We start from the raw sequence: 55104 nt of genomic DNA, 5'->3' as shown, positions 1-55104 counted from the left end.
TTGCTACTATGCAAATTATTACCGATAAGCTTAGCAAGATAGAAGGCATAAAACAAACTATTGTAAAGGACTTAACTCCTGATAAAGCAAGCAATGTTTTTGAAGTAAATAACAAATTTGAAATAATATTAGTGTGCAGCAAAAAAATCTTAAATGTTAATGAAGATGAAAATAATTATGTAGTAAACTTCCTAACCAATAAAAAGATTTTGCAAAAAGCACAAAAAATGTTTGAAAATATGCGTAAAAAGGCAGCTATAAAAATAATGTTGCCATCTTGAGGTACCTGTTTTTCGTCATTGCGAGGAGAGGCAAAGCCTCGACGCGGCAATCTCAGGATTTTATACTATTTCATGAGATTGCCACGCTCCTTTCAGTCGCTCGCAATGACGATGAAAATCGATTCATGCAACTTTTTTAGCTAGAACAACATTACTCTATGCTCCCTTCAATTGCAAAACATGCAGCATCTCATCAAATTAATCCTCTTAAAAAGTACGGACAAAATTTTATTTTTGACAGTAGCCTATGTGATAAAATTGTACGTGCGAGTAACCTTGCAGAAAATAGCCGAGTATTAGAAATAGGACCAGGCACCGGAGGGTTAACTAGGTCAATATTGCAAAAAAAACCTGAATCCTTAACTGTTATAGAAACAGATGAGAGATGCATCCCGCTCCTTAATGAGATTAAAGAATATTATCCTAATCTAAATATTATTAAACAAGATGCGCTTAAAATAAATTTAACCGATTTAAGCTATGATATAGTCAATTCAGTTGGATTTGCATACAGGGAGCGAGAAGCGAAGCCTATAACTAATAGGAGAGTGACGAGCAACGATGTAGGCGAGTCCAAATCAATTGACTATAAAGTAACTATAATTTCTAATTTACCGTATCATATAGGTACTGGGTTAGTGATTAGATGGCTGAAAGAAGCACGACTAATTACTAATATGACGCTAATGTTACAAAAGGAAGTAGTAGAACGTATTTGTGCTATGCCATCAACTAAAGCATATGGCAGGTTATCGGTAATATGTCAGTTAATTGCTAAAGTGGAAAAATGCTTTGACTTAGCACCGACTGCTTTCTATCCACCTCCTAAAGTATATTCTGCGATAGTCAAACTAATACCTTTAGAAAATCCGCCGTCTATTGCTCTGATAAATAAAGTTGAGCAAATAACAAAACTTGCTTTTGCAGGACGACGGAAAATGATCAAATCATCACTGAAAAATCTTGTACCTAATATACATGAAGTATTAACTCAGTTGAAAATCAATGATAATTATCGTGCTGAAAACCTTACCCCTCAAGATTATTTGAGAATTGCTGAAATATTATAAGCTTGCATCATTCAGCTTTATCTAACTTTTGTGCTTCTGCTTCTTGCTGTAGTTTATATTCTGCTGCTTTTTCTTCTATATAGTTAAAAAAGAAATAACAAAATGTTAAAAAGCTAGTTAAAATGATTGCAAACGTTATTAATATTAACTTAAGTTCTTTTTTAGAGTTTTCAGCTTTTAATCGTTTTTCCTCTTCTTCATCAATTATAAACTCAGGTAATATATTTGATTCTTCTTCTTTATTTTCCATGTGTTATCCCATATCTTAAGTTTATTAAAAATTAATGATAGAGTCTAAATATCATTTAAGTAAATTACGATATTAAGATACTTAAAATAAGTCAACAATAATTATTAGTTGTGATTTAATATAAATGACTGGTGCTTTTTAAAATAATTTTCTAATAGACAGTTTTGAAATTAGTTATTCTTCTTTCTTGAGTTTCTGATTTTGTTTTTGGGAAATCTACATTATCTTAGCCAAGTGTATGAAAGTGTTTAAGCTTTCTTCGTCGTCTTTGGTTATTATGTACTTTGACATATATAAGCATTTGATGTGTTTTGTCCGATATTTTTTTTTCTCTAAAACGCATATAATTTGTGAGTATTGTTATGTTCATCTTGTACAGGAGTTTCGCACTTAGCAAAAGATATGTTAAAATCTAGAGAAAAATAGTATTAGTTAAAAATGGCAAGATCAAAATGCAACAAAGATTTATATAAATCATTTTTACAAGCAAGTAGCATAAGATATACCGGTAAAGCATTATCTGAAGTAAGTCCAATAAACCTATCTCATGACAGTGCAGTAGGTGGTTAAATAGTAAGGATTTTCGTCCTAGTGAAATCTACAGAAAAGCGTCAAAATATATTGATCAGGGATCTCCTTGTTTATTAGTGGGAGATGACACCTTATTATCAAAACAATATAGTAAGAAGATCGGGCTTGTACATTATCAATATTCTGGAGCTATACATGATGTTATACCTGGTATAGGAATGGTAAACTTACTGCATTACAATAATAAGACTGATCAATCTACTCCCGTAGATTATAGGATATATAACAAAGAAACTGATGGAAAAACAAAGAATGAGCATTTTTGTGATATGCTTACTTTAGCTAAGGCGCGGGGTATCAATCCTGATACTGTAGTAATGGATGCTTGGTATAGCGGTTTGAAGAATTTGAAACATATACGTAATTTAGGTTGGACATGGGTTACTAACCTAAGAAAAAATAGAAAAGTTAATCGTAATATTAGTTTAGAAAGTTTAGAGATTCTCGATGAGGGGCTAAAAATGCACTTACGTGGATACGGTTGGGTTACAGTATTTAAGTTTGTGGCAAAAAATGGTCGCATTGATTACATAACAACTAATCTAGAAAATCCAACACGTGAGCAAATAGAAAAAATTTTTAAGGCACGTTGGTCTATAGAGGTTTATCACCGAGAATTAAAACAAACTTGTGGTATTGAACGCTGTCAGGCACGCACGGGTCGAGCTCAAAGAAATCATATTTGCCTTGCCATATTTGCTTGGCTTGATATGAATAAAAGGAGGATAAATAAAAAAATTACTTTATATCAACAAACTTGGGAGGTTATAAAAACATCAATTCAACATAACATTAGATGCCTTTTAGCTGATACACAATTTTGCTAAGTGCGAAACTCCTGTTGTATACTAAACGCTTTATTTGCTGCAACTGATTTATCGGATTTTGATATAAAATCATCAATAAAATAGTTTAAAGAATCTCTAAATAATTCGCTTAATTGCTCATCATTTTCAAGTTCTTCATATGATAACGATCTTGCGGTTTTCAACTTAAAATATGATTTAATCATTTCAAGAGCAGAATATCTATCGCAGTTATTATTAAGAATTTTATATAACATTTTTTTATCAAAATATGCAGGTATTTTTTTTAAATCCTTATTAATAATTTGCTGTTTGTAATAAGATAACTGACGCATAAAAACGATAACGGTAGCTGTAAGACCTGCAACTAAGATAGAGTATAAATTTAGTGATTGAAAAAGCATATTTTTAATATATTTAATTATAACTACCAACGATAGTATTGTATTTTTTGCTTTTCAATCTAAAAATGAACCATTACTGTATATTACTTATTTTTTTCTTTCAATTAGTTTATTTATCACATATTTATTGTGCTGCTAATAGAACATGAGATTTGTATAAATTAACTTTCAACTCAACTAATCGATTTTCATATCTATGACAAGAAAGTTATTAAAAAATAAATTTCTAAAATCTTATTAATTTTTACATATTGATTCTAGAAAAATATTCTAATTATAACCCCGATTATGGATAAGGAATAGAGAGGAAGGCAAGAGTTATTAAACCTTATATAAATAGGGCACTGAAGGAGTAAAATAAAGGTTTAATAACATGTGTAAATATACTACAATATTTTGTATAGTAGATAAATTTTGTAAAATTTATGAGAAATGGGTAAAACATCAATTGCTGAAAAGTAATAAGCAAAGATTTAGAGAAGGTAAGCTTTCCTTAAGTGAAGAACTCTCAATAATGATTTTTACCATTTTAGTGCATATAAACATTTAAAAGCTTATTACCAAAACTTTATTATTAATGGTAATTTGTTCAGGAATCCACCTTGTTATGAGAGATTTGTTCAGCTTATTCCTTCATTATTTCTGCCATTGATTGTGATGTTACATTACTTAAGTGGGAAAAGAACGGGAATTTATTATGCAGATTCCACACATTTTGCAGTATGTAAAAATATCAGAATTAATTCTAACAGAACTTTTAATAATCTTGCAAAAATGGGACGTAGTTCTGTCGATTGGTTTTTTGGATTCAAGCTTCATATGATAATCAATGATAAGGGAGAAATTATTGCTGTTAAAATTACCAAAGGTAATGTTGATGACAGAATTGCATTTGAAGCAATGGTTATCAAAAAGGTCTAAAAGGTAAGTGTTATGATGATAAGGGGTTTATTTCAGAAAAAATGTTTACAAAACTTTATAAGCAAGGTTTAATAAAAATTACCGGAATAAGAAAGGATATGAAAAACTATTTATTACCTCTTTTGGATAAAATCCTTTTAAGGAAGAGATTCATTATCGAAACCATTTTTGGCTACATAAAAGAGAATTTTAATATTACTCCTTCCAGACATCGATCACCTATTAATTTTTTTACTTCTCTATTCTCTGCTCTTATTGCTTACCAACTTAAACCTAATAAACCATGTATTTCTTATCCATAATCGGGGTTATATTACTAAATTCGGCTATTAATATTAATGATTTATGTTCTCCTCCTGGTAATAATCTTAAGTCATTAAAAGGTGATAGAGTAGATCAGCATAGTATTCGTATTAACGATCAATGGCGTATATGTTTTACTTGGCATGACGGAAACGCCCATAATGTTGAAATTGTTGATTACCATTAAGGAGGTTATATGCACCAATTACTAGATCTTGTAACGCCTGGTGAGGTATTAGAAGAAGAATTCATGAAGCCTTTAAATATAAGTCAAAACAGGTTAGCTCGTGATATTGATGTACCGCCTAGCCGTATCCATGCAATAGTACACGGTAGAAGATCAATTACTGCTGATATGGCATTGCGACTCGGTAAGTATTTTCAAACCTCGGCTCAAATGTGGATTAACCTACAATCGCATTATGATTTAGAGGTTGCAGAACGTAACGAGTGGTCTCATATTAAACATCGTATTCGTACTATGGAAGTAGCAAGCAAAGCTAGTTGATTATTTCCTAGCAACGGCAAAAGATTCAGGGTGTTTGATAGAAATGTTCGGTTTTTTCTGTTTGTTTTAAGTGACCACGCAACACAGCATTATAGCCGATTCTTTTTACTACTTCACTTGATGCGTCACGCTCCAAGTTCTGCACCCGTAAGTAGGACTGTTTAGTAACTACAACGAACTTTAGAACACAAATAAACTATACTTCTTATTATGCAACAAAATTTATCAGAATTAGCTAATTGTTTTGAATAGCATGTATAATACAGAGAATCTTAAACTCTGCCTTGTCCTAATTTTTTAAGCTGCGTATTTTTAAGGATTGTTGTTGTAAAATATCCTTTTTATTTGTTAATCTAGTACTTACCATTCCTACCGGAATTGTTTTTGCCTAGATTCTACTATTGTAAATACTTCTCATAAGCTCTAATATATCCCGCTAAATCATAATTGCTATTAATGGGCTTTGGTAATATATCGTTTTTTACTAATTACTGAATCCTACGAGTATAATGTTTTAACTATGTCGGATAGTTTGTAACTATTAGTAATACTCATGATTTACGTTAAGGATCTTTTTAGTATATAAATTATTTCTGCATATCTAATAGTAATTGTTTTCTAGTACTTGCATCTGGATTATCAGGGCCCAATTCTAACGCTTTATTAAATGATTTGAGAGCTAAGTTATATTAAATAGTGTAACACCTTTATCAATATGAGGTGTAGGATTATTAGGGTCTAATTCAAGAGCCTTATTAAACTATTTAAGAGCTGCCTTATACTTTCCTAACTTTTCTAATGTTCTACCTTTATCATAATACACTTTAGGGTCATTAGGATTTAATCTTATTTTTTACTATACAGTAAGTTTTGGGTTATATTGATTAACGATATTAACATTTACAACTTATTAAAATGTTAATTATACTCTATAAACTAATCATTAAAAAGTGTTATCTAGCAAAGATAATCCAAGTTTTGATAATATTGGGTCTTTATTAAATCCTTTAGTATTATAGCTGAAAGTTGAGCCTTGTACGTTTTAATTTTAATGGTACCCGCGGCCGGACTTGAACCGGCAAGAGCTTACGCTCCACGGATTTTAAGTCTGTTATGTCTACCATTCCATCACGCGGGCAAGATCAGTGTACAGTATAGTATACCGATTTAATTCACGTTGACAGATTAATAAAAAAAATACAAAAAAGCAAGTACTTTTATCGTTAATATATTAGTCTGATATGAAAAAGTTATTAAACACCTTTAAAATAGTTAGTTTACTCATTAATTTATTAGATAACCCCGATTATAGATAAGAAATACATGGTTTATTAGGTTTAAGTTGGTAAGCAATAAGAGCAGAGAATAGAGAAGTAAAGAAATTAATAGGTGATCGATGTCTGGAAGGAGTAATATTAAAATTCTCTTTTATGTAGCCAAAAATGGTTTCGATAATGAATCTCTTCCTTAAAAGGATTTTATCCAAAAGAGGTAATAAATAGTTTTTCATATCCTTTCTTATTCCGGTAATTTTTATTAAACCTTGCTTATAAAGTTTTGTAAACATTTTTTCTGAAATAAACCCCTTATCATCATAACACTTACCTTTTAGACCTTTTTGATAACCATTGCTTCAAATGCAATTCTGTCATCAACATTACCTTTGGTAATTTTAACAGCAATAATTTCTCCCTTATCATTGATTATCATATGAAGCTTGAATCCAAAAAACCAATCGACAGAACTACGTCCCATTTTTGCAAGATTATTAAAAGTTCTGTTAGAATTAATTCTGATATTTTTACATACTGCAAAATGTGTGGAATCTGCATAATAAATTCCCGTTCTTTTCCCACTTAAGTAATGTAACATCACAATCAATGGCAGAAATAATGAAGGAATAAGCTGAACAAATCTCTCATAACAAGGTGGATTCCTGAACAAATTACCATTAATAATAAAGTTTTGGTAATAAGCTTTTAAATGTTTATATGCACTAAAATGGTAAAAATCATTATTGAGAGTTCTTCACTTAAGGAAAGCTTACCTTCTCTAAATCTTTGCTTATTACTTTTCAGCAATTGATGTTTTACCCATTTCTCATAAATTTTACAAAATTTATCTACTATACAAAATATTGTAGTATATTTACACATGTTATTAAACCTTTATTTTATTCCTTCAGTGCCCTATTTATATAAGGTTTAATAACTCTTGCAACCTTCCTTCCTCTCTATTCCTTATCCATAATCGGGGTTAGATAATTAACTTAAATAGTGACAAAATAGTAATAATATGATAGATTAGTTTCAGAAAGTAATACTTTCTCTTGCATGTTATTGACATGTTTATTGACAAATGCCGCAAGGTAAGGTAGTTTTGCATAATGAATTTTATCGGCTCTTATATTTAAGTAAGGCTTAAAATTTAAGTTTTAGTTATTATAAGTATGTGTTTAAGTTCAAATAAGTAATTTCTATCTAATAAAGGTTTTTATGGCTACAAATATAGTAGGTAAAGTTAAGTGGTATAATTCTACGAAGAATTTTGGATTTATTGAACAGGAAAATGGCGGCAAAGATGTGTTTGTACACAAATCAGCCGTAGACGCAGCAGGTTTACATAGCCTTGAAGAAGGACAAGATGTAATTTTTGATCTTGAAGAAAAGCAAGGAAAAGCCTATGCTGTTAACCTCAGAATTAAATAAATATATTTATAATACCAAAAGCAGCTATCCAAAATTGTTTATAATTTAGGGTAGCCTAGTCATTTTTATCAAAATAGTAAATATTTTATTTTTGTCTATAATAACCTATATAATTTAAGTATAATAAATTATTTTTACTAAAAGGCGTGAAAATGCCCTAAATCTAATAATATTATTCTGGCTTGAATAAGATTCTAAAATAGTTTCATTATTCATTATCGTTTTATATATTTAGTTGGTGTTTTGTAATCTAGTTAAGCATATTTTTTGATTCAGGATAATTATATAAGTCGTTATTTTAATTTACTATAACTTATTTTTTATAGACCTCTTGCATAATTTATCTTATAAAGGGAATTAAGAGATTTCTACTCTACGCAAGCGTACTATATTAAGTGCGTGAGGATGAGAGGATAGAGTCGATGTCTTAATTATCTTTAGAAATGGGTTATGTAAGAGTCTAATCAATAATGTGCATATTTTGATTTAAAACTATATTGGATTATATAATGAAAAATTTTAATTTATCTGAAGAATTAATTATTGCTCTTGAGACAATGAATATCACTGAGCCGACTGAAATACAAAAGCAATCGATCCCGGTTGCAATAGCGGGGTCGGACATACTCGCCTCTAGCCAAACAGGTTCAGGAAAAACTCTCGCTTATTTATTGCCGTTAATTGATTCATTTATTAAAAATAAAACTACTGCTTTAATTCTTGTCCCGACTAGAGAACTAGCAACACAAATACACAGTACTTTAAATAAAGTAACTACACCCTATAAAATTAATAGTGCAGTTTTGATAGGCGGTGAACCGATGCCTAAACAATTTATGCAATTAAAAAAGAATCCGAAAGTGATTATCGGTACGCCGGGGCGTATTATCGATCACTTAAAGAGGGGAAGTCTAAAAATTGATCGCATAGGCATAACCGTACTTGACGAAATGGATAGAATGCTTGATATGGGGATGAAAGAACAGTTAGAAGAAATCAATAAATTTTTACCGGAAAAAAGACAAGTTTTAATGTTTTCCGCTACTATGCCAAAACATATTATTGCTCTTTCTCAAAAATATCTAAACAATCCGGTACGTATTACGGTAGGTGCTACTAATAAAGCAGCTGCAGAAATAAAACAGGAATCATTACATATTTCTGATAAAGAAAAATTTAGTGAATTAACTAAACAACTTGGTAATAGGGAAGGATCGGTAATTATTTTTGTGAAAACTAAACGCTCTGCCGATCAATTAGCTAAAATGTTGAAATATGAAAATCATAAAGCAGAAGCTATACACGGTGATTTAAGTCAGCATCAACGTGAAAGAGTAATTTTATCATTTCGTAAGTCAAACCATAGAATAATGGTAGCAACTGATGTAGCGGCTCGTGGGCTTGATATTCCTCATACACAGCATGTTATTAATTATGATTTACCTATGTGTCCTGAAGATTATTTACATAGAATAGGTAGAACGGGTAGAGCAGGGGCTACCGGATATGCATTGTCTTTTATTTCTCCTGATGATGTTATTAGATGGCGTGCAATCGATCGTCTAGTAAATAAAGGAGAATCTACGCCACGTAGTGAGTTTAGAAGTGATAAAAATAATCGTAAAAGATCATTCGGTAAAAGAGCCAGTGGTGACGGTAAAAAGTTTAATTCTTTTGATAGTAGCCGTAAAAGAACCTTTGACGGTAACAGTTACGGTAATAAAAGAAAGAAAGTATCGTAGTTTAGATTTACGTCATTGTGAGTGATCTTTGATCGCGTGGGTGGTTATTACATTGTCACCCCGTGGGCTTGACCACGGGGTCCAAAAAACAACTTAAAATACTAATATTATTAGTATTTTAAACTGGATCCCGCGATCAAGTCGCGGGATGACCAGAAGTGGAATTGATCTATGCAGCAACGCCGATCAAGCCGTGGGATGACAAATATAAAAAAGGAGAATAAGCTCATAAGTTTAAATTTTTCACGATTTCTATCTAATATTTTCTTTATATTAATAATTTCTTTTCCCGGAGGTTTAATTTATTTACTTACCAGTTCAACTCTTTCTTTTTGGCTTCGAGAATCCGGTTTTGATAAAATCACTATCGGGCTTTTTAGTTTAGTTAATTTTATTCATATATTTAAATTTTTATGGGGTCCTTTACTTGAAAAAGTAAGTTTTGCTCCTTTAAGTAAGTGAGGATATAAATATTGTTTAATTATTGCTTTGGTTAGTTGTATTTTTTGTGTATATGTTCTGACAAATTTTAACCCTAACACTCATTTTATACCATTTGCTTTATGCTTAGTAGCTGTGGCATTTTTTTCTTCCATTTATGATATGTTACTTCAATCATCACAGATGTTACTGATTACAAATAAAAATTGGGGCATAAGTGAAGCAGCCTGTACTACAGGCTTTAGAATAGGTATACTTATAGCAGGTTTAGGAGTGTTATATTTATCTACTATCATATCTTTGCAAGATGTTTATCGTGTTATGGCAATTTTATGTATACCGTCATTACTATTAATTATATTCTATCCGCTTAAATTTAAAGATAAGATAATTATTAATGATTTTGATAGATTTTGGCATGCTTTTTATGACTTTATCAAGAAACCTAAATGGCTAATAATTGTTAGTTTTATGCTTCTATATCGTCTTCAAGATAATTTTCTTTCAATTATGCCGAATATGTTTTACTCGATATCGGTTATACGAAAAAGGACTTAGCGTTTGGCTATAAAGCTTTCGGTATGTGTGCTGCAATCCTTGGAGGTTTTATAGGCGGGTTTTTGTGCCGAAAATATGAATATTCTTATTTGCTTAAAAGAGCATTAATATATCATGCTTTATCTAGCCTATCTTTTTTATTTCTCTATTTTTATAATTGAGATATTACAAGTCTGTATATAGCGGTCTTTTTTCAAGAATTTACCAATGGCTTAACTATATCGCCGTTTTTTTCTTACCAATTAAGATGCTGTAGTTCTAAATATTGTATAACCCAAATTGCTTTAATTACTTCTATTGCTTATATTAGTACCATATTGTTTGGTAGTATTTCAGGTTATGCAGCTACTTATTTAGGTTGGACTTATTTCTTTATTGTAGCAGGATTTTGTTTTAACCTGCTTATATATTAATTAGATATTTACCGCCTTATGTTATTCCTAGCTAAAAGCGGGAATCTAAAAAAATATTTATACTTGTCATTGCGAGGAGCGTAGCGACGTGGCAATCTCTCTTAAATTTCATGAGATTGCTTCGTCGGCATAAATGCTTTCTCGCAATAACGGGGATAGGCAGTACTGGATTCCTGCTTCCGCAGGAATGACATATACGGCTTTTGAGAGCCATGCAACAATGCCCAAGATAAATACAAATATATTGTAAAAGTAGTACTATCAATTTATAATAATCAACTAATTTATTAGTGTGCTTTAATTATGTTTATTCAAACTGAAGATACTCCCAACCCTGATGCAATAAAATTTTTCCCGGGGCAGGAAATAAGTAGTGATCAGCCGGTATTTTTTAGTGAGCTTGCTGAAGTAAAAGGAAGAAGCAAACTTGCAGAATCGCTATTTCATATTAATAATGTAAAATCAGTATTTTTTGGTAGTGATTTTATAACAGTAACTAAACAAGCTGAAGGTAATTGGCAAGTTATAAAGCCTGAAATTTTAATGGTTATTATGGATCATTTTGTTGCAGGATTTCCGGTATTTGAAGAAAGCACCAAAGCAGGTAATGTAAATCATAGCCTTTATGGGCTTTCAGAAATAGAGAAGCAAATCTTAGAGATTATTGAAACTAGGGTGCGTCCATCTGTTGCACAAGACGGCGGTGATATAATATATAAAGGCTTTGAAAACGGTATAGTTAAATTAGCACTTCGTGGTGCATGCCTTGGATGTCCTAGTTCCACTATTACCTTAAAAAACGGTATTGAGTCCATGCTTAAACATTTTGTACCGGAAGTGCAAGAGGTTGAAGCTGTAGAGGAAGATTTTGAGTAATTTAGGCATTGACTAAAAAGAGTTAATCTAAAGTTTCTATGTCATTCCCGCAAAAGCGGGAATGACATAGAAAGGCTAAACTACACTATAAAACAACTTTTTCTAAGCAATGCCAATGTAAATCCTTTTACTATACAAGTTTAAAAGAAAACTACTTCGATGTTCAAAAAGATTTTTTGGATTTAACGGGGTAATGTTTACATTGGTGTTAAAGAGTGACCGTTCACGGGTGTTGAGTGGCTTATTATTCCTCTCTGTCATCCCGTGATTTATTCATGGGATCCAGTAAAACATAGAAAAATTTATTTTTATATGTTTATTTTGTTAAACATGTAGTGTAGATAACAATGTTGAAGTTATTTTTTCTAGACCCCGTGGTCAAGCCACGGTATGACAGTGAAAAACCCGTGAACGCTCACGTTAAAGAAGCTATAGAATTGATTATATCATTTTGATGCCAAATAACGTAATGTAGTTCAACATCTTTTGGAGCATATACTACGATAACCCCGATTATGGATAAGGAATAGAGAGGAAGGAAGGTTGCAAGAGTTATTAAACCTTATATAAATAGGGCACTGAAGGAATAAAATAAAGGTTTAATAACATGTGTAAATATACTACAATATTTTGTATAGTAGATAAATTTTGTAAAATTTATGAGAAATGGGTAAAACATCAATTGCTGAAAAGTAATAAGCAAAGATTTAGAGAAGGTAAGCTTTCCTTAAGTGAAGAACTCTCAATAATGATTTTTACCATTTTAGTGCATATAAACATTTAAAAGCTTATTACCAAAACTTTATTATTAATGGTAATTTGTTCAGGAATCCACCTTGTTATGAGAGATTTGTTCAGCTTATTCCTTCATTATTTCTGCCATTGATTGTGATGTTACATTACTTAAGTGGGAAAAGAACGGGAATTTATTATGCAGATTCCACACATTTTGCAGTATGTAAAAATATCAGAATTAATTCTAACAGAACTTTTAATAATCTTGCAAAAATGGGACGTAGTTCTGTCGATTGGTTTTTTGGATTCAAGCTTCATATGATAATCAATGATAAGGGAGAAATTATTGCTGTTAAAATTACCAAAGGTAATGTTGATGACAGAATTGCATTTGAAGCAATGGTTATCAAAAAGGTCTAAAAGGTAAGTGTTATGATGATAAGGGGTTTATTTCAGAAAAAATGTTTACAAAACTTTATAAGCAAGGTTTAATAAAAATTACCGGAATAAGAAAGGATATGAAAAACTATTTATTACCTCTTTTGGATAAAATCCTTTTAAGGAAGAGATTCATTATCGAAACCATTTTTGGCTACATAAAAGAGAATTTTAATATTACTCCTTTCAGACATCGATCACCTATTAATTTCTTTACTTCTCTATTCTCTGCTCTTATTGCTTACCAACTTAAACCTAATAAACCATGTATTTCTTATCCATAATCGGGGTTACGATAGGTAGTTTGTTATTATATCTTAAAAATGTTTCATCGCCTAAAAATACACTAACCGGTTGTATGGTTGCTTTTACGTTTGGGCATGCCATCATTGTACTAGCAGGGTGATCGCTAACTTGATCGATTACATAATAATTATATGCCCAACCTTCTAAAGTTTTTGTTTCCAGCTTACCGCAACCAAACACGATTACAATCTTTCATTGCATCTTTTGTAGCTTGTAATTCTACTTTCAACCTTTCCTCATTAGGTTCTGTAGGTAAATGAATTACATAACGCTTTTGATTTTCAAGTGGGCGGTAGGGTAGAGTGCAATATCTTTTAACCGCTTATCGCTATTAGCTAGTAAATGAGTATTTAAAAAACATAATGTAAGAAGTAGTATAATTTTGTTTATCATATTATTATTTTTTTAATTCAAATCCATTATCTCGCCTAAAGGAGTTATATAAGAAGAATTTATATTTGCCATCGGCTATATCAGCACTAAAGCCTTCATTATAGTCAACATCACCATTTTCGTTTATTTTTTTACTTAAAAATAATATAGCATTTTCAAATTTATTTTCTTTTAATATAGGCTGATTATTTAAACTAAAAACTTTCATGGCAAGCCTTTCATTATTAGGTAATCTAAAATATATTTCTGATCTGTTATTGGATTCAAAAAAATTACATTTATTATTAGCACCTAATAATAATAAATTATTTAATACATCTATGGTAACTTGTTCTTCAAGGTTTATAATTTTAGGAAATAATATGTAATTATTGTGATTATTTTGTATATTTGAAATAAGAATACTTTGAGAGTTATATTGCTGTTTTTCCAAATATATATTTGCAAAATTATTTTGTTTTAATTCTGTAAAAACTAGTTCAGCTTTATATTTTTGTTTATCACTAGAAAAGTTAGGTAGTGTTTCTATTAAATTAAAATCAAGAGAGGTTTCGCTAAATCTTGTATTCAGCATATTATTTTGATTTAATTCGGTAAAATCTAATTCGGCATGTATGTTGCTCCGTCAATGTCTAAACTATATTAAAGGCTTATCTCCCAATATTTCTTCAAATAAATCTTCCCATAGCTCTTGTAAAAAATTTTGAGCATGTTCTTTAGTTTTACAAACATCAGTTTGATTTGCAAAGCTTTTTGCTATAAAAAACTTTAAATCTTTTTGATCCGATAAAGATAAATCATGAATGTGACATTTAAATGTTTTATTTATATAATTTATTAGTGATGCAATATCTGCAGGAAAATTTTCAGTTATTTCTAATAATTCTTTTTTATTCTGTTCTGAAATTATATTCATATTCTAATCTAATCCCGTTTCTTTCTTAAAAAAGCCGGTATTTCATGAATATCAGATTCTTTATTATCTTGATCTAGAGTACTAACAACAACGTTTTTGCGTTCTAAAGTTTGATTATTTGAAGCACGCAGAGAACCCCATATTTTCCCTAAAAATGATGGTTTTGGTGAGTCATCTTCAGATTTGTTGAAAGTATTTGCATGTAACCCTAGCTCTTTTTCATTTCCGATAAAATTTTGATTCATTGGAGAGTCGGTAATTTCAATATTTTCGGTACTGTAGCTGTTAAAATCAGGAATTTCTTCTATTTGTGTAGGTTGTGCTATAGCTTCATTATAAGTTTCTTCAGGAACTGTATTGGTAGTTTCAGCTATTGCGGGTTTATATATCGGTACTTTATCGGTATCAATACCTGTAGCAACAACCGATACTCTGATAATTCCTTTTAGTTCCGGATTAAATGTTGAACCGAAAATAATATTAGCATCAAGGTTATCTACTTCTTCTCTAATTCTATTAGCAGCGTTGTCAACTTCAAATAAGGTCATGTCGGAACCACCGGTAATATTGATTAATACACCTCTTGCACCGCACATTGAGCTATGATCTAGCAGCGGATTTGAAATTGCAGATTCTGCCGCTTTAATAGCTCTATCTTCGCCACTAGCTTCACCCGTACCCATCATTGCTTTACCCATTTCGCTCATTACTGCTTTAATATCGGCAAAATCAAGATTAATAAGTCCCGGCATAATCATTAAATCCGTTACTCCTCTAACGCCGGCATGTAATACGTCATCTGCCATTTTGAAAGCATCGGCAAACGTCGTTTGTTCATTAGCAATACGGAATAGATTTTGGTTCGGTATTACAATTAAAGTATCAACGAATTGCTGTAATTCAATAAGTCCTTTATCGGCAGTTTTCATACGATGACCGCCTTCAAAATGGAAAGGTTTAGTTACTACCCCAACCGTAAGGATGCCTAGTTCTTTAGCAATGTGTGCAATAACTGGTGCAGAACCGGTACCTGTACCACCGCCCATACCTGCCGTAATAAATACCATATTGCTATTTTCTAGGTAACTACGAATTTCGCTTTCTGATTCTTGAGCAGCAAGTGCTCCAACCTCAGGAGAAGCTCCTGCCCCAAGACCTCTAGTCGTAGAAACACCGAGTTGTATTTTGTTGGTGCATAAAGAATGTTCAAGCGATTGTGCATCAGTATTAGCTACTACAAAATTAGCACCTTGCAGATTAGCACTAATCATATTATTTACTGCATTACTACCTGCACCCCCAACGCCGAAAACCGTAATGGTCGGCTTTAATACTATATTTTCAGGGGCTTTTATATTTAAAACCATGATAATCTAACATTTATTTTATATAATTAATGTTTAAGTATAATAAAAGATTTAGAAATTTCCATAAACTTTTTATGAAAAATGTGGATTATTTTCTTTTATAGTGAATTAACTTGAATTAGGGATGATTTATAAGAAATATTTTATTTTTTTAAGGGCATAGTGAATACCGCTAATGCTAATCCATTTACGGTATACTTATAATAAATTAAACGAGTATATATGTTTAAAAAATTAAAAGATGATATAGAAATTGTCCGTAATTCAAGTTAATTCACTATATAATAGCGGGATGCCGTTATTATGACATGCTTTGATTAATGCTTTATCGTTAGTGGCCATAGGAAGCCCTTCATGTATGGCAGTTAATAAATAACCCCGATTATGGATAAGGAATAGAGAGGAAGGAAGGTTGCAAGAGTTATTAAACCTTATATAAATAGGGCACTGAAGGAGTAAAATAAAGGTTTAATAACATGTGTAAATATACTACAATATTTTGTATAGTAGATAAATTTTGTAAAATTTATGAGAAATGGGTAAAACATCAATTGCTGAAAAGTAATAAGCAAAGATTTAGAGAAGGTAAGCTTTCCTTAAGTGAAGAACTCTCAATAATGATTTTTACCATTTTAGTGCATATAAACATTTAAAAGCTTATTACCAAAACTTTATTATTAATGGTAATTTGTTCAGGAATCCACCTTGTTATGAGAGATTTGTTCAGCTTATTCCTTCATTATTTCTGCCATTGATTGTGATGTTACATTACTTAAGTGGGAAAAGAACGGGAATTTATTATGCAGATTCCACACATTTTGCAGTATGTAAAAATATCAGAATTAATTCTAACAGAACTTTTAATAATCTTGCAAAAATGGGACGTAGTTCTGTCGATTGGTTTTTTGGATTCAAGCTTCATATGATAATCAATGATAAGGGAGAAATTATTGCTGTTAAAATTACCAAAGGTAATGTTGATGACAGAATTGCATTTGAAGCAATGGTTATCAAAAAAGGTCTAAAAGGTAAGTGTTATGATGATAAGGAGTTTATTTCAGAAAAAATGTTTACAAAACTTTATAAGCAAGGTTTAATTGTAAAAGTAAAGAATTGATCTGACAGTTAAGGATTGTTGGGTACGAAGAAAAAAGATAAGATAGTACCTGGCAAGTTTTAACAACCTACTAAAAAGGAGACTGTCAGATGACAACATATCAAGAAAAAATCATAAAGCCAAGAATCGGTTTATTAAAACTCGCTGAACAATTAGGGAATGTATCACAAGCTTGCAAAGTAATGGGTTATAGCAGGGATACATTTTATCGTTACAAAGAGCTCCATGATCAAGGTGGGGAGGGGGGAAGCTCTATATGAGATGACTAGACGTAAAGCTTGCATTAAGAATCGTGTGCCCGCAAATATAGAGGATGCTGTAGTTAATATAGCTGTTGAATTTCCAGCATTTGGTCAGGAACGTGCTGCTAATGAATTACGCAAGAGTGGGATAATCATTTCTGGTGGCGGAGTTAGATCTGTGTGGTTACGTCATGATTTAGAAAGTTTCAAAAAACGTCTAAAAGCTCTAGAGACTAAAGTAGCAAATGATGGTATTGTTTTAAGTGATAATCAACTTGCTGTTCTTGAAAAAGTTAAAAACCAACGTGAAGCTAGTGGTGAAATAGAAACTATGCACCCTGGCTACCTTGGTTCACAAGATACTTACTATGTTGGTAATATTAAAGGCATAGGCCGTATTTATCAGCAAACTTTTGTCGATACCTATTGAGGAGTAGCTATTTGTAAACTCTATACCGAAAAGACGGCTATTACAGCTGCAGACCACTTAAATGATAAGGTTATTCCATTCTTTGCAAACCATGATATCCCTCTGCTTAGAATATTAACTGATAGAGGTACGGAATATTGTGGAAAACCAGAAAACCATGCTTACCAACTATATCTTGGCATTGAGAATATCGATCATTCCAAAACTAAAGCATATAGTCCTCAAACCAACGGTATCTGTGAGCGTTTCCATAAAACTATGCAGGAAGAGTGCTATCACATTCTATTCCGCAAAAAATTTTATAATTCACTTGATGAATTGCAAACAGATATAGATAACTGGCTTGTGAGTTACAATAATGCAAGACCTCATTCCGGTAAACATTGCTTTGGTAAAACACCAATGCAATCTTTTACAGATTCACTTTATATTGCTAAAGATAAAAATATTGGTAATATTGGTAATATAGATAAAAATATTGGTAATATAGAGAGAATATCAGACAATTTGATGATTGCCCATCAAGCTGCCTGATTACTCAACTCTGTCAGATTAAGTCGTAACTTGTACATTTTAATATTACTCCTTCCAGACATCGATCACCTATTAATTTCTTTACTTCTCTATTCTCTGCTCTTATTGCTTACCAACTTAAACCTAATAAACCATGTATTTCTTATCCATAATCGGGGTTACCTTAACCATTTTATTCTCCATATTATAAATTAACTATAAACTCGGCTTCAGTTTTAGACTTTATTTCCTCAATAGTAACATCGTCAGCCTTTCTAACTAATATCATTTCATCTTTATCAATATCAAAAATTCCAAGATCGGTAATTATTCTGTTAACTACTTTTTTGCCTGTTAACGGAAAGCTACATTCTTTTAATAATTTAGCACTGCCGTCTTTTGCGTTATGTTCCATTATAATAACTATTCTTTTGGTGTTAGCGACTAAATCCATAGCTCCTCCCATACCTTTAACCATTTTGCCTGGGATAGTCCAGTTGGCAAGATCGCCTTTTTGTGAGACTTGCATAGCCCCTAAAATAGTTAAATCAATATGCGAACCTCTAATCATCCCGAATGAAAAGCTACTGTCGAAATAGCTACTTTCAGGAATAGCGGTGATAGTTTGCTTACCGGCGTTAATTAAATCAGGATCTTCCTCTCCTGCGTAAGGAAACGGTCCCATACCAAGCATACCGTTCTCGCTTTGAAATATTATATTCACTCCTTTAGGTATATAATTTGCTACATGCGTAGGCATACCTATACCAAGATTGACATATAACCCGTCTTTAAGTTCCTCTGCGGTTATTTGATAAATTTCTTCTTTGCTCCAAGCCATATCTTATTTTTCCCTGACAGTTAATTGCTCAATACGTTTCTCATATTTTTCACCTACTATTAATCTTTGTATAAAAATATTAGGTGTGTGAATATTGTTAGGGTCAAGCTCTCCCACCTCAACTATTTCCTCTACTTCACAAACCGTAACTTTAGTGGCACCTGCCATGACTGCATTAAAGTTTCTTGCTGTTTTATTGTAAATCACGTTGCCGCTTTTATCGGCTTTAAAGCCTTTAATAATAGCAAGGTCGGCTTGAAGGGCAGTTTCCATTATATATTTTTCGCCGTTAAACTCCTTTGTTTCTTTACCTTCCTCTACGATTGTACCTATACCTGTTTTAGTATAAAAAGCCGGAATTCCCATGCAAGCAGCTCTAATTCGTTCAGCTAAAGTTCCTTGTGGGTTTAATTCAAGCTCAAGTACTTTATCAAGATATTGTTGTGCAAAAATCTTATTTTCTCCGACATACGAAGAAATCATTTTTTTGATTTGTTTAGTTTGAAGAAGAAGCCCAAGTCCGAAATTGTCAACACCGCAATTATTGCTTATAACTGTTAAATTTTGAACATTGCTTTTAAGAAGTGCATTTATTAAATTTTCAGGAATACCGCATAAACCAAAGCCACCGGACATTATAGTCATGCCGTCATAAAGAAGTCCTTCAAGAGCAGTTTCAGCCGAAGGATAGATTTTATTCATAAATTTTAAATTATTTAATATCTATTATTTAAGAAATTAGGAGGATTTTCAAAAGAAGTCAAGGACATACCTACGTTTGGTATATTAAAAAAATACTTTACAAATTAAAATAGTATATATCGTGGCTACTTAATTAAATTTAACTATTGCTACTTGTCTTTTATATTCATCATCAGTATTAGCAAATGCATCAAATATTGATGATGATATGACAGTTCAAGAAAATTCTAGAAAAAATTATAGCTATGTAGTTACTTATGATAAAGATATGTCCTCAAAAGCGAGTAGCGATGCTGCTATGTCATTGATTGAAGGTTACCGTCAATTAGATGATGCTATATTTGCCGATTCAAATAATATAGCTATGAAGATCTTAAGTTATATTACAAGATTTACTGCTACATCTTGGATTATGGTAGGTAATCATGAAATAGGAGGTCATGGAGCAAGAGCAAGAGAATTTGACTTAAAAGTAACAAAATATGAGGTAGATCCTTTTGAGGGTACAACATATTTTAAAGCTAAAGATTTTAATTCTTTGCAAGTTCATAAGCAAATTGCTATAGATACAGGGGGGATTCAAGCAAGTTATTTAACCCCGATTATGGATAAGGAATAGAGAGGAAGGAAGGTTGCAAGAGTTATTAAACCTTATATAAATAGGGCACTGAAGGAGTAAAATAAAGGTTTAATAACATGTGTAAATATACTACAATATTTTGTATAGTAGATAAATTTTGTAAAATTTATGAGAAATGGGTAAAACATCAATTGCTGAAAAGTAATAAGCAAAGATTTAGAGAAGGTAAGCTTTCCTTAAGTGAAGAACTCTCAATAATGATTTTTACCATTTTAGTGCATATAAACATTTAAAAGCTTATTACCAAAACTTTATTATTAATGGTAATTTGTTCAGGAATCCACCTTGTTATGAGAGATTTGTTCAGCTTATTCCTTCATTATTTCTGCCATTGATTGTGATGTTACATTACTTAAGTGGGAAAAGAACGGGAATTTATTATGCAGATTCCACACATTTTGCAGTATGTAAAAATATCAGAATTAATTCTAACAGAACTTTTAATAATCTTGCAAAAATGGGACGTAGTTCTGTCGATTGGTTTTTTGGATTCAAGCTTCATATGATAATCAATGATAAGGGAGAAATTATTGCTGTTAAAATTACCAAAGGTAATGTTGATGACAGAATTGCATTTGAAGCAATGGTTATCAAAAAAGGTCTAAAAGGTAAGTGTTATGATGATAAGGAGTTTATTTCAGAAAAAATGTTTACAAAACTTTATAAGCAAGGTTTAATAAAAATTACCGGAATAAGAAAGGATATGAAAAACTATTTATTACCTCTTTTGGATAAAATCCTTTTAAGGAAGAGATTCATTATCGAAACCATTTTTGGCTACATAAAAGAGAATTTTAATATTACTCCTTCCAGACATCGATCACCTATTAATTTTTTTACTTCTCTATTCTCTGCTCTTATTGCTTACCAACTTAAACCTAATAAACCATGTATTTCTTATCCATAATCGGGGTTAAATAAGTTGTATCATATGCAGTAAGATTGTTGGCTCTTGCAGTTTGTATAATTTCATGTATAGAAAAATTAAAATTTGATATATTAAGGGGGATAGAATTATATAAATCTATAAATTTAACTGTATCTGCTATATGTAATCTATTACGTTTTTCTGATACTAATAGTGTATTAGTTATTTCAAGTTTCCAAAGATATGGTATGTAGCTCCATGCTTCATACAATAATTAGCAGTCTAATATAAAAGAGCGGTTATTCATCTTCTACCTTCATCTCTAAGCTCTTTAATAGTATAAGGAGCTAATGTTTTACCCTTACTAAATTCAGCGAATTTTTCTACTATATTATCCATTTTAGGCTTTTGAGTTATAGGTATAATTTTTGCAACCGGCGTATTATGCTTACAAATGGTAATTTGCTCTCCGTCTTGCACACGTTGTATGAGGTTTGAGAAATGAGTTTTTGTTTCACATAGATAATATAATAAATAGACTAATTTAATATTATCCTATTTATAAGATTTTGTACAGTAATATTAATAGTTTAAACTAATATCTTTATCTAAAATCTAGGATTGACCAACCATTTTTTCAGGTACTACTATTTTATCAAACTCTTCTTCGGATAAAAGATTGAGTTTTTTAGCTGCTTCTTTTAAAGTGATCCCGTGCTTATGTGCTTCTTTAGCAATTTTTGCGGCATTATCATAGCCGATATGCGGATTAAGAGCTGTAACAAGCATTAGCGATTTATCACGTAAATCATTAATGCGTGCTATATTGGGTTCTAATCCTTTAACACAGTGAGTAACAAAGCTATTTACGCTATCGGATAACAGCTCTATAGATTGTAGGATATTGTATATTATTACGGGTTTAAATACGTTAAGTTCAAGATGCCCGTTTGAGCCGGCAATAGTAACCGTAACATGATTTCCCATCACCTGACTGCACACCATTGTTAAAGCTTCGACTTGTGTAGGGTTTACTTTACCGGGCATAATCGAAGAACCAGGTTCATTCTCAGGTAAATGCAGCTCACCAAGACCGCACCTTGGACCGGAGCCGAGCAGTCTTATATCATTTGCTATTTTCATTAAGCTAACTGCTATAGTATTAAGAGTTCCTGAAAATTCTACTAGTGCGTCGTGGGCAGCTAGACTTTCAAATTTATTAGGAGCCGTCTTAAAGGGCTGTTTAGTAAACTCTGCCACTTTCTCGGCAAATTTTATATCAAAGCCTATTTTTGAGTTAATACCTGTGCCGATTGCTGTTCCACCTTGAGCAAGTAGATAAACTTTTTTTAGTGCATCTTCTATGCGTTCTAAAGCATACTCTATTTGTGTAATATATCCGGAGAATTCCTGTTTAAGAGTTAAAGGAGTTGCATCCTGCAAGTGGGTACGTCCTATTTTTATGATTTTATCCCAATCTTTTGACTTGTCTTGCAAAGAGGTAAATAAATTATTCAAAGCTGGTATAAGTTGCTGTTTAGTTGCAAGTACGGTTGCTATATGCATAGCGGTTGGAAAAGAGTCGTTGGATGATTGTCCTTTATTAACATGATCGTTAGGATGTACTGGAGATTTGCCGCCTTTCTTGCTTGTTAATTCTTCATTAGCAATAGAGGCAATAACCTCGTTCATATTCATGTTTGTTTGTGTACCTGAACCTGTTTGCCAAACTACTAAAGGAAAATTATCCTCAAATTCGCCTTCTAAGATTCTATCCGTGGCTTTATCGATACTTGTAGCTATTTTAGCTTCTAAATAACCAAGCTCATAATTAACCTGTGCTGTACATTTTTTTAAAATAGCAAGAGCACGAATTAAAATTTCAGGCATTTTTTGTTTGCCTATTTTAAAATTTTCTAAAGATCTTTGAGTTTGAGCCCCCCAATAAAATTTTTCTTCTATTTGAATTTCTCCAAAAGAATCGCTTTCGGTTCTGTAATTTTTCATAAATTGTTAAATGTTATATAATTATCTATTTTTTTCATAAAATGATCACTTACTGCATTCAAGTCTAATTGCTCGGCTAATTAGCAAAGCTATAATATAATTTGTCTGTTAAAAAAGCTTTTTTTAGATTCTTAGCAATAAATACTAATGTGCTTTCTATCATAAGATTACGATTAAAACTATAAAATTTTTGCCAATGTTCGTTATATTTAGGTTCGGAAGATTCTATATAATCGGAATATATAGGTTTAGTAATTACTGCTTTACCTTGATATATATCAAATATAGTATTATTAATTAATCTTTCATTCTTGAGGTTATTTGTCACTTTATCAAAAAAATTGTTTAATATAGCCGTTGTTATCTCTTCTTCTGTAAGTTCATTTATAAATATGTCTAATTGCTTTTCAAAACTCTCGATAATTTGTTCATTTGGTCCCCTTTTCATGACTTTTCTCTCAAATTAATTGATATAATAAAAGTTTATGACTTTAATTTTAGTAGACTAAATATTTATATCGAAGTAAATAAAAAACAATATTTGATTTATTAAAAATATTATTTATGTAATGAATGAAAAATTATAGAAGCGGCATTTGATACATTAAGACTTTCTACTCTCTTAGAAATAAGGATTTTGGCTAAATAATCACATGTTTCTTCGACTAATCTTCGCATGCCTTTATCTTCTGAGCCAAATACTAATGCTATTTTGTCGGAAATTAATTTATCGGTAAAGTAGTCATTTGCAGAACCTGTTAGGCCTATAATCCAAAAGCCATGTTTTTTAAGATAATTCATACATGAGCGTAAGTTAGTAACTTTAATTATAGGTATTAATTCTAAAGTACCGCAAGCCGCTTTAGCAATGCCGCCGCTTTCATTCGGAGAATTATCTTGAGGTAATATTATAGCATTTATATCAAAAGCAGCGGCACTACGAATAATTGCTCCAATATTTTGTGTATCTGTTATTTGATCAAGAATCGCAATTTTACATTTTGGGTTTTTTATATCTATGTCCTCTAGATTGTAAGAAAAAATTGGTCTAACTTTTGCAGTTATTCCTTGATGTGTTTGGTTTTCCAGTAATTTAGATAAAATATCGTTATTAACAATTTCATAAGATCTAGTACCTATTAATTTTTTGTTTGTATCAAAAATTTCCCTAGTGCATAAAATATTTTCAATTTGACGTTTTGGATTATTTAGAGCAGAAAATACAGGATGTTTCCCATACATATAATAACAATTTTTAGAATCAAGTTTTTTATTTTGCATCTTATTGAAAACCGTCAGTAATTTGTTCTTGACAGAAACTACTATTTATTATAGAAAGTTACAACTAAATAAATGTGCAAGCTGCTATTTGTTTATTTGATGATTCGGCAAGAAGTTTTATTAAGTCCTAATACTAATTATATATATATTGTATTTTACAGTGAATTAGTCTATACTAATACAGTATTAAGTTCTTTAGGAGGGGTGGCCGAGTGGTCAATGGCAGCAGACTGTAAATCTGCCCGCGTAAGCGTTCGAAGGTTCAAATCCTTCTCCCTCCACCACTTAAATGGTTCAGGGAAGCATATCATATCATATCATTTTATTTTAAAAGATTTCATTGTGTATATATTTATAAATCTGAATAAAATTGATATAGCACTGTTAATAAAATAGCTTTGAAATTATTTTATTAACAGTGCCACAATGCGGGTGTAGCTCAATGGTAGAGTCCCAGCCTTCCAAGCTGGCTGTGTGGGTTCGATTCCCATCACCCGCTCCAGAGATAGTGGTAACAAATAAATTTAGCAAAAAAATGCACTTATAAAAAATTAACTTGTATTAAACCTAAAAAATTGTAGAGAGTAATAATATGGCAAAAGCAAAATTTGAACGAACTAAACCGCACGTTAATATAGGTACGATCGGTCACGTAGATCACGGTAAAACTTCCTTAACGGCAGCAATAACTATAGTACTTGCTAAGACAGGTGGAGCAAAAGCTACAGCGTATGATCAAATTGATGCTGCTCCTGAAGAAAAAGAAAGAGGTATAACTATTTCTACTGCACACGTAGAATATGAGACTAAAAATAGACACTATGCACACGTAGATTGTCCGGGACACGCTGACTATGTAAAGAACATGATAACCGGTGCCGCTCAGATGGACGGTGCAATATTAGTAGTTTCTGCTGCTGATGGTCCTATGCCGCAAACTAGAGAGCATATATTACTAGCAAAACAGGTAGGTGTACCTGCTATGGTAGTATTCTTAAATAAAGTAGATATGGTGGATGATCCTGATCTATTAGAACTAGTAGAGATGGAAGTAAGGGAATTATTATCAAAATATGGTTTCCCAGGTGATGAAATACCTATTATTAAAGGTTCTGCACTTCAAGCTTTAGAAGGAAAGCCTGAAGGTGAAAAAGCTATTAATGAGTTAATGGATGCAGTAGATAGCTATATACCGCAGCCTGTAAGAGCTACGGATAAACCTTTCTTAATGCCGATAGAAGATGTGTTCTCTATTTCAGGAAGAGGTACTGTTGTAACCGGTAGAGTAGAGTCAGGAATAATTAAGGTAGGTGAGGAAATTGAAATAGTCGGTCTAAAAGATACGCAAAAAACTACCTGTACCGGTGTAGAAATGTTCAGAAAATTACTTGATGAAGGACAAGCTGGAGATAATGTCGGTATATTACTACGCGGTACAAAAAGAGAAGAAGTTGAAAGAGGACAAGTTCTCGCAAAACCTGGTAGCATAAAACCGCATGATAAGTTTGAAGCTGAAGTATATGTGCTTAGTAAAGAAGAAGGTGGGCGTCATACCCCATTTACTAATGACTATCGTCCGCAGTTCTATTTTAGAACAACAGACGTTACTGGTACAATAAAATTGCCTGCTGATAAGCAGATGGTTATGCCTGGAGATAATGCTACTTTTACAGTGGAATTAATTAAACCGATTGCTATGCAGGAAGGGTTAAAATTCTCTATACGTGAAGGTGGTAGAACAGTGGGGGCCGGCTTAGTAACTAAAATAAATAATTAATTGATTTTATAGATACCTATTATTTTTTAATAATAGGTATCTATATTTTAAGATGTAATAGACATCTTTCTGAACCGGCTTATAGAGAGGAATTTGAAGAAGACACGGAACCAGAACCGCAGTGTACATAAAAGTACGTGAGGATTCGAATACCGAATCGACGTACAAATTACCTCTAAAAGTGAAGTTTGGGAAGATGTCTAAAAACATCTTGCTGTTTAAATATTAGGTTTACTGAATGAAAAATAAAATCAAAATTCGTTTAAAATCATTTGATCATCGTAGTCTTGATCGAGCTACAAAAGAGATAGTTAGTGCTGTTAAAAGAACATTTGCTAACATTAATGGTCCTATTCCTTTACCTAGAAAAATTGAAAGATTTACCGTAAATAGGTCTCCTCATGTACATAAGAAGTCAAGAGAGCAATTTGAAATTAGAAAGCATAAAAGATTATTAGTTATAGATGATCCGAATCCGGCGGTTGTTGATGCTTTAAGTAAAGTTGATTTAGCAGCAGGTGTTGATGTAGTGATTGAATTAGAGAGTGGGGAATAAATGAGAACCGGTATAATTGCTCAAAAAATTGGGATGACTAGTGTTTTTAATGATAAAGGAGAAAGAATTTCTTTAACATTAGTAAAAGTTAATGATTGTCAAGTAGTAGGGCATAAAACTCTAGAAAAACATGGATATAATGCTTTGGTTATAGGTGTAAAAGATAAAAAAATATCTAGAGTAACCAAACCTATGAAACAAGTTTTTGCTAATGCTAAAATATCTCCTAAAACTAAATTAAAAGAATTTAGAATTTCTGAAGAGAATTTTATTGATATAGCAGCAAGTCTAGAAGTAGATCATTTTACGGCAGGACAATTTGTGGATATAACGGCAATTACTATAGGTAAAGGGTTTGCCGGTAGTATGAAAAGACATAATTTTAGAGGTCTTGAAGCTTCTCACGGTGTTTCTATATCCCATCGTTCGCACGGTTCTACAGGACAAAGACAAGATCCAGGAAAGGTTTTTAAAGGCAAAAAAATGGCCGGTCATATGGGATGTAACCAAGTTACTATTCAAAATTTGAAAATATTTGCCGTTGATAAAGAGCGTAAGCTTATTATGATTCAGGGTAGTATACCCGGTCACAAAAATTCGTATCTTTCAGTAAAAGATGCAATAAAAAAGGTTTCAATAACTGTATAATAGATATTTAGACATGTTTGTTGAGGTTAAAGATTATTAAATTAACAAAATACCATGCAATATTATTTATATAAAAGTTTTATATAGACTATATAAGGTTAAATAAAGATGAAAACTAAAATATTAAGTCTTGCTAATGAAGAAGTTGGTGAGATTAGCTTAAATGAAGATATATTTGCTGTTGAATTTATCAGAGATGATATAATAAAGCAGGTTATTGATTGGCAGAGAGCTAAAGCAATGTCCGGTAACCACAAAACTAAAACAGTATCAGAAGTATCAGGAACCACAAAAAAACCTTTTAAGCAAAAAGGTACAGGTAATGCAAGACAAGGCTCCCTTAGATCGGTACAGATGCGTGGTGGTGGTGTAGCTCACGGACCTAGAGTACGTAGTCATGCAACAAAATTACCTAAAAAAGTACGAAAACTTGGTTTAATTCATGCTTTATCCGAGAAATTCGCTGAAGGAAAATTATTAGTAATAGATTCTTTAAAGCTAGATAAGCCTAAAACTTCTGCTCTTGTAAATATATTAAACAAGTTTCAAGGAAAAAGTTTCTTTGTAATAGACGGAAATGAAGTAGATATTAATTTTTCTTTAGCTGCAAAAAATATTTATAATACTGTGATTGTTCCGCAAATAGGAGCAAATGTTTATGATATAATACGACATGAATATGTCTTATTATCACAAGAAGCAGTGAGCGTTTTAGAAGAGAGGTTAATATGAGTTCTTATAAATACTACGATTTAATTAGAAAACCTATTATTACAGAAAAAACTACAACCCTTTCGGAACAAAATAAATACGCTTTTTATGTAGATAAATTTGCTGAAAAACTTACCCTTAAAAAGGCTGTGGAAGAAATATTTAAAGTAAAAGTAAAAAAAGTGAATATTTTAAACGTTAAAGGTAAGAAGAAAAGATTTAAAGGAATTATAGGGACTCAAATCAATAGAAAGAAAGCTATTGTTACATTAGAAAAAGACCATAATATCGATTTTGCCGGAGGAATTAAATAAATGGCTTTAAAAAACTTTAATCCAATTACTCCTTCTCTTAGAGAGTTAGTTCAAGTTAATAAAACTAGTTTATGGAAAGGCAGGCCTTTAAAATCTTTGACCAAAGGTATATCTAAAACCGGTGGACGAAATAATCAAGGTAGAATTACTTCTTGGCACAGAGGTGGAGGACATAAAAAATTATATCGTGTTATTGATTTTAAAAGAAATAAAATAGATATTTCTGCTATTGTCGAAAGAATAGAGTATGACCCTAATAGAACTGCTTTTATTGCTTTAATAAAATATGAAGACGGGGAATATTCTTATATTCTAGCACCGCAAAAATTATCTGTAGGTGATAAAGTAATATCAAGTCAAGATGCTGATATAAAAATAGGAAATTGTTTACCTTTAAAATTTATTCCTATCGGTACTACTTTACATAATGTTGAAATGAAAGTCGGTAAGGGTGGCCAAATTGCAAGATCTGCAGGTACTTCAGTAGATCTAGTAGGTAAAGATTCAGGATATGCTCAGATTAAATTAAGATCAGGTGAATTTAGGTTAGTACCTTTAGATTGTAAAGCTACTATAGGTAGTATATCTAACCCGGATCAAAAAAATATTAATTTAGGCAAAGCAGGTAGAAATAGATGGCTCGGTTGGAGACCGCATGTTAGAGGTGTAGCAATGAATCCTGTAGATCACCCTCATGGCGGTGGTGAAGGTAAAACTTCAGGAGGACGCCATCCTGTTACTCCTTGGGGATTCCCAACAAAGGGTAAGAAGACACGTAAAAATAAACGTACTTCAAAATTTATCATAAAGAAAAGAAAATAGATTTTAAATTAATTAGGTATTAGTATGGCACGTTCAATATGGAGAGGGCCTTTTGTAGACGGTTATTTAATAAAGAAAGTTCAAAAATTAATGGAATCAGGTAAATCTGAAATGATTAAAACTTGGTCTAGAAGATCAACGATTTTGCCTATTTTTGTAGGGTTTACCTTTTATGTTCATAATGGAAATAAATTTATTCCGGTTTCTGTAAATGAAGAAATGGTTGGAAGAAAATTAGGTGAATTTGCTCCTACTAGAACATTTCACGGTCATGGAGCAGATAAAAAAGTCAAAAGAAAGTAAAGATTTATATGGTACAGGAAAATAAAAATTTTGCTACGGCAAAAGCTAAATCTATTAGAGTAAGTCCAAGGAAGCTAAATTTAGTTGCAGCCTTTATTAGAAATATGAAAGTATCTGAAGCATTGGTACAATTAACTTTTTCTCCTAAAAGAATTGCAAAAGTTGTAAAAGATTGTTTACAATCTGCTGTTGCAAATGCTGAAAATAATTTAGGTCTAGATATAGATAGATTGGTTATTACTAAAGCGACTGTAGGTAAGGCTTTAGTAATGAAAAGAGTTATGCCAAGAGCAAAAGGAAGAGCAACTAGAATAAATAAGTTTTTTAGTAATCTTTATATAATTGTTACAGAAAAAGAGGATAATTAAAATGGGGCAGAAAGTTTGTGCACATGGTTTTAGAGTTGGACCGACTTTAATTAAAGGTTGGGATTCCGTATTATATGCAGAAAAACATTATAAAACTCTTTTTATACAAGATTTAAAAATTAGGGATTTAATAAATAAGGGTTTTAATCAAGCTCAAATTAGCAGAGTTTTAATCGAACGTCCTTCTAATAAAAGTATTATAATTAATATTAATGCCAAAAAACCAAATATCATTATTGGTAGAAACGGTAGTGAAATTGATAAGCTAAAAAAAGCTATCGAGAAAATGACTTCTTTAAAAGAAGTTTATATAAATATTCACGAAGTTAGAAAGTTTAATATAGATGCTGCTATAGTAGCTCAAACTATAGCACTACAGATTGAAAAAAGAGTTTCTTTTAGAAAAGCCATGAAAACAGCAATTCAGGCTTCATTTAAACAAGGTGGACAAGGTATAAGAGTTAATTGTTCAGGACGACTTGGAGGTGCTGAAATTGCTAGAACCGAGTGGTATATAGAAGGAAGAATGCCGTTACATACTTTAAGAGCTGATATTGATTATTCAACAGCTGAGGCTATAACTACTTATGGAGTTATAGGGGTTAAAGTGTGGATTTATAAAGGTGAATATACAGAAAATAAAAGATATAATTAATTTTAAGTATTAAAATGTTAGCTCCGAAAAAACAAAAATTTAGAAAAGCTCATAAGGGTAGAGTTGCTTCAAAAGCAAAAGCAGGTACGACGCTTGCTTTTGGATCATTTGGTCTAAAATCTATAGACGGTTGGCGTGTTACTGCAAGACAAATAGAAGCAGGAAGAAAAGCTGCTACTAGATGTATGAAAAGGCAAGGAAGATTATGGATTCGCATTTTTCCGGATGTTCCCGTTTCTAAAAAGCCTGCCGAAGTAAGAATGGGTAAAGGTAAAGGTTCTCCTGAATTTTTTGCAGTTAGAGTTTCGCCTGGAAGAATTATATTTGAAATTGAAGGGGTAGAAGAAAATGTTGCACTTAGAGCTTTGGAGCTTGCAAGTGCAAAATTACCTGTTAGAACAAGGATAGTGAGACGTTATGAATGATTTGAAATTATTAAGAAGTAAGTTATCTACTGAAACAATAGAAGAGCTTTATAAAAACCTTAATCTTTTAAGGAAAGAATTGTTTAATTTAAGATTTCAACAAGCTTTAGGTGAGTTAAAAAATACTGGTAGGTTTTCGTTAGTCAAAAAGTCTATAGCACGTATTAAAACTGAATTAACAAAAAGATCTAATAGTGAGGAATATTAAAATGCCGAAAAGAGTGTTACAAGGCGTGGTTATAAGTTCAAAAGCTGATAAGACGGTTACAGTAAAAGTAGAAAGAAAGTTTAAGCATCCTATTTATAAAAAATTCGTGAAAGTATCTAAAAAATATGCTGCTCATGATTCAGAAAATAAATATCAAGCAGGAGATAAAGTTAGTATAATTGAAAGTCGTCCTATCTCAAAAACCAAAACATGGATAGTGGTAAATGGGGAATAAAGTTTTTTAATCTTTGACTTTATAAGGTAGATTGTTTATTTTATCTTTCGTGTATAAAAAATTGGAAATAGTTTATGATTCAAATGCAGAGCATCTTGGAAGTTGCAGATAATTCCGGTGCTAAAAAAGTTATGTGTATTAAAGTTTTAGGTGGCTCTTACCATATGGTGGCAAAGCTGGGTGATGTTATAGTTGTATCTGTTAAAGAAGCTATACCCGGCGGTAAGGTTAAAAAGGGTGATGTTTATAAAGGCGTGATTGTTCGTACAAAAACCGGAGTAGTAAGACCTGACGGTAGTACAATAAAATTTGATAAAAACGCATTAGTGCTTTTGAATAAACAAGATGAACCTATCGGTACTAGAGTTTTCGGTCCTGTTACAAGAGAACTTAGAGCGAAAAAATATGTTAGAATAATGTCGCTTGCAGAGGAAGTGTTATAAATGATTAAATTAAAAGTAAAAAAAGGTGATGAAGTTGTTGTTATTACCGGAAAGCACAAAGGAAAAAAAGGTAAAATATTAAAAGTTTTTCCTGAGGACAGTAAAGTAATTGTTTCTGGAGTAAATTTAGTAAAAAAGCATACTAAACCTAATCAAATGAGTGAAGGCGGGATAATAACTAAAGAATTACCTATACATATCTCAAATATTGCACACATCGATCCAAAAACTGGTAACCCTACCAAAGTAGCTTTTAAATTCTTAGAAGACGGTTCTAAGGTTAGAGTATCAAAGAAATCAGGGGAAATTATCGGCAAGGAAGGTAAATAATGTTAAGATTTAAAGAATTATATCAGCAAAAAATTATTGAATACTTACAAAAAGAATTTTCTTATAAAAATAAAAACGAAATACCGCAAATTAAGAAAATTGTTATAAATATGGGAGTAGGGGAAGCAATAGCCGATTCCAAAGTAATTAATAATGCAGTAAATGATCTTACTTTGATTTCCGGTCAGAAGCCGGTTGTAACGTTAGCAAGAAAATCTATTGCAACCTTTAAGTTACGCGAAAATATGAAAATAGGCTGCAAGGTTACATTACGTAAAGATAGAATGTATGATTTTTTAGAAAGGCTAGTAATTGTTGCGTTACCTCGTGTTAAAGAATTTCGTGGTTTTTCTTATAAAAGTTTTGATGGTAAAGGAAATTTTACTTTTGGATTAAAAGAGCAGATAGTTTTTCCTGAAATTAATTACGATAAAATCGATACAATAAGGGGTATGGATATTACAATCGTTACATCTGCTAAAACAGATAAAGAAAGTAAGTTTTTGTTATCAGGGTTTAATTTACCTTTTTATAATTAATTTTTTAGGATATATATAATGGCAAAAGTAAGTTCTATAAAAAAGAACGAAAGTAGGAAAAAAAAATCACAAAGTTTACATAATAAACGTTTAGCGTTAAAAAGTAAAATTTATGATAAAAATATTTCATTAGAAGAGCGTTTTTCTTTGGTAATGTCGCTTGCACAATTACCTAGAAATTCATCATCTACTAGAATAAGAAATAGATGTGAGCTTACAGGTAGACCAAGAGGTGTTACAAGAAAATTCGGTATATCGAGGAATAAGCTTAGGGAATTAATAGGTAGAGGCTTAGTTCCTGGTGTAGTTAAGTCAAGTTGGTAAAAGTCGATAGGTAAATAATATGTCAATGACGGATAATGTAGCAGATATGTTAACTAGAATTAGAAATGCTTATAAAAGTAAATTAATAAATGTTTCTTTTCCTAGTTCTAAAATTAAAACTTCAATTTTAGATGTTTTGCAAAAAGAAGGTTATATAAAAGATTATGTAACTACTCAAAAAAATAATATTAGTTATACTGAAGTAGCTTTAAAATACTCTGTTAACGGTGATGCTTCTATATGCGAAATTCATAGAGTATCAAAGCCCGGAAAAAGAGTATATTCTGCTATTAAAGATTTGAAAGGATATTATAATAATATGGGTATATATATTCTTTCTACTCCTTACGGTGTTATGTCTGATAGAGAAGCTCATATTAAAAATGTCGGCGGCGAAGTAATTTGTAAAGTATTTTAAGGTAAAAAAATGTCACGTGTTGGAAAATTGCCGATTACTATACCTGAAGGTGTAAAAGTTGGTTTAAATGATTTAGAAGTAAAAATATCCGGACCTAAAGGCGAATTATCAAAAACTTTTAAAGGTAATATAGCAATTTCATTGGCAGAAAATAAGCTTTTAGTAAAACCTTTAGCCGCAAATAAAAATGCACGTACTATGTGGGGTACTGCAAGAAGCATAATATCAAATATGGTTACCGGCGTTAAAGAAGGGTTTAAGCTTAAACTCGAAATTAACGGAGTCGGTTACAGGGCAATGATAAAAGGTAAATATTTAAATTTAATGCTTGCTAAAAGCCATAATACAAAAATTGAAATACCTTCAGATATTAAAATAGAGGTGCCTAAGCAAAATATTATTATTCTTGAGGGAACAGATAAAGAAAAGTTAGGACAATTTGCTTCAATTATTATAAAACAGAGACCACCTGAGCCTTATAAAGGAAAAGGGATTAAATTTGAAAATCAATTTATACCGCGTAAAGAAGGTAAGAAAAATTAAATTTAAGAGTTAAATATGCGTAGTGCTAAGCTAAAATTTGAAAAAAGAAGAAGTAGAATAAGACATAAAATATCTAAAACATCTAATAGAGTTAGATTATCGATATTTAAGTCAGGTAGACATATATATGCGCAAATTATTGATGATTCTAAATCTATAACGATTGCTTCTGCTTCAACTTTAGATGAGAAATTAAAAAAATCTCATTGTAATATTGAAAATGCTATCAAAGTAGGTGAAGAAATAGCAAAAAAAGCTGATTCTGCAGGGATAAAAGAAGTAGTATTTGATAGAGGCGGATATAAGTATCACGGTGTTGTAAAAGCTCTAGCTGATGCAGCTAGAGAGAAAATAAAATTTTAGGTTATAAGGTTGTAGTAATGTCTAAAGTTAAAAAAAATGAAGAGACTTTAAGTGAAGTTTTAGTTGATGTAAATAGAGTTACAAAAGTAGTAAAAGGCGGTAGAAGATTTGCTTTTTCTGCTTATGTAGTTGTCGGTGATAAAGCCGGCAGAGTCGGAGCGGGACACGGAAAAGCTAAAGAAGTAAACGAAGCTCGAGGAAAGGCAAAACAAGCCGCTAAAAAGAGAATGATGAAAGTGCCTTTATATCAAAATAGGACTATTCACCATGATGTTGTGGGTAAAAGTGGAGCTGCTAAAGTGATTTTAAGAAGAGCTAAAGCAGGTACGGGCGTTATAGCCGGAGGGTCTATGAGAGCAATTTTTGATTCTTTAGGCGTTCATGATATTGTTGCTAAATCAATAGGTTCAACGAATGTTTACGCAATGATTTCTGCAACATTTGATGCATTAAATAAACTTGCATCACCAAAATCTATTGCTATGAGAAGAGATAAAAAAGTAAATGAAATATCTGTAAAATCTTCTGATATTCAAGTTAATGAATAATGTTGCGTAAGTAAGGTGAAGTTATGAATAATAAGATCAATAATATAAAAATTACTCAAGTTAAAAGTGCTATAGGTCGTAAGTATGATCAAAGATTGACATTAGTTGGGCTTGGTTTAAACGAAATTAATAAGACTATTATTCTTGAAAATACTAATTCAATCAAAGGGATGGTTGAAAAAGTAAAGCATTTGTTAAAAATAGAAAATATGTAATTAGAGTTTTTAAATGAAATTAAATGAATTATATAATAATATAGGTGCTAAAAAAAATAAGAAAAGAATAGCACGCGGTATTGGTAGCGGTAAAGGAAAAACCGGCGGTAGAGGAATTAAAGGTCAAAAATCTAGATCCGGCGTTGCAATAAAAGGTTTTGAAGGTGGTCAAACACCTATCATCAAAAGACTACCTAAAAGAGGGTTTAATTGTATTTCAACTAAAAAATACAATATAATAAATATTTATAATATTGAAGAAGCATTAGCCGATGGGCGTTTAAGTGCTGATGATACTATTACGAAAGAAAAATTGGTAGAAGTCGGAGTAGTTAATAATAAAAATAATAAGAAATTATTGAAATTATTATCTATTTGTAGTGATGATTTCGCTTCTCCTCTATCATTAAAATTAGATGCTTATTCTTCTAAAGCTAAGGATTTAATCGAGAAAGCAGGTGGAAAATTATTATAGTATATGGGGCAGAATTTTTCTAAAAAATCCGGTAATGATTTAGTTAGTCGCATTGTTTTTACTATTCTCATTCTTATAGTATGTAGATTTGGGTCTTTTATACCTATACCCGGTATAGATTCAATTGCTTTAAGTAGTGTGGCTGAAAAGAATCAATCCGGAATACTCGGAATGTTCAATATGCTATCTGGAGGATCGCTAGGTAGAATGTCCATTTTTGCTTTAGCAATTATGCCGTATATTACCGCCTCAATTATTATCCAATTAATGTCAGTTGCATATAAACCTTTGGAAAATTTAAAAAAAGAAGGGGAAGTCGGCAAAAGAAAAGTAAATCAGCTATCGAGATATTTAACGGTTCTGCTTGCTTCTTTTCAGGCGTATGGAGTTGCTCTAAGTTTAGAGTCAATTGTAACAAATACCGGTCCTGTAGTAATTTTAGCGGGTTTTTTCTTTAGAGTTACAACCGTAATTACTTTGGTTGTAGGTACTATGCTATTAATGTGGTTAGGAGAACAAATTACACAACGTGGAATAGGTAACGGTACGTCTTTAATTATATTTATAGGTATAATTTCGGGAGTACCTAGTGCTATTATTAGTATGTTTGAATTATCAAGAAAAGGAGCATTATCGCCTTTAATAGCGATAGCTGTTTGTATTGGAGTAGTTGTATTAATAGCTATAATTATATTTTTTGAAAAAGCCCAAAGAAAATTATTGGTGCAGTATCCTAAAAGACAAGTAGGAAATAAAATTTATGGAGGAGAAGCAACGCATATGCCTCTCAAGTTAAATACTTCTGGTGTAATACCTCCAATATTTGCTAGTTCAATTTTACTATTTCCTGCTACGCTTGCTAATTTTTCTAATAGTAATTCAGAAACTATGGGCATGCTTACTTATTACTTAGGGCATGGAAAACCCGTATATATTTTATTGTATGTAGCATTAATTATGTTTTTTAGTTTTTTTTATACTGCAATAGTATTTAATTCTGAAGAAACTGCTAATAATTTAAGAAAATACGGTGCTTATATTCCGGGTAAAAGACCAGGGAAAAATACGTCTGATTATTTTGATTATATACTTACAAGGCTTACGGTTATAGGTGGGATATATTTAATTGTAATATGTGTAATTCCGGAGCTATTAATGAATAAGTATGTAATCTCTCTTTCTTTAGGAGGTACGAGTTTTTTAATTGTAGTGAACGTGGTACTTGATACTATGACTCAGATTCAAACTTACTTATTTAGTAGTAAGTATGAAGGTTTAATGAAGAAAGTAAAATTAAAAAATTAAAAATGAGCTTAAATAGTGATAGTAATTTTTTTAGGTCCTCCAGGAGCTGGAAAGGGAACACAAGGAAAAAAGATAGCTAAAAAAATTGATTTACCACATATAGCAATCGGTGATATATTTAGAACAATTATTAAAACATCAACTAGTGAAGCTGAGTTAATTAATAATTATGTTAAGCAAGGGGAGCTTATCCCTAATGAAATAGTTAATCAAGTAATCAAAAATTTTTTATTATCCTCTGAATATAAAAACGGCTATATATTAGATGGATATCCGCGTAATTTAGAGCAAGCGAAATTCTTTGAATCATTTATTAAAGAAAAAATTAAAATAATATATTTTGATGTTTCAGATGAATTATTAATTAAAAGAGTTTTAGGAAGATATAGTTGTAAAAATTGCGGTAAAATATATAATAGTTACTTCTTGCAGCCTAAAACTGATAATGTATGTGATGTTTGCGGTTCAAGTACATTTGATTATAGAAAAGACGACAATGAAGAAGTAATAAAAAAAAGAATTGAAGTATATAAAACAGAAACATATCCGTTAATAGATAATTATAAAAATAGTGGTAATTTTTATATAGTTAATGGAAGTAAAAATGAACAAGAAATAGAAATTGATATAAAGAAAATACTAAAAATAAATTGACTTTATAAAGATTTTTATATTATTTTCTAGTTACCAGTAAAATTTTGGAGATTATTTGTGGCAAGAATTGCAAGTGTTAATATTCCCGATAATAAACGTTTAGTTGTGAGTTTAACTTACATTTACGGTCTTGGACCTACTATGGCAGCAGAGATCTGTAATAAAGCAAAAATATCGAAAGATAAAAAAGTTAAAGAACTTACGGATCAAGAGTTAATAAGCTTACGTAATATTATTGAAAGCGAGTATAAAGTTGAGGGTGATTTAAAACGAGAAGTTACGCTTAATATTAAGAAAAAGAAAGATATAAGATGTTATCAAGGGCTTAGACATATACGTAAGTTGCCGGTGAGAGGACAGAACACGCATTCTAATGCTCGAACTAGAAAAGGTAAAGCTATTGCGATAGCCGGAAAGAAAAAAGCTGTAAAATAATAGTTTAAGTATAGAGTATAAATAATGAATCAGACGGTTAAAGTTAAGAAAAAGAAAAAAACTATCACTCTTGGTGTTGTGCATATCCGAGCATCATTTAATAATACTATAGTAACATTTACTGATATCCAAGGTAATACTATTTCTTCTGCATCGGCAGGAGGTAATGGGTTTAAAGGGGCAAGAAAAGCAACACCTTATGCAGCTCAAGTAACAATTGATAGAGCGTCGGAAAAAGCAAAAGAATATGGTCTAAAAACTATTTCTATTAGGATTGGAGGACCGGGAGCTCAGCGTGAATCAGCAATGAGAGCTTTATTCGGACAAAATTTTGTGGTTACATCAATTTTAGATGTATCGTCAATTGCTCATAATGGAGTAAGACCGCCAAAAAGAAGAAGAGTATAAGAGAATTATAGGTATTAAATGTTATCGTTAAGTAAAAATTGGAATACTTTAATAAAGCCGAATAAAGTCGCTTATGAAAATTTTCCGGAAACCAATAATAAAGCTAAAATTGTAGTTGAACCTTTAGAAAGAGGTTTTGGTTTAACACTCGGTAATGCTATGAGAAGAGTATTACTTTCTTCTTTACAAGGAGCAGCTATCACTTCTATAAAAATTCCTGCTATAGAACATGAATTTTCTTTTATACCCGGTGTAAAAGAAGATGTATCGGAAGTGATTTTAAACATTAAAGGTATTGAAGTAAAAATGCATGTTGCGGAAAAACGTATCATGAAATTAAAAGCAACAGGACCTTGTGTTGTAACGGCCGGTATGATTGAAACAGGTCATGATGTAGAAATACTGAATCCGGATCATGTAATTTGTAATCTAGCTAAGAACAAGCAGCTTGAAATGGAATTAACTTGTAAGGTTGGTAAAGGATATGTACTTAGCACAAATAGTTATGAGGATAATTTACCTATTGGTGAAATAGCTATAGATGCTTTATTTAACCCAGTAAAGAGTGTTACTTATAAGGTAGAAAATACTAGGGTAGGTCAGGTTACTGACTATGATAAGTTAATTATGTTTGTAGAAACTAACGGTGATTTATTACCTGAAATGGCTGTAGGTTTGGCTGCACGTATTTTACAAGAGCAATTACGATTATTTATTTCTTTTGAAGAACAGGAAGAAGATAAGCAAGTTAAAACTGATGCTTTACCGTTTTCACCTTATTTACTTAAGAGAGTTGATGAATTGGAATTATCGGTTAGATCGGCAAATTGTTTAAAAAATGATAATATAATATATATAGGGGATCTAGTAAAAAGAACGGAATCCGATATGCTGAGAACTCCAAATTTCGGTAGAAAATCTTTAAATGAGATTAAAGAAATATTGGCAAAATTTAATTTAAGATTCGGTATGGATGTACCGGATTGGCCACCGGAAAATATTCAGGAATTATCTAAACGTTATGAAGATTCTTATAATTAAGGACTAATAAAAATGCGACATAAAATTAAAGGTAGAAAGTTAAATGTAACAAGTAGTCATAGGCAAGCAATGCTCGCTAATATGGCTGTAGCACTTGTAACCCATGAACAAATTAAAACTACTTTACCAAAAGCTAAGGAATTAAGACCTTACATTGAAACTCTAATTACTAAAGCTAAAAAAGCTGATTTAACGGTAAGAAGAAGCGTTTTATCAAAAATAAAAGATAAAAAAGCAGTAGAAAAGCTTATAAATATTTTAGGTACTAGATATAAAGATAGACCTGGCGGTTATACTAGAATAATAAAAGCCGGATTCCGTTATGGTGATTTAGCACCGATAGCATATATTGAATTTGTAGATAGAGATATTAATGCTAAAGGAAATATACAGCAAGATGCTAATGAAGAAATTAAAAATTAAAATATAAGGGACTCGGTAATGGCTAATCATTCTTCAGCAAAAAAAGCTGCTAGACAAACAGTAAAAAGAACTCTAATCAATAAAAAAAGATCTAGTGCAATAAAAACTTTTATAAAGAAAGTTGTACATGAAATCAGTCTTGGTAATAAAGAAAATGCTAACTTAGCTTTATCTGTTGCTCAGTCTAAGATAATGCAAGGTGTGAAAAAAAATATAATTAAATTAAATACCGCCTCAAGGAAAATCAGCAGATTATCAAGACAAATAAAAAGTTTGAATGAAAGTAAATAACACTTTATAGGTAATTTAAAAGCAAAAACTAATAAAATTTTGCTAAATTATTTATATATACTTCTTATTAATTATAAATAATGTTATTTTACTAATTAATAAAAAATATGGGCGATTAGCTCAGCTGGTAGAGTATCTCGTTTACACCGAGAGTGTCGGCGGTTCGAGTCCGTCATCGCCCACCAATCAAAAGTTTTTAGTATTTCAACGAAAACATCAAATGTTGGAATATATTTAAACAACAAACTAACTTAAGCGAATTAAATTTGAAGTAACAGATTTTTAACTCTAATAATTATACCGAACTTTTTCAAATGATTCAAAATGTGTCACTCCCCAGTAGAACGCTATACCTACCGGTATCATAATAAGAAGAATTCCTTAAGTTCCTAATATATTTACTAAGTAAGCTATGCCAAACGAAGTAACTACGTATATAAAAATTGATGAAAATGCATAAATAAGAGTAGTAAACGTAAATCTTTTAAATATTGGAAAGTTTTTATAAAGTATTGATGCAGCAGTACTGGTAGTTATACTTGTCATAACTAATAGTAATTGAATTTTATGTAAAAGTAAAGAATTGATCTGACAGTTAAGGATTGTTGGGTACGAAGAAAAAAGATAAGATAGTACCTGGCAAGTTTTAACAACCTACTAAAAAGGAGACTGTCAGATGACAACATATCAAGAAAAAATCATAAAGCCAAGAATCGGTTTATTAAAACTCGCTGAACAATTAGGGAATGTATCACAAGCTTGCAAAGTAATGGGTTATAGCAGGGATACATTTTATCGTTACAAAGAGCTCCATGATCAAGGTGGGGAGGGGGGAAGCTCTATATGAGATGTGACTAGACGTAAAGCTTGCATTAAGAATCGTGTGCCCGCAAATATAGAGGATGCTGTAGTTAATATAGCTGTTGAATTTCCAGCATTTGGTCAGGAACGTGCTGCTAATGAATTACGCAAGAGTGGGATAATCATTTCTGGTGGCGGAGTTAGATCTGTGTGGTTACGTCATGATTTAGAAAGTTTCAAAAAACGTCTAAAAGCTCTAGAGACTAAAGTAGCAAATGATGGTATTGTTTTAAGTGATAATCAACTTGCTGTTCTTGAAAAAGTTAAAAACCAACGTGAAGCTAGTGGTGAAATAGAAACTATGCACCCTGGCTACCTTGGTTCACAAGATACTTACTATGTTGGTAATATTAAAGGCATAGGCCGTATTTATCAGCAAACTTTTGTCGATACCTATTGAGGAGTAGCTATTTGTAAACTCTATACCGAAAAGACGGCTATTACAGCTGCAGACCACTTAAATGATAAGGTTATTCCATTCTTTGCAAACCATGATATCCCTCTGCTTAGAATATTAACTGATAGAGGTACGGAATATTGTGGAAAACCAGAAAACCATGCTTACCAACTATATCTTGGCATTGAGAATATCGATCATTCCAAAACTAAAGCATATAGTCCTCAAACCAACGGTATCTGTGAGCGTTTCCATAAAACTATGCAGGAAGAGTGCTATCACATTCTATTCCGCAAAAAATTTTATAATTCACTTGATGAATTGCAAACAGATATAGATAACTGGCTTGTGAGTTACAATAATGCAAGACCTCATTCCGGTAAACATTGCTTTGGTAAAACACCAATGCAATCTTTTACAGATTCACTTTATATTGCTAAAGATAAAAATATTGGTAATATTGGTAATATAGATAAAAATATTGGTAATATAGAGAGAATATCAGACAATTTGATGATTGCCCATCAAGCTGCCTGATTACTCAACTCTGTCAGATTAAGTCGTAACTTGTACATTTTAATATTACTCCTTTCATACATCGATCACCTATTAATTTCTTTACTTCTCTATTCTCTGCTCTTATTGCTTACCAACTTAAACCTAATAAACCATGTATTTCTTATCCATAATCGGGGTTATATAATTATTGTTAATTAGCTTTCCATCTTTTCCGAATTCCTCTAAAATATTTTTTACTCTGCGTTTTGTATCTACAAAGTCCGGGGTTTCTCTAAGCTTAGTACGTGCTACTCCTTCTACTAAGGCAATTAATGCACCTATTTTCCAAAAGCATATCTCCAATTAAATCCTTCAATAGTGCTAAAAGATGCGATGCCTAAGCTGCCACTCCTCCTAATGCGGCTAAAAAAGCTAATATTGATACAACGACATATTGTAAGGGTGGCTTTATTGCTTCGGTAAAATAAATTTCTGCTCCTGTTATTTCCCCCATAGAAGAAATCCCTTGAACTATACGGCAAATTATCATTATACAGGATGCTAACTACTCCTATTTGATTATAAGTAGGTAATAGTGCCATTACTATACAAGAGCAAGCCATCATAAGAGTAGTTATAACCACTGTCGATTTACGTCCAATATTGTCACCTATCCACCCAAATATTAAAGCACCTATAGGACGAACTACAAATGTTATACAAAAGACAGAAGCAGCAGCAAGAGAATCGTATTGAGGAAAAAATAATTTGTTAAGAAGTACAGCCATATGTACATAAAGCATAAAGTCAAAATATTCAAGAAAAGTACCTATAGATAGCAAGGCAATTGATTCTTTCTGTTGTTTTGTCAAACTTCTTTGTTCTTGTGCATAGCCTAGCATAAATTCTTTAATAAAAGTTAAATTGTAAAGAAATCTATACTGTTTTATATAAAAGTTAATAGGAATTTTCGCTTTACACGATAAATAAGAAAGTGAAGTGCAACTTATTATTAATTTATATTATCAATTTTATAAATATAATTGAACCTAGTTTAAAGCAATATGTCCGTGTACCTGAGCATTCATCACAAGCCCAAAGCCGATTAGCATGGATGCGATCATTGTTCCGCCGTAAGAAATAAACGGTAAAGGTACACCTACTACGGGAAGCAAGCCCATAACCATAGCTATATTAATAAATACGTGACTAAATAAGATTGAAGTGATACCTATTACCATTAATTTACTAAAAATCTTTCGGCAATTTGCGGCAATTAATAAAGAAATAGTTATAAGTGCAAAATATAATATTAGTAAAAACATTCCTCCTATAAAGCCGAATTCTTCAGCGAAGGTAGCAAAGATAAAGTCTGTTTGATGTTCGGGAAGAAAATCTAAATGGCTTTGACTGCCTTGATTTAAACCCCGTCCAAATAGGCTACCTGAACCTATAGCGATTTTAGACTGAATAATATTATAGCTAGCACCAAGCGGATCATGTTCGGGATCAAAAAAAACCATTACCCGTTTTTTTTGATAATCATACATCATATTCCAAGCAATAGGGAGGCTAATAAGAGCAGCAAGAGCTAGCATTATAAAATATTTTATTCTAAAACCTGCTGCAAAAAATATAATTGCCGAAACAATTAAAACAATCATTCCTGTACCTAAATCCGGTTCTCTAATTATTAGAAAAGCCGGTATTAAAACTCCTATAATAGGTATGATAACTTTGTGAAATTTTATAAGATCATCAATTGTTAGTGAATGGAAATATCTAGCAAGCATTAGTACAACGGCGATTTTTATCGGTTCGGAAGGTTGAAGCTTAACTATACAGATATCGATCCATCTTTTACCGCCCATGGCAGTTGAGCCAAAAAGCTCCACGGCTACTAGTAAAGCGAGTACGCAAAAATAAAAGATATACGATAACCTAAATATTATTCGTAAATCAATTAATGCAATAATAATAGCTAAAGGCAAGAATATACAAAAATTTATAATTTGTTTGTAAGCCCAAGGCTGCAAATTACTATTCGCTGCAGAATAAAGCACAATGAAACCAATACAGCAAATTAAGCTAATTAGTAAAATTAAAGTAATCGGTAATTTTTGTAATTGTTCTAGATAATTTTTATGCATGTGGTTTTTTATATTTATTTTGTCATACCGTGGAGGAGGACGGCATTGTTTGTGTGGATCGGTTTCACCACTGTCACCCCGTGGCTTGTCCACGGGGTCTATATTAGTATTTTTAGTTGTTTTACTGGATATCGGGGACAAGCCACGGTATGACAATGTGTGCTTTTTTTTGATCTACGCAGGAATACATATACCTTTTAAACCCCCACATTAAATATATTAAAAATAAATACTAATTCGTCGGCTATCTCTTTCAGATAATCAAAACGACCGGCAGAACCTTTATGTCCTTTATCCATATTTATTTTTAATAATAATGGATTATTGTCCGTTTTTAGTTCTCGTAATTTTGCTACCCATTTAGCAGGTTCCCAGTAACCTACATGTGGGTCGGATATACCGCAAGTAACGAATAGAGCAGGGTAGTTTTGTGCTTTTACGTTATCATAAGGGGAATATGATTTAATATATTCAAAATATTCTTTCTCTTTCGGATTACCCCACTCATTATATTCCAAGAGAGTTAACGGTAAGCTTTCGTCAAGCATGGTACTCAGTACGTCTACAAACGGTACATGAGCGATTGCTGCTCTATAGATTTCCGGTTTTTCGTTGAGTACGTAACCGATTAACATACCGCCGGCACTACCGCCCATTATTACTATATTGTTGTTACTTGTATATTGCTCGTTAATTAAAGCTCTACTACAGGCTATGAAGTCTTCAAATGTTCTTTTTTTGGTTAAAAACTTAGCAGCTTCATACCAATCATGACCTAGATCATCGCCACCTCTAATATGAGCAACTGCGTAAATAAAGCCACGATCGGCAAGTGTCACTGCTGTATTTCTAAAATTGACAGGCATGCTAATCCCGTAAGCTCCGTATCCCATTAAATATAAAGGATTCGAGCCATCTTTTTTAAATAAAGATTTTTTATAAAACAAGGTTATAGGTACTTTTACATCTGCGAATATTCTCTCGACTTTATACTCTTCCGGATTAAAGCCTGAAGGTATTTCTTGGTTCTTTAATATCGTTAATTTATTGCTATCAAAATCGTAGCTATAAGTGGTATTTGGTCTTGCTAGAGAAGAGTAATTTACTCTGATATCGTCTTCCTCAAAGTTTGTAGAAAAGCTACTTGCTTGGAAACTTTCATCAGGAAAATGCGTTGTGTTTTCTTGTAAATCTTTAAATCGCTTTATTTTAATTAGCGGTAAACCTTGGTCACGATAATTTAAGATTAAATAATTATTTGTAACATCAAAGCTTTTTAAATATTTGTCTTGTTCTTCCTTAATATAAATATCATCCCAGCTAGTATTTTCAAAATTATTTACCGGCAGTTTTATAACATGGAAATTTTTCGCTTTATAATTAGTTTTAATATAAAAATAATCGCCATTATGTTCTATTTCATAGAATATTTTGTTTTCTGCAGCTCGTACTAATTTAGGCGTAAAACTAACATCCTGCATAGAAATTACGTAAATTTCATTTTCATTATAATCACCTGAATTTATAAAAATATATTCACTGCTTGCTGATTTCTCGCAGCTGATAAAATGAAGAGGGGTTTTTACCTCAAATATTAATTTATCCTGAGTCACATCTTCACCTAGATGGTGAAACATTACCTTATCCCAGCGTTGATTCTCATTAATAGTAATATAGAAAAAGCCGTTTAATTGTTCATGCCAAATCACAGTAGGAGCTATATCCGTTACATTATCAGGTAAGTATTTTTGCTCTTTAAGATTGTATATTTTTATATTATATTGCTCATTACCTGTAAAATTAACGCTATAAGCCATTAAATTTTGATCAGGCGATATTGCGACTTTGGCAACATCGGTAAAACCGCCGTTTGGAGCAAGAAGGTTAACATCTAATATTATCTCTTCATGTGCTTCCATACTATTATGCTTTCTGCAATATATCGGATAATTTTTATCGCCTTCTACTCTATGGTAATAGTAATAATCTTTTTTCTTAACATAAACTGACTCATCGTCTAATTTGACCCGTCCTTTTAATTCTTCAAAAATCTTTTCCTTATCCTTTTGCAGATCGGCAAAGAAATTTTCGGTATATTTATTCTCAGCCTTTAAGTAGTCTAAAATTTTAGAATCTTCTACATTTGGCCACTTAGGATCACGCAGCCAGTGATAATCATCGTTTATTGTTGCTGAGTGAACTTCAAAGCTGTAATTTTGTTTGTCTGTTATTGGTGGTTTCATGTTTTTGTTCTTTTTTTTAATGTCATCCCGCGACTCGATCGCGGGATCCAGTCTTTTTTAATTTTTTTCTGGATACCGTGGTCAAGCCACGGGATGACAGAGTGTTAAAATCAAACTAATTAATAGGAATAATACAATAAATATAGCAGTTTGCTGATTATGCCAAGCAGATATTTTACTTAAAATATTATCCCAAATAACCTTAAAATTAAGATATTCTTCCGCATCTTCGTTATTGTCTGCCGTTTCTTTATATTTATCGATACTGAAATAGATAAGTTTTTCGATATATTGGTATAGGTCAAGGTTTATGTTTTCTGTCAAAATGCGTGGTATTTTTTTAAATATTAAAGCTAATAATAGTGAGATTGCAAGGATAACTAGCTTAAAGTTGGCAGTATGTGATATTTGAATAGGGTAGTATAAACATACGCATAAAGTTATGATGCAGAAAGAGAGGTAGAGTAACCCCCTTAACGTCATTACGAGGAAAAACTGTAAGTTTTGACGAAGCAATCCAGTAAAAATAGATCGATTTTTTTCCTGGATTGCCACGCTCCTTTTAGTCGCTCGCAATGACGATAGCAAACTTTCCAACAATAATCCAAATAACACGGTACAAGTTGCTATCTTAGAAAATAGCATTATATTATTCTCGTTTAAAATATTAGCAATTCCATCTTTGATATAAGAAGAGCTAATAGGCAGTATAGATGTATATATCAATATACTAATAACAAATCCGATTAACAAAATAAGATTAATTTGAGCATTCTGAAGATCTTGGTAATTTTTAATATCATACTCATCTTCTATATAAGTGAAATATAAAGCAAATAACCCGTTATATAATATATGTATGAATATAAAGCTTGTAATAAGATAAGCTATATTTGGAGAGTTTATGCTAATAGCCGTTAATATAAAACCAAGCTGTGATACGGTAAGATAACATATCAATCGTTTTAGGTTTTTCTCAATTAGTGAAAATACTAACCCGTAAATGATCATTGATATCCCAAAAAACTTTAATATCTCAAGACCGCTAAATAATTTTAAAATGATAATTAAAGTAACTTTAGTAGTAAAACTAATTAAATATACCACGCCGCTACTTGAAGCTGCAGGATAGCAATTAACCACCCAGCCGTTTACAAAAATAGCCGAGGCATTAATTAAACAACCTGCAAGTATGAATATTGCCGGTAACTCAAAATTATATACTGATTCCGTTAAAGAAGTAAAAGCCGTATTACCTGTTGTTTGAATTAAAAGAGTCATACCGATTAAAATTAGCCCGCTACTGAATAAATGAGTGAGGAAATATTGACGTGCCGGTTTTATCTTTAATTGGTCGCAAAAAATAATTATGCAGGCAAAAATCGTCATGAATTCAAGCGAGATTATCATGGAAATAAAATCAGCTGCAAATACGCATATAGTAGAGGATAAACAGTATAAACTACCTATTAAGCATTCTAATTTTCTATTTTGGGAAATTGTATAAAGATTTAAGATAGTAGTAACAATTAGAAATGCTAGAGCTATTAGCTGATTTTGTAGGTTAAAATCAAACATAAGCTCAAAATTAGTAATCGGAAATGTAAACTTGGTATTTTGAATAAACATTTTAATCTTTAGAAGAAACTGTTAAAACCTCTAGTCTCTGAATTCTTTTAAAGTCTTTTAACATTTAGAGTTAATATCGGAAAACCTTTTGTAATAGCCGTTGCTGCAATAAGCATATCATGAGTTCCTATAGTTATACGTTGTGTGTATAAATCATGAATAATACGTGCATATGTATATACTTTTTCAATACCGAAAGGTAATATAGTAAACAGACTTTTTACATATTCTATAAAAGCTAAACATTTTATACGTTTATTCTCATTATTGACTCTATCTACTCCTATTAATAGTTCAGTTAACACAATAATATAAGCCTGACCGTAATGTGACCATTGCTTAGTACTTACCTTTCCTCTTTCTAAAGCTATGATTATAGAAGTATCAATAATTAATCCCATCTTTCAACCAATTTTTTAATATCTTGTTTAGTATTGCGTCTTATTTCTTCAATATTTTTCATGAATTGATCAGCATCTTCAGGATCAAGATGTGGACCATTTTTAAAGGCTTCCTCTAAGTCTCTTACTGCTATAGAAGGCTTGATTTCTGCAGGCGTAATTCTTGCTACTATACCTTTTTGAACGTCAAAGCTTTCGCCTTTGTAGTAAACTCTATTCATAATATCTGAAAAAGATCGTACAAATTCTGTTGCTCTAATAATTTGTGCCATATTTATACCTTTGATACTTCAAGATTTATTGTACGCTGTGCAGGCTCACCGCTTATTTGACTTCCAACTTTTGAAGTATCAAAGGTATAAATATTATATGATTATATGTAAATTATGTAAATTATGTAAATATGTTTATGTAATATAAGCTAAAAATTCTCTGATTAAGATTTGAATAAAATAGAATAGAGTTACAGCACAGCAGCAAATTATTATACTGATTCGCATAGAGTAGGGGAGTGATTTTATTACACTAGATTCTACCAAAGAAGGTTTATAAATAGAGCTTAATATTTTGAGAAGGTAAAGGCTTGAGAATATGCTACTCGCTATTATGACAATCATAACGATAATTTGATTTTGTTCGCTTGCAGCAAGTAATATTGAGAATTTGCTAATAAATCCGCTAAAGATAGGTATACCGATTAATGATAATGAAGAGATAGATATAATAAAAGAAATTAAAGGAAACTCTTTAGATACTCCGTGTAAATTTTGTATTTGATCGGCTTTCTTTAAACTGTAAATACTTCCCATACTATAAAATAAGCAAATTTTACTAAAAGAATGTGAAACTAAATGGAGTATTGCGGCTCCAAGTGCCTTAGGTGTTAACATAAAAGCACTAAGTAAGGCGATGCTTAGTTGATTCATAGTGGAGTAGGCGAGTATTTTTTTAATATTATCCGTGCCTAGTGCTTTGATTGAGCTGTAAAATATGCTCACTATCGGTATAAAAATTAACCAGTTAAACTCGGCAAATATCATTTGTAAATACGATAAACCGAATATATATAATAGGATTTTGTAAATACAAAATAGTCCGGTTTTAACCACTATTACGGCATGCAGTAAGCTACTAATGGGATAATGTGCAACCATTGCAGCAGGAAGCCACGAATGTACCGGAAAAATTGCAGTTTTAGCAATTCCAAAAATAAACATTAATAATAAAATAATTGACTGGTTTTTAGAAAAATAATTTTCTACTAAACTCCCACTTGCAAAATCCCCGTTACCGACTTTAGTATAAATAATTATCACTGCCGGTAAAAATAATATTGTGGCAGAAATCATCAGAATTTTTAGATATTTATATAACCCGCTAAGTACTATATTATTTTTGGTATGTCCTATTAAAAAAGCTGTAGAAATAGTTAAAAGCTCATAACAAATAAACATCGTAAATAAGTTACTAGACAGAGCAATTAAAATACCGGTTAGAATAGTTAAGTTAAAGAAAAATAAGAATCTAGAAGAGTGTTCTATATTATTAATAGCAAGATATTTTGGAGTGTAAAGTAAAGCACAGATCCATAAAAAACCTATTAAGCTTAAGAAAATAAGCCCTAAAGGTTCAAGATGGAATCCTATAGAGTAATTACTGAATATATTAAATTCAAATCCTGCTCTAATACCTTTTAAAAACAACCAGTCTATAATTAAAATATTACCGAAGAAAAAAATAGCGATAGTAATAAGTAAAAAATTACGTATAAAACTATCTTTTTGTGTGGCATACGGACTGGTTAAGTTTAATGCACCAACTAGCAAAGTTGATAGAATCAAAAGACTCGGAGTAGTAAATTGTGTAATCATGTTTTTCTTTCCCTTGTCACCCCGTGGCTTGACCACGGGGTCTAGAATACAACTTATGATACTAATAATTTAAATATTTTTACTGGATGCCGTGATCAAGTCACGGCATGACACAGTAGTTTTAAAAATTTACTGTGTTTATATTTTTTAATTACTGGATTCCCGCTTTCGCGGGAATGACAATAGTACCATTTTATAATGATAAAATAGTGATCCTACGGAGCTGAGTAAAATTATAACAAAATCTAATAATAGTCTTTGTCTAAATAATAATTCAAGAATATTTATTTTGATAAAAAATAATGGGCTTATAGGTAAGCCGCAACTGCAAATAATAACAATTATTGTTAAAACTTTGTTAGGATTTTTTTTATAGCTTTCATTATAAGCATCTATCAAGAAAAGAGCTATTTTATTTATACTATCTGCAAATAATAAACTTGGTAAAACTATTATACCGCCTTCGGTAACATACAATAGAAATACATAACCTATTTGAGTGAAACATGAATAAATTATAATATTCTTGAAATCTTTTGCCTGGTAAGCAAAATACGGGGCTATAATAAGAGTAGCTAAAGCAATAGGTCTTATAAAGTTTGTAATAGCAGTTTTAATCGTCTCATAGCCTATAATAATATAAGTAAATTTATATATTATATATATTCCTATTATAGTAGAAATCCCTGCTAAATATACTAAAGTGACTGAAGCCGTGTTATTATAAGCTCTCATCATCCAAAAATGCATAGGGAAAAAAGCTGTTTTTAAAATAGCTCCTATTAAGAAAAAACCGATAGCTATATTGATTATACGGGAATTAGTATGTTCTTGCAAATAAGCTGCAACATCATACATATTTAAGCTACCTGTAATGCTCAGCAAAAATCCTATGGCTATAAGAATAAGAGTTGCACCAATACTACCCATTATCAAGTAGTCAAAAGCTCCGATTAAAGATTTTGGATTATTACCTGAGACTATTAAGACATAGCTACTAAGTGCCGAAATTTCTATAAACACATATAAATTAAAGAAATCATTAGTACTAATCATTCCTAAATAGCCCGTATGAGCGAATAATAATATACCGTAAAATAAAGATTTTCTATTATTGTTGATATATTTTAAGATTGTTCGATTAGTAATCTTATGACAAAAAACTAAAAAGAATAATAAAACCAAGTTAAGATAAATAATAATAGCTTGGTTTAGTGAATTTAGCCGATATTCTATTCCTATTTTTGAAGTCCATCCTCCCATGGTGTAAGATAGTTCCGTATTTTGTATAATGCTATATCCATAAACACTGACTAAAAGACTAGATAAAATGCAAACTACGGTAATTACTTGTGCCAATATAGTAAAGCGGAAAGATATTATTGAGAGTAAAGCCCCGAATAAAGGGAATAATATTTGTATGATAGGGAAATGGTTAGTTAGGATCATGGGGCTTTATTCTCCATCGTCATTAGACATCTTTCTAAACTTCGCTTCTAGAGGTAATTTATACGTCGATCCGGTACTCGAATCCTCACGTACGCTTGTGTATGCTGCGATTCGAGGTGAAGTGTCTCCTTTAAATTCCTCTCTATAAGCGAATTTGGAAAGATGTCTATTGCGAGAAGAAACTGCAAGTTTCGACGAAGCAATCCAGTAAAAAATTCTGTAAATCAGAATTTTTTTATTATTTTTGCTGGATTGCCACGCTCCTTGCAGTCGCTCGCAATGACGATTCGGTATCCATACAACAATGCTTTGTGGGGATGACATAAAGGACGGTAAGAATAACATAATCGAATGGGGGAATGACATAATTGAAAAAATCATTTATCAAAATTAATTTCATTTTCTGATATTGTACCAAAATGTTTATAAATTTGATATATTAAACTTAAAGCTACGCTAAGAGTAGCAAACCCAACTACTATAGCAGTTAACATTAATACATGAGGCAAAGGGCTAGTGTAAGTAGTGATGCCCTCTTGTAAAATAGGTGCACCGCCTGTTTTAATTTTTCCGATACTTAAATAAAATACTAACACCGAACTTTGAAAGATTCCAAGCCCGATAATTTTGTGAATATAATTACGACTTGTAAGCATTATAAATAAGCCGCTAGTTAGTAAAATCGAGGCAAAGAAATATATTAAATGCGACATAACATTGTTATACCGTGGCTTGACCACGGTATCCAAAAAAAATTTAAAAAAGACTAAATCCCGCTACAAGCTCAGCGTTGTTGCATGGACATCGAATCGTTATTGCAAGCGACTGTCAAGGAGTGTGGCAATCCAGCAAAAATAATAAAAAAAATGCTAAAAATTAGCATTTTTTACTGGATTGCTTCGTCAAAACTTACAGTTTTTCCTCGCAATGACGGAAAAACTGATCCATGCAACAACGCCTACAAGCTTGCGGGATGACAGTTAATATGCTTTGAAAGACTGATTAAATACGCATGTGACTTTTTTGCCCTTACGTATAGCGAGCTTAGGAAAAACCTGTTCAAGGATCACCATATTAGGATTATCTTGAGCAAGGCGATAATTTACTAAAGATTCTCGAAGTGAATCGTCTACGGCAAAAATACCGGAAATCTCAGCGTTTTTATCCCTAAATTGTAGATAGGTAAACTCGCCGTCATCAAAAATTTTAATAGGAGCTATTTCTTCGCTACCGCTAATATAGTAATTAAAGTTATATTTTTCAGGATGAGTAAGATCGGGACTTGCTAGGGAAGCAGAAAAAGTTTGCATATGACCGCTCATATTGTCATTTTCGTCATCCGGATAAAGAAACTTTACGTTAAAGACCATTTCAGGATCACGAATATCAAGAGTTTCAGCGGCATATAATTCAAAGAAGTAAGTCCGTTTATTAGTAATTAAAGTCATATTAGTAGTAGCATCCGGTTCCATCGGTTTAATAAAAATCCTATGACCGGCAGGTACTATTTGCCATGAAGTAGTATCTCCCATAGAAATACTTACTATTTCCTCATCTCTTGCTAGTTCTATACTTGCTTGATAGCCGTAATATCCTGTGAATTTGAAAACATCGTCAGGGTTATAAGTCATAACTCTTAGACGTGGGTCTCGACCTAGAGGTCGTGATATAGTAAGAGCAAATACATCTAATGTAAGTATTATAAAAGTACAAAATATTATTAGTTGCTTCATATTATTTCTGATTTTTATTCCTTAATAACTTTAGCTTGTAACTAGTAACGGTAAAATTGAACGGCATATCAGGTGAGGTACTTGTACTGATAGAATCCATTATAAATCCGATTCTTGCCTCCCATACCATATTTTCTAAAATTTTACCCGTACTATTTTTTGCCAATGATTCAAAAGTAACAACTGCCTCGTTATCATTTATATTGTTAATTGATAATATATTAATTGAGCGTCTATATAGTTTTTGATATCTTATGACCGGTGATAATGGGTTATCAATATTCATAAAATTGGCAAATTGCATGTAAACAATGCTTGTAGAGCTATTTTTAATAAAGGTAAATTGTTCTTTTAATATATCATAATTATAGTCTTCTCGTTGTTTTACATAATTCTGAAGCATAATATTTGCAACAGAAATATAAGGATTTGCTAATGTTGAATGTTTAGTATTAATAACGGCAGCTTGTTTTTCGTCATCATCTTTTATTAAATAACTTACTTTTTTGTTTATTGGTAGCAATATATTGATATTTATACAAATTAAGGTTAATAATAAGGTAAAAATCGTGCATATTAAAAGTAGAAGACTTCTATGACTTAACGGTAAGATATACTTAAAATTATACCATTTTCTTGCATCAATAAAATATTCACCGGATTTTATATATTCTTGTATTGCGTTGGTTAATGGGTCCATAATTACTAGATTAATATCTAATTTTATTTTAACTCTACCATAATTATTATAATATGATTATGATTTGTTAATTTAATGTTAAGTTTATATTGTTGCTACAATACCAAATATTATTTAACTTTAAAATTAAAATAAATAAATTATAAATTAAAATTATACAATAACAATTATTGATGTTAGTTATTATGTTATACTCGCCCCACTTGAAAAATTGGCGGCAATGTCTTTAATTAAGTCCGCAGGTAGCCAGGTATTAAGTATACGCTCTGCTCCCAAGTTGAACTTCGTATAACTACTCTTTATTTACTTCAGAGTATAATTAGTTTACAATCTTTTTAATATTTTTTTATATTTATAAATAGATTTTTTCAAAAAATGCTTGTGAACTATTGTATAGTAAGGTAATTTTAAAATAGTAACAAGATAATTTAATAATGTATAATTAGAATGTTAAAATCATTAAAGTTTCTATTAGTATTAATTATGCTTGCTCAATTGTTGTCATGTACCCCTTCAGCTCCTTATGAAATTAAAAGCCCGTGCGTTTCTGCTGATGTAGATGATGGATCGAGTTTAAGCGTAAATCCTTGTGTAAGAAGACCGGTTAATTCAGTAAATATAGCATAAAAGTAATAGTTTTACACAATAACAATGTAATAATAAAAATACCTTTGATATGAATAATATATTTGGCTTCTTTAAATCAAGTAACAACTCAAAAAGCGGT

The 55104-nt window shown here is 31.4% G+C and carries 71 protein-coding genes, 4 tRNA genes and 7 pseudogenes (2 of these 82 running past the window's edge); 52 read left to right on the top strand and 30 right to left on the bottom strand.

What is annotated here, in order from left to right; genetic code table 11:
- Both RMONA_RS07060 and rsmA read left to right on the top strand, forming a co-directional pair.
- A protein-coding gene (locus tag RMONA_RS07060) for a SurA N-terminal domain-containing protein (protein ID WP_046058405.1) crosses the window boundary here: on the top strand, window positions 1-281 show its end. It extends 607 nt beyond the left edge of the window; the window shows 281 of its 888 coding nt (coding positions 608-888); its start codon lies off the left edge, out of view; its stop codon occupies window positions 279-281.
- A gap of 158 nt (window positions 282-439) precedes the next feature.
- Window positions 440-1351, top strand: a complete 912-nt coding sequence (gene rsmA, locus RMONA_RS07055) for a 16S rRNA (adenine(1518)-N(6)/adenine(1519)-N(6))-dimethyltransferase RsmA (protein ID WP_023507938.1) — start codon at window positions 440-442, stop codon at window positions 1349-1351.
- Window positions 1352-1358: 7 nt separating this feature from the next.
- Here rsmA and RMONA_RS07050 read toward each other — a convergent pair whose 3' ends face one another.
- Window positions 1359-1601 carry an RP671a family tick cell line-upregulated protein gene (locus RMONA_RS07050; RefSeq protein WP_023507939.1) on the bottom strand — a complete coding sequence of 81 codons (243 nt, stop codon included), beginning with the start codon at window positions 1599-1601 and terminating at the stop codon, window positions 1359-1361.
- 438 nt (window positions 1602-2039) lie between these two features.
- Here RMONA_RS07050 and RMONA_RS07045 point away from each other — a divergent pair.
- A pseudogene (locus RMONA_RS07045) lies at window positions 2040-3019 on the top strand (IS701 family transposase).
- Between the two features lie 8 nt (window positions 3020-3027).
- Here the strand turns inward: RMONA_RS07045 and RMONA_RS07040 are convergent.
- Window positions 3028-3432, bottom strand: a pseudogene (locus tag RMONA_RS07040) (hypothetical protein); the annotation flags it as partial.
- A 627-nt stretch (window positions 3433-4059) separates the two neighbouring features.
- On the opposite strand from RMONA_RS07040, the gene RMONA_RS11060 reads away from it, so the two are divergent.
- From RMONA_RS11060 to RMONA_RS07020, 4 genes are read left to right on the top strand one after another with little or no spacing between them, the layout of a single operon-like run.
- A complete protein-coding gene (locus RMONA_RS11060; protein ID WP_023507103.1) occupies window positions 4060-4323 on the top strand; it encodes a transposase in 264 nt (87 codons plus the stop codon).
- A 41-nt stretch (window positions 4324-4364) separates the two neighbouring features.
- A complete protein-coding gene (locus RMONA_RS11055; protein WP_023507102.1) occupies window positions 4365-4625 on the top strand; it encodes a transposase in 261 nt (86 codons plus the stop codon).
- On the top strand, window positions 4607-4813 hold the full coding sequence (locus tag RMONA_RS07025; protein ID WP_023507944.1) for a type II toxin-antitoxin system RelE/ParE family toxin: 207 nt from the start codon (window positions 4607-4609) through the stop codon (window positions 4811-4813). The genes RMONA_RS11055 and RMONA_RS07025 overlap by 19 nt, the downstream gene beginning before the upstream one ends.
- A 9-nt stretch (window positions 4814-4822) precedes the next feature.
- On the top strand, window positions 4823-5134 hold the full coding sequence (locus RMONA_RS07020; RefSeq protein ID WP_023507945.1) for a HigA family addiction module antitoxin: 312 nt from the start codon (window positions 4823-4825) through the stop codon (window positions 5132-5134).
- A gap of 760 nt (window positions 5135-5894) precedes the next feature.
- On the opposite strand, the gene RMONA_RS08930 is transcribed toward RMONA_RS07020, so the two are convergent.
- From RMONA_RS08930 to RMONA_RS07005, 4 genes are all read right to left on the bottom strand, one after another.
- Window positions 5895-5984 carry a tetratricopeptide repeat protein gene (locus RMONA_RS08930; RefSeq protein WP_096001087.1) on the bottom strand — a complete coding sequence of 30 codons (90 nt, stop codon included), beginning with the start codon at window positions 5982-5984 and terminating at the stop codon, window positions 5895-5897.
- Between the two features lie 202 nt (window positions 5985-6186).
- Window positions 6187-6272, bottom strand: a tRNA-Leu gene (locus RMONA_RS07015).
- Window positions 6273-6440: 168 nt separating this feature from the next.
- On the bottom strand, window positions 6441-6713 hold the full coding sequence (locus tag RMONA_RS07010; protein ID WP_096001041.1) for a transposase: 273 nt from the start codon (window positions 6711-6713) through the stop codon (window positions 6441-6443).
- A 29-nt stretch (window positions 6714-6742) separates the two neighbouring features.
- Window positions 6743-7006: a transposase gene (locus RMONA_RS07005; protein ID WP_023507103.1), complete on the bottom strand. Its 264-nt coding sequence runs from the start codon at window positions 7004-7006 to the stop codon at window positions 6743-6745.
- Between the two features lie 623 nt (window positions 7007-7629).
- Between RMONA_RS07005 and RMONA_RS07000 the strand changes: the two genes are divergently transcribed.
- From RMONA_RS07000 to RMONA_RS11045, 6 genes and pseudogenes are all read left to right on the top strand, one after another.
- Window positions 7630-7842 carry a cold-shock protein gene (locus tag RMONA_RS07000; RefSeq protein ID WP_008579233.1) on the top strand — a complete coding sequence of 71 codons (213 nt, stop codon included), beginning with the start codon at window positions 7630-7632 and terminating at the stop codon, window positions 7840-7842.
- A gap of 509 nt (window positions 7843-8351) precedes the next feature.
- Complete coding sequence (locus RMONA_RS06995; protein ID WP_023507946.1) at window positions 8352-9584, top strand: DEAD/DEAH box helicase; 1233 nt, start codon at window positions 8352-8354, stop codon at window positions 9582-9584.
- A gap of 198 nt (window positions 9585-9782) precedes the next feature.
- Window positions 9783-11031 (top strand): annotated as a pseudogene (locus tag RMONA_RS06990) (MFS transporter).
- A 268-nt stretch (window positions 11032-11299) separates the two neighbouring features.
- On the top strand, window positions 11300-11872 hold the full coding sequence (locus RMONA_RS06985) for a NifU family protein (RefSeq protein ID WP_023507949.1): 573 nt from the start codon (window positions 11300-11302) through the stop codon (window positions 11870-11872).
- Between the two features lie 891 nt (window positions 11873-12763).
- On the top strand, window positions 12764-13027 hold the full coding sequence (locus RMONA_RS11050; protein ID WP_023507103.1) for a transposase: 264 nt from the start codon (window positions 12764-12766) through the stop codon (window positions 13025-13027).
- Between the two features lie 41 nt (window positions 13028-13068).
- Window positions 13069-13329 (top strand): transposase, encoded by a 261-nt coding sequence (locus RMONA_RS11045; RefSeq protein WP_023507776.1) that lies wholly within the window; start codon window positions 13069-13071, stop codon window positions 13327-13329.
- Here RMONA_RS11045 and RMONA_RS10640 read toward each other — a convergent pair.
- The 5 genes from RMONA_RS10640 to ftsZ all read right to left on the bottom strand — a co-directional run bounded on the left by RMONA_RS10640 (window position 13301) and on the right by ftsZ (window position 16027).
- Window positions 13301-13531, bottom strand: coding sequence for an ecotin family protein (locus RMONA_RS10640; protein ID WP_023507951.1), 231 nt, complete (start codon window positions 13529-13531; stop codon window positions 13301-13303). The two genes, RMONA_RS11045 and RMONA_RS10640, sit on opposite strands and share 29 nt — an antisense overlap.
- The gene (locus RMONA_RS11040) at window positions 13515-13613 is read right to left on the bottom strand and encodes a hypothetical protein (RefSeq protein WP_082068285.1); all 99 of its coding nucleotides are present in this window, start codon (window positions 13611-13613) and stop codon (window positions 13515-13517) included. Before RMONA_RS11040 ends, RMONA_RS10640 begins: the two co-directional genes overlap by 17 nt.
- Window positions 13614-13748: 135 nt before the next feature.
- Entirely contained in the window at window positions 13749-14318 is a 570-nt protein-coding gene (locus tag RMONA_RS06965; RefSeq protein ID WP_023507952.1) for a hypothetical protein, read from the bottom strand.
- Window positions 14319-14381: 63 nt separating this feature from the next.
- Window positions 14382-14660, bottom strand: coding sequence for a hypothetical protein (locus tag RMONA_RS06960; protein WP_023507953.1), 279 nt, complete (start codon window positions 14658-14660; stop codon window positions 14382-14384).
- Between the two features lie 8 nt (window positions 14661-14668).
- Complete coding sequence (gene ftsZ / locus RMONA_RS06955) at window positions 14669-16027, bottom strand: cell division protein FtsZ (protein WP_023507954.1); 1359 nt, start codon at window positions 16025-16027, stop codon at window positions 14669-14671.
- Between the two features lie 760 nt (window positions 16028-16787).
- Here ftsZ and RMONA_RS06950 point away from each other — a divergent pair.
- Both RMONA_RS06950 and RMONA_RS08905 read left to right on the top strand, forming a co-directional pair.
- On the top strand, window positions 16788-17144 hold the full coding sequence (locus RMONA_RS06950) for a transposase (protein ID WP_052701310.1): 357 nt from the start codon (window positions 16788-16790) through the stop codon (window positions 17142-17144).
- Window positions 17145-17233: 89 nt separating this feature from the next.
- Window positions 17234-18350, top strand: a pseudogene (locus RMONA_RS08905) (IS481 family transposase).
- A 184-nt stretch (window positions 18351-18534) separates the two neighbouring features.
- Here RMONA_RS08905 and RMONA_RS06930 read toward each other — a convergent pair.
- Complete coding sequence (locus RMONA_RS06930; RefSeq protein ID WP_023507956.1) at window positions 18535-19170, bottom strand: 3-oxoacid CoA-transferase subunit B; 636 nt, start codon at window positions 19168-19170, stop codon at window positions 18535-18537.
- 3 nt (window positions 19171-19173) lie between these two features.
- Complete coding sequence (locus tag RMONA_RS06925) at window positions 19174-19872, bottom strand: CoA transferase subunit A (RefSeq protein ID WP_023507957.1); 699 nt, start codon at window positions 19870-19872, stop codon at window positions 19174-19176.
- Between the two features lie 208 nt (window positions 19873-20080).
- On the opposite strand from RMONA_RS06925, the gene RMONA_RS06920 reads away from it, so the two are divergent.
- Both RMONA_RS06920 and RMONA_RS06915 read left to right on the top strand, forming a co-directional pair.
- Window positions 20081-20491: a hypothetical protein gene (locus RMONA_RS06920; RefSeq protein ID WP_023507958.1), complete on the top strand. Its 411-nt coding sequence runs from the start codon at window positions 20081-20083 to the stop codon at window positions 20489-20491.
- A gap of 274 nt (window positions 20492-20765) precedes the next feature.
- Entirely contained in the window at window positions 20766-21419 is a 654-nt protein-coding gene (locus RMONA_RS06915; RefSeq protein WP_339325421.1) for an IS982 family transposase, read from the top strand.
- A 264-nt stretch (window positions 21420-21683) separates the two neighbouring features.
- Here the strand turns inward: RMONA_RS06915 and RMONA_RS06905 are convergent, their stop codons facing one another.
- The 4 genes and pseudogenes from RMONA_RS06905 to rlmB form a co-directional block, all read right to left on the bottom strand.
- Window positions 21684-21929, bottom strand: coding sequence for a type II toxin-antitoxin system Phd/YefM family antitoxin (locus tag RMONA_RS06905; protein ID WP_037231560.1), 246 nt, complete (start codon window positions 21927-21929; stop codon window positions 21684-21686).
- 66 nt (window positions 21930-21995) lie between these two features.
- Complete coding sequence (fumC, locus tag RMONA_RS06900) at window positions 21996-23387, bottom strand: class II fumarate hydratase (protein ID WP_023507963.1); 1392 nt, start codon at window positions 23385-23387, stop codon at window positions 21996-21998.
- A pseudogene (locus RMONA_RS06895) lies at window positions 23384-23835 on the bottom strand (hypothetical protein). Before RMONA_RS06895 ends, fumC begins: the two are co-directional and overlap by 4 nt.
- Window positions 23836-23945: 110 nt before the next feature.
- Window positions 23946-24668 carry a 23S rRNA (guanosine(2251)-2'-O)-methyltransferase RlmB gene (gene rlmB / locus RMONA_RS06890; protein ID WP_023507965.1) on the bottom strand — a complete coding sequence of 241 codons (723 nt, stop codon included), beginning with the start codon at window positions 24666-24668 and terminating at the stop codon, window positions 23946-23948.
- A gap of 198 nt (window positions 24669-24866) precedes the next feature.
- On the opposite strand from rlmB, the gene RMONA_RS06885 reads away from it, so the two are divergent.
- The 33 genes and pseudogenes from RMONA_RS06885 to RMONA_RS06725 all read left to right on the top strand — a co-directional run bounded on the left by RMONA_RS06885 (window position 24867) and on the right by RMONA_RS06725 (window position 42240).
- Window positions 24867-24952: transfer RNA gene (locus RMONA_RS06885), tRNA-Tyr, on the top strand.
- 144 nt (window positions 24953-25096) lie between these two features.
- Window positions 25097-25170: transfer RNA gene (locus RMONA_RS06880), tRNA-Gly, on the top strand.
- A gap of 90 nt (window positions 25171-25260) precedes the next feature.
- On the top strand, window positions 25261-26445 hold the full coding sequence (gene tuf / locus RMONA_RS06875) for an elongation factor Tu (RefSeq protein ID WP_023507966.1): 1185 nt from the start codon (window positions 25261-25263) through the stop codon (window positions 26443-26445).
- A 238-nt stretch (window positions 26446-26683) separates the two neighbouring features.
- Window positions 26684-27001, top strand: a complete 318-nt coding sequence (gene rpsJ, locus RMONA_RS06870) for a 30S ribosomal protein S10 (protein ID WP_023507967.1) — start codon at window positions 26684-26686, stop codon at window positions 26999-27001.
- Entirely contained in the window at window positions 27002-27649 is a 648-nt protein-coding gene (gene rplC, locus RMONA_RS06865) for a 50S ribosomal protein L3 (protein ID WP_023507968.1), read from the top strand.
- 108 nt (window positions 27650-27757) lie between these two features.
- Window positions 27758-28381 carry a 50S ribosomal protein L4 gene (gene rplD, locus RMONA_RS06860; protein ID WP_023507969.1) on the top strand — a complete coding sequence of 208 codons (624 nt, stop codon included), beginning with the start codon at window positions 27758-27760 and terminating at the stop codon, window positions 28379-28381.
- Window positions 28378-28674, top strand: a complete 297-nt coding sequence (gene rplW, locus RMONA_RS06855) for a 50S ribosomal protein L23 (RefSeq protein WP_023507970.1) — start codon at window positions 28378-28380, stop codon at window positions 28672-28674. The genes rplD and rplW overlap by 4 nt, the downstream gene beginning before the upstream one ends.
- Complete coding sequence (rplB, locus tag RMONA_RS06850; protein WP_008580965.1) at window positions 28675-29496, top strand: 50S ribosomal protein L2; 822 nt, start codon at window positions 28675-28677, stop codon at window positions 29494-29496.
- A 24-nt stretch (window positions 29497-29520) separates the two neighbouring features.
- On the top strand, window positions 29521-29799 hold the full coding sequence (gene rpsS / locus RMONA_RS06845; protein ID WP_023507971.1) for a 30S ribosomal protein S19: 279 nt from the start codon (window positions 29521-29523) through the stop codon (window positions 29797-29799).
- Window positions 29800-29807: 8 nt separating this feature from the next.
- Window positions 29808-30167 (top strand): 50S ribosomal protein L22, encoded by a 360-nt coding sequence (rplV, locus tag RMONA_RS06840; protein WP_023507972.1) that lies wholly within the window; start codon window positions 29808-29810, stop codon window positions 30165-30167.
- Window position 30168: 1 nt separating this feature from the next.
- Window positions 30169-30822 carry a 30S ribosomal protein S3 gene (gene rpsC / locus RMONA_RS06835; RefSeq protein ID WP_008580959.1) on the top strand — a complete coding sequence of 218 codons (654 nt, stop codon included), beginning with the start codon at window positions 30169-30171 and terminating at the stop codon, window positions 30820-30822.
- Between the two features lie 14 nt (window positions 30823-30836).
- Window positions 30837-31247 (top strand): 50S ribosomal protein L16, encoded by a 411-nt coding sequence (gene rplP / locus RMONA_RS06830; protein ID WP_023507973.1) that lies wholly within the window; start codon window positions 30837-30839, stop codon window positions 31245-31247.
- On the top strand, window positions 31240-31455 hold the full coding sequence (gene rpmC / locus RMONA_RS06825; protein ID WP_023507974.1) for a 50S ribosomal protein L29: 216 nt from the start codon (window positions 31240-31242) through the stop codon (window positions 31453-31455). Before rplP ends, rpmC begins: the two co-directional genes overlap by 8 nt.
- 1 nt (window position 31456) lies before the next feature.
- Window positions 31457-31690 carry a 30S ribosomal protein S17 gene (gene rpsQ, locus RMONA_RS06820; protein ID WP_023507975.1) on the top strand — a complete coding sequence of 78 codons (234 nt, stop codon included), beginning with the start codon at window positions 31457-31459 and terminating at the stop codon, window positions 31688-31690.
- 74 nt (window positions 31691-31764) lie between these two features.
- The gene (gene rplN, locus RMONA_RS06815; RefSeq protein WP_023507976.1) at window positions 31765-32133 is read left to right on the top strand and encodes a 50S ribosomal protein L14; all 369 of its coding nucleotides are present in this window, start codon (window positions 31765-31767) and stop codon (window positions 32131-32133) included.
- Window positions 32134-32463, top strand: a complete 330-nt coding sequence (gene rplX, locus RMONA_RS06810) for a 50S ribosomal protein L24 (RefSeq protein WP_023507977.1) — start codon at window positions 32134-32136, stop codon at window positions 32461-32463.
- Window positions 32463-33002, top strand: a complete 540-nt coding sequence (rplE, locus tag RMONA_RS06805) for a 50S ribosomal protein L5 (RefSeq protein WP_023507978.1) — start codon at window positions 32463-32465, stop codon at window positions 33000-33002. The genes rplX and rplE overlap by 1 nt, the downstream gene beginning before the upstream one ends.
- Before the next feature lie 18 nt (window positions 33003-33020).
- Window positions 33021-33326, top strand: coding sequence for a 30S ribosomal protein S14 (gene rpsN, locus RMONA_RS06800; RefSeq protein ID WP_008580947.1), 306 nt, complete (start codon window positions 33021-33023; stop codon window positions 33324-33326).
- Window positions 33327-33345: 19 nt separating this feature from the next.
- Complete coding sequence (gene rpsH, locus RMONA_RS06795) at window positions 33346-33744, top strand: 30S ribosomal protein S8 (RefSeq protein WP_011270641.1); 399 nt, start codon at window positions 33346-33348, stop codon at window positions 33742-33744.
- Window positions 33745-33753: 9 nt separating this feature from the next.
- Window positions 33754-34287: a 50S ribosomal protein L6 gene (gene rplF, locus RMONA_RS06790; RefSeq protein ID WP_023507979.1), complete on the top strand. Its 534-nt coding sequence runs from the start codon at window positions 33754-33756 to the stop codon at window positions 34285-34287.
- A 15-nt stretch (window positions 34288-34302) separates the two neighbouring features.
- A complete protein-coding gene (gene rplR / locus RMONA_RS06785) occupies window positions 34303-34650 on the top strand; it encodes a 50S ribosomal protein L18 (protein WP_023507980.1) in 348 nt (115 codons plus the stop codon).
- Between the two features lie 17 nt (window positions 34651-34667).
- Window positions 34668-35198, top strand: coding sequence for a 30S ribosomal protein S5 (gene rpsE, locus RMONA_RS06780; RefSeq protein ID WP_011270644.1), 531 nt, complete (start codon window positions 34668-34670; stop codon window positions 35196-35198).
- 23 nt (window positions 35199-35221) lie between these two features.
- The gene (gene rpmD / locus RMONA_RS06775; protein WP_023507981.1) at window positions 35222-35413 is read left to right on the top strand and encodes a 50S ribosomal protein L30; all 192 of its coding nucleotides are present in this window, start codon (window positions 35222-35224) and stop codon (window positions 35411-35413) included.
- A gap of 13 nt (window positions 35414-35426) precedes the next feature.
- The gene (gene rplO, locus RMONA_RS06770; protein WP_023507982.1) at window positions 35427-35888 is read left to right on the top strand and encodes a 50S ribosomal protein L15; all 462 of its coding nucleotides are present in this window, start codon (window positions 35427-35429) and stop codon (window positions 35886-35888) included.
- A 3-nt stretch (window positions 35889-35891) separates the two neighbouring features.
- Window positions 35892-37193: a preprotein translocase subunit SecY gene (gene secY, locus RMONA_RS06765; RefSeq protein ID WP_023507983.1), complete on the top strand. Its 1302-nt coding sequence runs from the start codon at window positions 35892-35894 to the stop codon at window positions 37191-37193.
- 15 nt (window positions 37194-37208) lie between these two features.
- Entirely contained in the window at window positions 37209-37847 is a 639-nt protein-coding gene (locus RMONA_RS06760) for an adenylate kinase (protein WP_023507984.1), read from the top strand.
- Window positions 37848-37904: 57 nt separating this feature from the next.
- On the top strand, window positions 37905-38282 hold the full coding sequence (rpsM, locus tag RMONA_RS06755) for a 30S ribosomal protein S13 (protein ID WP_023507985.1): 378 nt from the start codon (window positions 37905-37907) through the stop codon (window positions 38280-38282).
- A 24-nt stretch (window positions 38283-38306) separates the two neighbouring features.
- Window positions 38307-38690 (top strand): 30S ribosomal protein S11, encoded by a 384-nt coding sequence (gene rpsK / locus RMONA_RS06750; protein ID WP_008580920.1) that lies wholly within the window; start codon window positions 38307-38309, stop codon window positions 38688-38690.
- Between the two features lie 18 nt (window positions 38691-38708).
- Window positions 38709-39731 carry a DNA-directed RNA polymerase subunit alpha gene (locus RMONA_RS06745; protein WP_023507986.1) on the top strand — a complete coding sequence of 341 codons (1023 nt, stop codon included), beginning with the start codon at window positions 38709-38711 and terminating at the stop codon, window positions 39729-39731.
- A 12-nt stretch (window positions 39732-39743) separates the two neighbouring features.
- Window positions 39744-40154 (top strand): 50S ribosomal protein L17, encoded by a 411-nt coding sequence (gene rplQ, locus RMONA_RS06740; RefSeq protein WP_014409457.1) that lies wholly within the window; start codon window positions 39744-39746, stop codon window positions 40152-40154.
- A gap of 18 nt (window positions 40155-40172) precedes the next feature.
- The gene (gene rpsT / locus RMONA_RS06735) at window positions 40173-40445 is read left to right on the top strand and encodes a 30S ribosomal protein S20 (protein ID WP_014365557.1); all 273 of its coding nucleotides are present in this window, start codon (window positions 40173-40175) and stop codon (window positions 40443-40445) included.
- A 109-nt stretch (window positions 40446-40554) separates the two neighbouring features.
- Window positions 40555-40630: transfer RNA gene (locus RMONA_RS06730), tRNA-Val, on the top strand.
- 491 nt (window positions 40631-41121) lie between these two features.
- A pseudogene (locus RMONA_RS06725) lies at window positions 41122-42240 on the top strand (IS481 family transposase).
- A 123-nt stretch (window positions 42241-42363) separates the two neighbouring features.
- On the opposite strand, the gene RMONA_RS10630 reads toward RMONA_RS06725, so the two are convergent.
- The 13 genes and pseudogenes from RMONA_RS10630 to RMONA_RS06660 form a co-directional block, all read right to left on the bottom strand.
- Window positions 42364-42564 (bottom strand): hypothetical protein, encoded by a 201-nt coding sequence (locus RMONA_RS10630; RefSeq protein ID WP_023507991.1) that lies wholly within the window; start codon window positions 42562-42564, stop codon window positions 42364-42366.
- A complete protein-coding gene (locus RMONA_RS09460; protein WP_023507992.1) occupies window positions 42540-43103 on the bottom strand; it encodes an MFS transporter in 564 nt (187 codons plus the stop codon). The genes RMONA_RS10630 and RMONA_RS09460 overlap by 25 nt, the downstream gene beginning before the upstream one ends.
- A gap of 147 nt (window positions 43104-43250) precedes the next feature.
- Complete coding sequence (rodA, locus tag RMONA_RS06715; RefSeq protein WP_037231596.1) at window positions 43251-44351, bottom strand: rod shape-determining protein RodA; 1101 nt, start codon at window positions 44349-44351, stop codon at window positions 43251-43253.
- Window positions 44352-44548: 197 nt separating this feature from the next.
- The gene (locus RMONA_RS06710) at window positions 44549-46594 is read right to left on the bottom strand and encodes a S9 family peptidase (RefSeq protein ID WP_023507994.1); all 2046 of its coding nucleotides are present in this window, start codon (window positions 46592-46594) and stop codon (window positions 44549-44551) included.
- An 81-nt stretch (window positions 46595-46675) separates the two neighbouring features.
- The gene (locus RMONA_RS06705) at window positions 46676-48223 is read right to left on the bottom strand and encodes a proton-conducting transporter transmembrane domain-containing protein (protein ID WP_023507995.1); all 1548 of its coding nucleotides are present in this window, start codon (window positions 48221-48223) and stop codon (window positions 46676-46678) included.
- A gap of 1 nt (window position 48224) precedes the next feature.
- Window positions 48225-48624 (bottom strand): annotated as a pseudogene (gene vapC / locus RMONA_RS06700) (ribonuclease VapC).
- The gene (gene vapB, locus RMONA_RS06695) at window positions 48615-48896 is read right to left on the bottom strand and encodes a type II toxin-antitoxin system antitoxin VapB (RefSeq protein WP_023507997.1); all 282 of its coding nucleotides are present in this window, start codon (window positions 48894-48896) and stop codon (window positions 48615-48617) included. Before vapB ends, vapC begins: the two are co-directional and overlap by 10 nt.
- 135 nt (window positions 48897-49031) lie before the next feature.
- Window positions 49032-50495 (bottom strand): proton-conducting transporter transmembrane domain-containing protein, encoded by a 1464-nt coding sequence (locus tag RMONA_RS06690; RefSeq protein ID WP_037231599.1) that lies wholly within the window; start codon window positions 50493-50495, stop codon window positions 49032-49034.
- A gap of 147 nt (window positions 50496-50642) precedes the next feature.
- Entirely contained in the window at window positions 50643-51944 is a 1302-nt protein-coding gene (locus RMONA_RS06685; RefSeq protein ID WP_023507999.1) for a proton-conducting transporter transmembrane domain-containing protein, read from the bottom strand.
- A 6-nt stretch (window positions 51945-51950) separates the two neighbouring features.
- Window positions 51951-52289 (bottom strand): palindromic element RPE1 domain-containing protein, encoded by a 339-nt coding sequence (locus RMONA_RS09450; RefSeq protein WP_242402815.1) that lies wholly within the window; start codon window positions 52287-52289, stop codon window positions 51951-51953.
- A 32-nt stretch (window positions 52290-52321) separates the two neighbouring features.
- Window positions 52322-52657, bottom strand: a complete 336-nt coding sequence (locus RMONA_RS06675; protein WP_023508001.1) for a Na+/H+ antiporter subunit C — start codon at window positions 52655-52657, stop codon at window positions 52322-52324.
- A gap of 267 nt (window positions 52658-52924) precedes the next feature.
- On the bottom strand, window positions 52925-53677 hold the full coding sequence (gene virB9 / locus RMONA_RS06665) for a P-type conjugative transfer protein VirB9 (protein WP_023508002.1): 753 nt from the start codon (window positions 53675-53677) through the stop codon (window positions 52925-52927).
- 1 nt (window position 53678) lies between these two features.
- Window positions 53679-54377: a VirB8 family type IV secretion system protein gene (locus RMONA_RS06660; RefSeq protein WP_023508003.1), complete on the bottom strand. Its 699-nt coding sequence runs from the start codon at window positions 54375-54377 to the stop codon at window positions 53679-53681.
- Window positions 54378-54824: 447 nt separating this feature from the next.
- Between RMONA_RS06660 and RMONA_RS06655 the strand changes: the two genes are divergently transcribed.
- Window positions 54825-55004 (top strand): DUF2706 domain-containing protein, encoded by a 180-nt coding sequence (locus RMONA_RS06655; RefSeq protein WP_023508004.1) that lies wholly within the window; start codon window positions 54825-54827, stop codon window positions 55002-55004.
- Between the two features lie 49 nt (window positions 55005-55053).
- Window positions 55054-55104, top strand: the 5' portion of a protein-coding gene (locus tag RMONA_RS06650) for a VirB8 family type IV secretion system protein (RefSeq protein WP_023508005.1). 681 nt of this gene lie beyond the right edge of the window; the window shows 51 of its 732 coding nt (coding positions 1-51); its start codon is at window positions 55054-55056; its stop codon lies beyond the right edge, outside the window.

The organism is Rickettsia monacensis (assembly GCF_000499665.2).
Taxonomy (GTDB): Bacteria; Pseudomonadota; Alphaproteobacteria; order Rickettsiales; family Rickettsiaceae; genus Rickettsia; species Rickettsia tamurae.
This window is presented reverse-complemented; position numbering and strand designations above follow the sequence as displayed.

Excerpts from the sequence above, each read along its gene's own strand:
- RMONA_RS06925 (WP_023507957.1), bottom strand. The coding sequence starts at position 19,872 with ATGAATAAAATCTATCCTTCGGCTGAAACTGCTCTTGAAGGACTTCTT.
- RMONA_RS11055 (WP_023507102.1), top strand. The coding sequence starts at position 4,365 with ATGTTTACAAAACTTTATAAGCAAGGTTTAATAAAAATTACCGGAATA.
- RMONA_RS06965 (WP_023507952.1), bottom strand. The coding sequence starts at position 14,318 with ATGCTGAATACAAGATTTAGCGAAACCTCTCTTGATTTTAATTTAATA.
- RMONA_RS06960 (WP_023507953.1), bottom strand. The coding sequence starts at position 14,660 with ATGAATATAATTTCAGAACAGAATAAAAAAGAATTATTAGAAATAACT.
- RMONA_RS11045 (WP_023507776.1), top strand. The coding sequence starts at position 13,069 with ATGTTTACAAAACTTTATAAGCAAGGTTTAATAAAAATTACCGGAATA.
- RMONA_RS06950 (WP_052701310.1), top strand. The coding sequence starts at position 16,788 with ATGTTACATTACTTAAGTGGGAAAAGAACGGGAATTTATTATGCAGAT.
- RMONA_RS06985 (WP_023507949.1), top strand. The coding sequence starts at position 11,300 with ATGTTTATTCAAACTGAAGATACTCCCAACCCTGATGCAATAAAATTT.
- RMONA_RS06995 (WP_023507946.1), top strand. The coding sequence starts at position 8,352 with ATGAAAAATTTTAATTTATCTGAAGAATTAATTATTGCTCTTGAGACA.
- rplE (WP_023507978.1), top strand. The coding sequence starts at position 32,463 with ATGTTAAGATTTAAAGAATTATATCAGCAAAAAATTATTGAATACTTA.
- rplF (WP_023507979.1), top strand. The coding sequence starts at position 33,754 with ATGTCACGTGTTGGAAAATTGCCGATTACTATACCTGAAGGTGTAAAA.
- rplW (WP_023507970.1), top strand. The coding sequence starts at position 28,378 with ATGAGTTCTTATAAATACTACGATTTAATTAGAAAACCTATTATTACA.
- rpmC (WP_023507974.1), top strand. The coding sequence starts at position 31,240 with ATGAATGATTTGAAATTATTAAGAAGTAAGTTATCTACTGAAACAATA.
- RMONA_RS06705 (WP_023507995.1), bottom strand. The coding sequence starts at position 48,223 with ATGTTTATTCAAAATACCAAGTTTACATTTCCGATTACTAATTTTGAG.
- rplB (WP_008580965.1), top strand. The coding sequence starts at position 28,675 with ATGGCTTTAAAAAACTTTAATCCAATTACTCCTTCTCTTAGAGAGTTA.
- RMONA_RS07005 (WP_023507103.1), bottom strand. The coding sequence starts at position 7,006 with ATGTTACATTACTTAAGTGGGAAAAGAACGGGAATTTATTATGCAGAT.
- RMONA_RS06675 (WP_023508001.1), bottom strand. The coding sequence starts at position 52,657 with ATGTCGCATTTAATATATTTCTTTGCCTCGATTTTACTAACTAGCGGC.
- tuf (WP_023507966.1), top strand. The coding sequence starts at position 25,261 with ATGGCAAAAGCAAAATTTGAACGAACTAAACCGCACGTTAATATAGGT.
- rplP (WP_023507973.1), top strand. The coding sequence starts at position 30,837 with ATGTTAGCTCCGAAAAAACAAAAATTTAGAAAAGCTCATAAGGGTAGA.
- RMONA_RS07025 (WP_023507944.1), top strand. The coding sequence starts at position 4,607 with ATGTATTTCTTATCCATAATCGGGGTTATATTACTAAATTCGGCTATT.
- rpsJ (WP_023507967.1), top strand. The coding sequence starts at position 26,684 with ATGAAAAATAAAATCAAAATTCGTTTAAAATCATTTGATCATCGTAGT.
- rpsT (WP_014365557.1), top strand. The coding sequence starts at position 40,173 with ATGGCTAATCATTCTTCAGCAAAAAAAGCTGCTAGACAAACAGTAAAA.
- vapB (WP_023507997.1), bottom strand. The coding sequence starts at position 48,896 with ATGGCACAAATTATTAGAGCAACAGAATTTGTACGATCTTTTTCAGAT.
- rpsN (WP_008580947.1), top strand. The coding sequence starts at position 33,021 with ATGGCAAAAGTAAGTTCTATAAAAAAGAACGAAAGTAGGAAAAAAAAA.
- rpsK (WP_008580920.1), top strand. The coding sequence starts at position 38,307 with ATGAATCAGACGGTTAAAGTTAAGAAAAAGAAAAAAACTATCACTCTT.
- rplC (WP_023507968.1), top strand. The coding sequence starts at position 27,002 with ATGAGAACCGGTATAATTGCTCAAAAAATTGGGATGACTAGTGTTTTT.
- ftsZ (WP_023507954.1), bottom strand. The coding sequence starts at position 16,027 with ATGGTTTTAAATATAAAAGCCCCTGAAAATATAGTATTAAAGCCGACC.
- RMONA_RS06655 (WP_023508004.1), top strand. The coding sequence starts at position 54,825 with ATGTTAAAATCATTAAAGTTTCTATTAGTATTAATTATGCTTGCTCAA.
- RMONA_RS06710 (WP_023507994.1), bottom strand. The coding sequence starts at position 46,594 with ATGAAACCACCAATAACAGACAAACAAAATTACAGCTTTGAAGTTCAC.
- RMONA_RS06660 (WP_023508003.1), bottom strand. The coding sequence starts at position 54,377 with ATGGACCCATTAACCAACGCAATACAAGAATATATAAAATCCGGTGAA.
- rplX (WP_023507977.1), top strand. The coding sequence starts at position 32,134 with ATGATTAAATTAAAAGTAAAAAAAGGTGATGAAGTTGTTGTTATTACC.
- rpmD (WP_023507981.1), top strand. The coding sequence starts at position 35,222 with ATGAATAATAAGATCAATAATATAAAAATTACTCAAGTTAAAAGTGCT.
- rpsH (WP_011270641.1), top strand. The coding sequence starts at position 33,346 with ATGTCAATGACGGATAATGTAGCAGATATGTTAACTAGAATTAGAAAT.
- rpsC (WP_008580959.1), top strand. The coding sequence starts at position 30,169 with ATGGGGCAGAAAGTTTGTGCACATGGTTTTAGAGTTGGACCGACTTTA.
- virB9 (WP_023508002.1), bottom strand. The coding sequence starts at position 53,677 with ATGAAGCAACTAATAATATTTTGTACTTTTATAATACTTACATTAGAT.
- RMONA_RS06690 (WP_037231599.1), bottom strand. The coding sequence starts at position 50,495 with ATGATTACACAATTTACTACTCCGAGTCTTTTGATTCTATCAACTTTG.
- rplR (WP_023507980.1), top strand. The coding sequence starts at position 34,303 with ATGCGTAGTGCTAAGCTAAAATTTGAAAAAAGAAGAAGTAGAATAAGA.
- rsmA (WP_023507938.1), top strand. The coding sequence starts at position 440 with ATGCTCCCTTCAATTGCAAAACATGCAGCATCTCATCAAATTAATCCT.
- RMONA_RS06685 (WP_023507999.1), bottom strand. The coding sequence starts at position 51,944 with ATGATCCTAACTAACCATTTCCCTATCATACAAATATTATTCCCTTTA.
- rplN (WP_023507976.1), top strand. The coding sequence starts at position 31,765 with ATGATTCAAATGCAGAGCATCTTGGAAGTTGCAGATAATTCCGGTGCT.
- rodA (WP_037231596.1), bottom strand. The coding sequence starts at position 44,351 with ATGCATAAAAATTATCTAGAACAATTACAAAAATTACCGATTACTTTA.
- secY (WP_023507983.1), top strand. The coding sequence starts at position 35,892 with ATGGGGCAGAATTTTTCTAAAAAATCCGGTAATGATTTAGTTAGTCGC.
- RMONA_RS06920 (WP_023507958.1), top strand. The coding sequence starts at position 20,081 with ATGACAGTTCAAGAAAATTCTAGAAAAAATTATAGCTATGTAGTTACT.
- rpsE (WP_011270644.1), top strand. The coding sequence starts at position 34,668 with ATGTCTAAAGTTAAAAAAAATGAAGAGACTTTAAGTGAAGTTTTAGTT.
- RMONA_RS11060 (WP_023507103.1), top strand. The coding sequence starts at position 4,060 with ATGTTACATTACTTAAGTGGGAAAAGAACGGGAATTTATTATGCAGAT.
- RMONA_RS09450 (WP_242402815.1), bottom strand. The coding sequence starts at position 52,289 with ATGTTATTCTTACCGTCCTTTATGTCATCCCCACAAAGCATTGTTGTA.
- RMONA_RS06930 (WP_023507956.1), bottom strand. The coding sequence starts at position 19,170 with ATGGCTTGGAGCAAAGAAGAAATTTATCAAATAACCGCAGAGGAACTT.
- RMONA_RS06745 (WP_023507986.1), top strand. The coding sequence starts at position 38,709 with ATGTTATCGTTAAGTAAAAATTGGAATACTTTAATAAAGCCGAATAAA.
- rpsS (WP_023507971.1), top strand. The coding sequence starts at position 29,521 with ATGGCACGTTCAATATGGAGAGGGCCTTTTGTAGACGGTTATTTAATA.
- rplD (WP_023507969.1), top strand. The coding sequence starts at position 27,758 with ATGAAAACTAAAATATTAAGTCTTGCTAATGAAGAAGTTGGTGAGATT.
- RMONA_RS09460 (WP_023507992.1), bottom strand. The coding sequence starts at position 43,103 with ATGCTAGGCTATGCACAAGAACAAAGAAGTTTGACAAAACAACAGAAA.
- rplQ (WP_014409457.1), top strand. The coding sequence starts at position 39,744 with ATGCGACATAAAATTAAAGGTAGAAAGTTAAATGTAACAAGTAGTCAT.
- RMONA_RS11050 (WP_023507103.1), top strand. The coding sequence starts at position 12,764 with ATGTTACATTACTTAAGTGGGAAAAGAACGGGAATTTATTATGCAGAT.
- RMONA_RS07020 (WP_023507945.1), top strand. The coding sequence starts at position 4,823 with ATGCACCAATTACTAGATCTTGTAACGCCTGGTGAGGTATTAGAAGAA.
- rplO (WP_023507982.1), top strand. The coding sequence starts at position 35,427 with ATGAAATTAAATGAATTATATAATAATATAGGTGCTAAAAAAAATAAG.
- rlmB (WP_023507965.1), bottom strand. The coding sequence starts at position 24,668 with ATGCAAAATAAAAAACTTGATTCTAAAAATTGTTATTATATGTATGGG.
- RMONA_RS07050 (WP_023507939.1), bottom strand. The coding sequence starts at position 1,601 with ATGGAAAATAAAGAAGAAGAATCAAATATATTACCTGAGTTTATAATT.
- RMONA_RS07000 (WP_008579233.1), top strand. The coding sequence starts at position 7,630 with ATGGCTACAAATATAGTAGGTAAAGTTAAGTGGTATAATTCTACGAAG.
- rplV (WP_023507972.1), top strand. The coding sequence starts at position 29,808 with ATGGTACAGGAAAATAAAAATTTTGCTACGGCAAAAGCTAAATCTATT.
- rpsQ (WP_023507975.1), top strand. The coding sequence starts at position 31,457 with ATGCCGAAAAGAGTGTTACAAGGCGTGGTTATAAGTTCAAAAGCTGAT.
- fumC (WP_023507963.1), bottom strand. The coding sequence starts at position 23,387 with ATGAAAAATTACAGAACCGAAAGCGATTCTTTTGGAGAAATTCAAATA.